This is a genomic window from Kitasatospora sp. NPDC051170 (genome assembly GCF_044455705.1).
In the GTDB taxonomy this organism is placed as follows: Bacteria; Actinomycetota; Actinomycetes; order Streptomycetales; family Streptomycetaceae; genus Kitasatospora.
Genome location: NZ_JBITFA010000002.1, coordinates 192,188 through 249,858 on the forward strand (window position 1 = coordinate 192,188; position 57,671 = coordinate 249,858).

The 57,671-nt window shown below is 74.0% G+C and carries 35 protein-coding genes, 1 tRNA gene and 2 pseudogenes (1 of these 38 cut by a window edge); 26 read left to right on the plus strand and 12 right to left on the minus strand.

The genetic code is table 11. The annotated features are described in order from the left end of the window. Nucleotides 1–156: 156 nt before the first annotated feature. Complete coding sequence (locus ACIBCA_RS04630) at nucleotides 157–393, minus strand: hypothetical protein (protein WP_396281354.1); 237 nt, start codon at nucleotides 391–393, stop codon at nucleotides 157–159. 75 nt (nucleotides 394–468) lie between these two features. On the opposite strand from ACIBCA_RS04630, the pseudogene ACIBCA_RS04635 reads away from it, so the two are divergent. The 7 genes and pseudogenes from ACIBCA_RS04635 to ACIBCA_RS04665 all read left to right on the plus strand — a co-directional run. Then, nucleotides 469–1,326: pseudogene (locus ACIBCA_RS04635) on the plus strand (amidohydrolase family protein); the annotation flags it as partial. 148 nt (nucleotides 1,327–1,474) lie between these two features. Beyond that, nucleotides 1,475–4,222, plus strand: coding sequence for a BREX system ATP-binding domain-containing protein (locus ACIBCA_RS04640; RefSeq protein WP_396281355.1), 2,748 nt, complete (start codon nucleotides 1,475–1,477; stop codon nucleotides 4,220–4,222). A gap of 96 nt (nucleotides 4,223–4,318) precedes the next feature. Further along, the gene (locus tag ACIBCA_RS04645; RefSeq protein WP_396281356.1) at nucleotides 4,319–5,296 is read left to right on the plus strand and encodes a helix-turn-helix domain-containing protein; all 978 of its coding nucleotides are present in this window, start codon (nucleotides 4,319–4,321) and stop codon (nucleotides 5,294–5,296) included. 44 nt (nucleotides 5,297–5,340) lie between these two features. Next, complete coding sequence (locus ACIBCA_RS04650; RefSeq protein ID WP_396281357.1) at nucleotides 5,341–6,339, plus strand: alpha/beta hydrolase; 999 nt, start codon at nucleotides 5,341–5,343, stop codon at nucleotides 6,337–6,339. A gap of 62 nt (nucleotides 6,340–6,401) precedes the next feature. Further along, nucleotides 6,402–7,403, plus strand: coding sequence for a helix-turn-helix domain-containing protein (locus tag ACIBCA_RS04655; RefSeq protein WP_396281358.1), 1,002 nt, complete (start codon nucleotides 6,402–6,404; stop codon nucleotides 7,401–7,403). A 113-nt stretch (nucleotides 7,404–7,516) separates the two neighbouring features. Then, the gene (locus tag ACIBCA_RS04660) at nucleotides 7,517–8,389 is read left to right on the plus strand and encodes a hypothetical protein (protein WP_396281359.1); all 873 of its coding nucleotides are present in this window, start codon (nucleotides 7,517–7,519) and stop codon (nucleotides 8,387–8,389) included. Nucleotides 8,390–8,745: 356 nt separating this feature from the next. After that, nucleotides 8,746–9,981: a DUF4132 domain-containing protein gene (locus ACIBCA_RS04665; RefSeq protein WP_396281796.1), complete on the plus strand. Its 1,236-nt coding sequence runs from the start codon at nucleotides 8,746–8,748 to the stop codon at nucleotides 9,979–9,981. 11 nt (nucleotides 9,982–9,992) lie between these two features. On the opposite strand, the gene ACIBCA_RS04670 is transcribed toward ACIBCA_RS04665, so the two are convergent. Next, nucleotides 9,993–11,594 carry a serine/threonine-protein kinase gene (locus ACIBCA_RS04670; protein WP_396281360.1) on the minus strand — a complete coding sequence of 534 codons (1,602 nt, stop codon included), beginning with the start codon at nucleotides 11,592–11,594 and terminating at the stop codon, nucleotides 9,993–9,995. Nucleotides 11,595–11,683: 89 nt separating this feature from the next. On the opposite strand from ACIBCA_RS04670, the gene ACIBCA_RS04675 reads away from it, so the two are divergent. Together ACIBCA_RS04675 and ACIBCA_RS04680 are read left to right on the plus strand one after the other, a co-directional pair. Beyond that, on the plus strand, nucleotides 11,684–12,370 hold the full coding sequence (locus ACIBCA_RS04675; protein WP_396281361.1) for a MarR family winged helix-turn-helix transcriptional regulator: 687 nt from the start codon (nucleotides 11,684–11,686) through the stop codon (nucleotides 12,368–12,370). Between the two features lie 139 nt (nucleotides 12,371–12,509). After that, a complete protein-coding gene (locus ACIBCA_RS04680) occupies nucleotides 12,510–13,097 on the plus strand; it encodes a protoglobin domain-containing protein (protein WP_396281362.1) in 588 nt (195 codons plus the stop codon). Here ACIBCA_RS04680 and ACIBCA_RS04685 read toward each other — a convergent pair. Beyond that, complete coding sequence (locus ACIBCA_RS04685; RefSeq protein WP_396281363.1) at nucleotides 13,045–13,611, minus strand: zinc-binding dehydrogenase; 567 nt, start codon at nucleotides 13,609–13,611, stop codon at nucleotides 13,045–13,047. The genes ACIBCA_RS04680 and ACIBCA_RS04685 overlap by 53 nt on opposite strands. Before the next feature lie 47 nt (nucleotides 13,612–13,658). Here ACIBCA_RS04685 and ACIBCA_RS04690 point away from each other — a divergent pair, with 47 nt between their 5' ends. Then, nucleotides 13,659–14,426 (plus strand): Lrp/AsnC family transcriptional regulator, encoded by a 768-nt coding sequence (locus tag ACIBCA_RS04690; RefSeq protein ID WP_396281364.1) that lies wholly within the window; start codon nucleotides 13,659–13,661, stop codon nucleotides 14,424–14,426. Between the two features lie 159 nt (nucleotides 14,427–14,585). On the opposite strand, the gene ACIBCA_RS04695 is transcribed toward ACIBCA_RS04690, so the two are convergent. From ACIBCA_RS04695 to ACIBCA_RS04705, 3 genes are all read right to left on the minus strand, one after another. After that, nucleotides 14,586–16,466 (minus strand): YcaO-like family protein, encoded by a 1,881-nt coding sequence (locus ACIBCA_RS04695; protein ID WP_396281365.1) that lies wholly within the window; start codon nucleotides 16,464–16,466, stop codon nucleotides 14,586–14,588. A gap of 30 nt (nucleotides 16,467–16,496) precedes the next feature. Then, nucleotides 16,497–16,985 carry a hypothetical protein gene (locus ACIBCA_RS04700; protein ID WP_396281366.1) on the minus strand — a complete coding sequence of 163 codons (489 nt, stop codon included), beginning with the start codon at nucleotides 16,983–16,985 and terminating at the stop codon, nucleotides 16,497–16,499. Nucleotides 16,986–17,072: 87 nt separating this feature from the next. Continuing rightward, complete coding sequence (locus tag ACIBCA_RS04705; RefSeq protein ID WP_396281367.1) at nucleotides 17,073–18,092, minus strand: LuxR C-terminal-related transcriptional regulator; 1,020 nt, start codon at nucleotides 18,090–18,092, stop codon at nucleotides 17,073–17,075. A gap of 152 nt (nucleotides 18,093–18,244) precedes the next feature. Between ACIBCA_RS04705 and ACIBCA_RS04710 the strand changes: the two genes are divergently transcribed. Both ACIBCA_RS04710 and ACIBCA_RS04715 read left to right on the plus strand, forming a co-directional pair. After that, the gene (locus ACIBCA_RS04710; RefSeq protein WP_396281368.1) at nucleotides 18,245–18,514 is read left to right on the plus strand and encodes a hypothetical protein; all 270 of its coding nucleotides are present in this window, start codon (nucleotides 18,245–18,247) and stop codon (nucleotides 18,512–18,514) included. A 45-nt stretch (nucleotides 18,515–18,559) separates the two neighbouring features. Beyond that, on the plus strand, nucleotides 18,560–18,802 hold the full coding sequence (locus tag ACIBCA_RS04715; protein WP_396281369.1) for a response regulator transcription factor: 243 nt from the start codon (nucleotides 18,560–18,562) through the stop codon (nucleotides 18,800–18,802). A gap of 466 nt (nucleotides 18,803–19,268) precedes the next feature. Here ACIBCA_RS04715 and ACIBCA_RS04720 read toward each other — a convergent pair whose 3' ends face one another. After that, entirely contained in the window at nucleotides 19,269–20,018 is a 750-nt protein-coding gene (locus tag ACIBCA_RS04720; RefSeq protein ID WP_396281370.1) for a GPP34 family phosphoprotein, read from the minus strand. Between the two features lie 298 nt (nucleotides 20,019–20,316). Here ACIBCA_RS04720 and ACIBCA_RS04725 point away from each other — a divergent pair, with 298 nt between their 5' ends. The 3 genes from ACIBCA_RS04725 to ACIBCA_RS04735 all read left to right on the plus strand — a co-directional run bounded on the left by ACIBCA_RS04725 (nucleotide 20,317) and on the right by ACIBCA_RS04735 (nucleotide 25,415). Then, a complete protein-coding gene (locus ACIBCA_RS04725) occupies nucleotides 20,317–22,440 on the plus strand; it encodes a D-alanyl-D-alanine carboxypeptidase (protein WP_396281371.1) in 2,124 nt (707 codons plus the stop codon). A gap of 205 nt (nucleotides 22,441–22,645) precedes the next feature. Beyond that, nucleotides 22,646–25,270 (plus strand): glycosyl hydrolase, encoded by a 2,625-nt coding sequence (locus tag ACIBCA_RS04730; RefSeq protein ID WP_396281372.1) that lies wholly within the window; start codon nucleotides 22,646–22,648, stop codon nucleotides 25,268–25,270. A 72-nt stretch (nucleotides 25,271–25,342) separates the two neighbouring features. Then, nucleotides 25,343–25,415 (plus strand) — tRNA-Arg (locus ACIBCA_RS04735). Nucleotides 25,416–25,489: 74 nt separating this feature from the next. Here ACIBCA_RS04735 and ACIBCA_RS04740 read toward each other — a convergent pair. Further along, nucleotides 25,490–28,453 carry a LuxR C-terminal-related transcriptional regulator gene (locus ACIBCA_RS04740; protein WP_396281373.1) on the minus strand — a complete coding sequence of 988 codons (2,964 nt, stop codon included), beginning with the start codon at nucleotides 28,451–28,453 and terminating at the stop codon, nucleotides 25,490–25,492. Nucleotides 28,454–29,221: 768 nt separating this feature from the next. Between ACIBCA_RS04740 and ACIBCA_RS04745 the strand changes: the two genes are divergently transcribed. From ACIBCA_RS04745 to ACIBCA_RS04795, 11 genes are all read left to right on the plus strand, one after another. Next, nucleotides 29,222–29,743: a hypothetical protein gene (locus ACIBCA_RS04745; RefSeq protein ID WP_396281374.1), complete on the plus strand. Its 522-nt coding sequence runs from the start codon at nucleotides 29,222–29,224 to the stop codon at nucleotides 29,741–29,743. Then, nucleotides 29,718–30,710 (plus strand): bifunctional lysylphosphatidylglycerol flippase/synthetase MprF, encoded by a 993-nt coding sequence (locus ACIBCA_RS04750; protein WP_396281375.1) that lies wholly within the window; start codon nucleotides 29,718–29,720, stop codon nucleotides 30,708–30,710. The genes ACIBCA_RS04745 and ACIBCA_RS04750 overlap by 26 nt, the downstream gene beginning before the upstream one ends. Nucleotides 30,711–30,762: 52 nt before the next feature. Then, a complete protein-coding gene (locus tag ACIBCA_RS04755; RefSeq protein WP_031071091.1) occupies nucleotides 30,763–31,896 on the plus strand; it encodes an acyl-CoA dehydrogenase family protein in 1,134 nt (377 codons plus the stop codon). A gap of 22 nt (nucleotides 31,897–31,918) precedes the next feature. Next, the gene (locus ACIBCA_RS04760; RefSeq protein ID WP_396281376.1) at nucleotides 31,919–32,941 is read left to right on the plus strand and encodes an SDR family oxidoreductase; all 1,023 of its coding nucleotides are present in this window, start codon (nucleotides 31,919–31,921) and stop codon (nucleotides 32,939–32,941) included. Beyond that, nucleotides 32,938–34,218, plus strand: coding sequence for an aspartate aminotransferase family protein (locus ACIBCA_RS04765; RefSeq protein WP_396281377.1), 1,281 nt, complete (start codon nucleotides 32,938–32,940; stop codon nucleotides 34,216–34,218). Before ACIBCA_RS04760 ends, ACIBCA_RS04765 begins: the two co-directional genes overlap by 4 nt. Before the next feature lie 41 nt (nucleotides 34,219–34,259). Then, on the plus strand, nucleotides 34,260–34,736 hold the full coding sequence (locus tag ACIBCA_RS04770; protein WP_396281378.1) for a type II toxin-antitoxin system RatA family toxin: 477 nt from the start codon (nucleotides 34,260–34,262) through the stop codon (nucleotides 34,734–34,736). After that, nucleotides 34,733–35,278: a flavin reductase family protein gene (locus tag ACIBCA_RS04775; RefSeq protein ID WP_396281379.1), complete on the plus strand. Its 546-nt coding sequence runs from the start codon at nucleotides 34,733–34,735 to the stop codon at nucleotides 35,276–35,278. The genes ACIBCA_RS04770 and ACIBCA_RS04775 overlap by 4 nt, the downstream gene beginning before the upstream one ends. Continuing rightward, nucleotides 35,268–36,521 (plus strand): NAD(P)/FAD-dependent oxidoreductase, encoded by a 1,254-nt coding sequence (locus ACIBCA_RS04780; protein ID WP_396281380.1) that lies wholly within the window; start codon nucleotides 35,268–35,270, stop codon nucleotides 36,519–36,521. Before ACIBCA_RS04775 ends, ACIBCA_RS04780 begins: the two co-directional genes overlap by 11 nt. A gap of 37 nt (nucleotides 36,522–36,558) precedes the next feature. After that, nucleotides 36,559–37,383 carry an MBL fold metallo-hydrolase gene (locus ACIBCA_RS04785; protein WP_396281381.1) on the plus strand — a complete coding sequence of 275 codons (825 nt, stop codon included), beginning with the start codon at nucleotides 36,559–36,561 and terminating at the stop codon, nucleotides 37,381–37,383. Nucleotides 37,384–37,396: 13 nt separating this feature from the next. Further along, entirely contained in the window at nucleotides 37,397–38,890 is a 1,494-nt protein-coding gene (locus ACIBCA_RS04790; protein WP_396281382.1) for a DHA2 family efflux MFS transporter permease subunit, read from the plus strand. 207 nt (nucleotides 38,891–39,097) lie between these two features. Further along, a complete protein-coding gene (locus ACIBCA_RS04795) occupies nucleotides 39,098–40,012 on the plus strand; it encodes a hypothetical protein (RefSeq protein ID WP_396281383.1) in 915 nt (304 codons plus the stop codon). Here the strand turns inward: ACIBCA_RS04795 and ACIBCA_RS04800 are convergent. From ACIBCA_RS04800 to ACIBCA_RS04815, 4 genes and pseudogenes are all read right to left on the minus strand, one after another. Further along, the gene (locus tag ACIBCA_RS04800; RefSeq protein WP_396281384.1) at nucleotides 39,915–40,370 is read right to left on the minus strand and encodes a hypothetical protein; all 456 of its coding nucleotides are present in this window, start codon (nucleotides 40,368–40,370) and stop codon (nucleotides 39,915–39,917) included. The two genes, ACIBCA_RS04795 and ACIBCA_RS04800, sit on opposite strands and share 98 nt — an antisense overlap. 263 nt (nucleotides 40,371–40,633) lie before the next feature. After that, on the minus strand, nucleotides 40,634–41,170 hold the full coding sequence (locus ACIBCA_RS04805) for an RICIN domain-containing protein (RefSeq protein WP_396281385.1): 537 nt from the start codon (nucleotides 41,168–41,170) through the stop codon (nucleotides 40,634–40,636). Between the two features lie 222 nt (nucleotides 41,171–41,392). After that, nucleotides 41,393–46,789: pseudogene (locus tag ACIBCA_RS04810) on the minus strand (type I polyketide synthase); the annotation flags it as partial. Between the two features lie 33 nt (nucleotides 46,790–46,822). Beyond that, nucleotides 46,823–57,671, minus strand: the 3' portion of a protein-coding gene (locus tag ACIBCA_RS04815; protein ID WP_396281797.1) for an SDR family NAD(P)-dependent oxidoreductase. The gene runs 4,928 nt beyond the window's last position; the window shows 10,849 of its 15,777 coding nt (coding positions 4,929–15,777); its start codon lies beyond the right edge, outside the window — the gene reads right to left on this strand; its stop codon occupies nucleotides 46,823–46,825.

Here is a 57,671-nt window from a genome sequence, read left to right on the forward strand (position 1 = left end):
GGGGGGGGGGGGGGGGGGGGGCGGGGGGGGGGGGGGGGGGGGGGGGGGGGGGGGGGGCGCCGCCGGGGGGGGGGGGGGCGGCGGCCCCCCCCCCCGGGGGGGGCCCCCCGGGGCCCCCCCCCCCCCGGCCCCCCACGCCGGTTCGGTTGTGGCCGCTCAGCGGCGGTGCAGGGCGAGGCGCGTGGCCAGGCCGCCGCCCACGCCCGCGAGGACGGCCGCGGGCAGCCACCACAGCGGCCAGTGCGCCAGGCCGAGGGCGCCGTCGACGGACCACCGGCCGGGGCCGGTGGCGGTCAGTGCCGCGCCGATGACGATCAGGACGAGCGGGAACTCGTACCCGTCGTGCTGCACCCACAGGCCGTGGGGCCACTTGACCGTGAGGGCGACGGTCATCACCCCCATGACGCCCGCGCCGGCCAGCGGGGTGAGCAGGCCGAGCGCCAGCATCAGCCCGGCCCCGAGCTGGGTGCCGCCGGCTTCACCCGCGAAACCCCCGACCCCACCGGCGGCCAGATCGTCCGCGGGCACGACGGCGAGCCGACCGGTCTGCTGATCGCCGCCCCCGGCGCGCTGCTGCTCTACTCCACCCTGGCCAAGGCGCCGACGCTGGACGAGGCCGACCGCATCGGCTCCACCCGCCACTTCCTGCGCGAGCTGAACCGCTTCGGCCTCACCTCCGCGATCGACGCCGCCGGGGGATTCCAGAGCTTCCCCGAGAACTACGGCACCGTCATGGAGCTCGCCCGCCGGGACCAGCTCACCCTGCGCATCGCCTACCACCTCTTCCCGCAGACCGCGGGACAGGAACTGGACGACCTCAGGCGCTGGGTCGACACCGTGCGCCCCGGGGAGGGCGACGCGTGGCTGCGCCTCAACGGCGCGGGGGAGAACCTCACCTGGGCCGCCGCCGACTTCGAGAACTTCGCCGAGCCGAGGCCGCAACTCGGCTCCTACGAGAGCGAGTTCGAGAAGGCCGTCCGCCTCCTGACGGAGCACGGCTGGGGCTTCCGGCTGCACGCCACCTACGACGAGACCATCCGCCGCGACCTCGCCGTCTTCGAGAAGCTCGCCGCCGAGGGCCTCTTCCCCCGGGGCAGCCGCTGGCTCTTCGACCACGCCGAGACCGTCAGCCCGGACAGCCTCGACCGGATCGCCGCCCTCGGCGGCGCCGTCTCCGTCCAGAACCGCCTCTCCTTCCAGGGCGAGGCGTTCGTCTCGCGTTACGGCGCCCCCGCCGCCGCCGAGGCACCGCCGCTGCGCGCGATGCTGGACCGCGGCCTCAACGTCGCGGCGGGCACCGACGCCACCCGGGTCTCCTCCTACAACGCGTCCACCGCGCGTGACGACGCGGCGCCGATCCCGGCCTCGGGGCCTCCCGGTTCCGGGGCGTCCAGGGGGTGTGACCAGCGGTTTCGGTCGGCGGTAACCTTGGGTGCCCGGGCAGCGGGCGATCAGACCCGAGGGAGCGGAACCGGTGGCGGAGGGCGGGCGTTTTCCGGTCCTGGTCGGACGGCAGCGGGAGACGGAACGGCTGTCCGCGGCTCTCGCCCAGGTCGAGGAGGACGCCAGCGGAGTCACCGTGCTGCTGCGCGGTGAGGCCGGTGTCGGCAAGAGCACGCTGATGGCCTGGACCGAGCGCGCGGCGCGCGACCGCGGGTTCACCGTCCTGCGCGCGATCGGTACGGAGGCGGAGACGGACCTCGCGTTCGGCGCCCTCCACCAGGTGTTCCGGTCGCCCCTCCAGCGCTCCGGCGCGCTGTCCGCGCACCAGCGGGAGGCCCTGGAGAGCGCGCTCGGCGTCCGCTCCGGAAGCCCCAGCGGCTTCGCCGTCGGAGCGGCCGCCCTGGTGCTGCTCGAGGAGGCGGCGCGAACCGCCCCGGTGCTGCTGCTCCTGGACGACCTGCACTGGATCGACTCCTCGAGCGCGACCGTCTTCGCCTTCCTGCACCGACGGTGCGCCGAACTGCCGGTGATGATCGTCGGCGCGACCCGCCCGGACGGGCCGGCCGCCGAACCGTGGTCGGCCGCCGAGCCGTGGTCCGCCGAGGCCGTCGACGTTCCGGCCCTGCCCCGGGCGGACGCGGACCTGCTGTTGGGCACCTGCTACCCCGAACTCGCCGCCCCCGCCCGGGACCGCGTCCTGGCCGAGGCGGCCGGGAACCCGCTGGCGCTGGTGGAACTGCCCCGCCAACTGGCAGCCGCCCAGCAGCGGGGAACGGCTCCGCTGCCCGAGCGGCTGCCGCTGGGCCGGAAGCTGGAGCGCCTGTTCGCCGAACGGCTGGGAACCGTGTCGCCGGAGGTCGGCCGCCTCCTCCTGCTCGGCGCCCTGGCCACCGGCCCGGACTCCGGCAGCGGCGAGTGGCTGCGCGCCCTCGCGGACGAGAACGCGCGGGAGATCCTGGCCCAGGTCGAGGCCGACGGGCTGGCCCGGCTCGACCCCGCCGGGCAGCTCGTGTTCCGCCACCCCCTGGTCCGTACCGCCGTCGTCGCCGCCGCCTCCGACAGCGAGCGCCGGGAGGCGCACCGCGCCCTGTCCGAGGCCCTCGAACCCGACGACCCGAGGCGTCTGCTCCACGAGGCGTCCGCCGCGCTGCTGCCCGACGAGGACCTCGCGCACCGCCTCCAGGAGGCCGGCCGCGACCTCGCCCGCAGGGGCGGTGAGGCGGAGGGGGCGCTCCTGCTCGAACGCGCCGCCACGCTCAGCCCCGGCCCCGGCGACCGCGTCCGCAGGCTCACCCAGGCCGCGGTGATGTCGGCCCGCGGCGGGCAACTGCGCCACACCGCGGCCCTGGTGGAGGAGCTGAAGGCCTGCGCCATCCCCCAGGACGTCGCCCCGCTGTTCTCGTACGCGGTGGTCTACGCCGACCAGAGCCACCACGTCGACTTCGAGTCCTCCGCGGCGCTGCTGCCCACCGTCCTCGACACGCTCACCGCGCCGGGCGCCGAGACCTTCGGCGGACTGGTCGAGCAGGCGTACTTCAAGCTGCTCCTGGCCGCCACGTACACGGACGACCCCTGGGCCTGGCGCGCCCTCGAACGGCACCGGGAGCAGGTGTCCGAGGCGGGCCGGCTGTGCCTGCGGGCCTGGACCGACCCCGGCCCGGAGGTGGCCGCCGCCCTGGTGGCGGCGGCCGAGGGCATGACGGAGGAGCAGGAGGCCGGCGCGGCCTGGCTCCTGCTGTGGTCCGCCTCGGCGCTCGACTGCCCCGAGGGCGACCTGTGGCAGCGGTTCACCGGACTGCACGGCTACGCCACCCAGGGCTCGGTCGCCAAGGCCAGGGCCCACCAGGACTACCTGCTCGGACACTGGGACAGGGCGGACGTCTGCCTGCGCGAGGCCGAGATCGCGGACGAGCTCGGCTACCACACCAACGGCCTGATGTTCCGCCAGTACTACGCCCACTTCCTGGCCGGCCGGGGCGACGAGACCGGGCTGGCGGAGATCGACCGGCTCATCAGACCGGTCGCGACCCACGCCCGGATGCGCTACGTCCTCGACCGCCTGACCCATCTGCGCGGACTGGCCGCGCTCGCCCACCGGCGCTACGAGGACGCGTATGCCCACTTCTGCGAACTCACCCCGCCCGGGCGCCTGCCCGGCGGCCCGCCCTGGCGGCACGCGCTGGTCCTCGACCTGGTGACGGCCGCCGTGCACACCGGCCGGCACGAGGAGGCGCGGGCCCACCTCGCGGCCGGGAAGGCGGCCCGCTCGGCGGAGATCTCCGGCCGCCACGCCTTCCTCTGCGCGGCCGCCACCGCCCTGGCCGCGGACGACGAGGAGGCCGACGCCGCCTTCCGCGCCGCGTACGCCGTGCCCGGTGCCGAGCAGTGGGCCTTCGACCTCGCGCGGCTGCGCCTCGCCCACGGCGCCCGGCTGCGCCGACGCCACCGGCCCGGGGCCAGGGACGCGCTGCGCACGGCCCACCACGTGTTCCGCCGCCTCCGGGCCGCGCCCTGGGCGGCCCAGTGCGAGGAGGAGCTGCGCGCCGCGGGGGACTCCGCGACCCGGTCCCAGGACGGCTTGTCCGGCGCGGGCCCGTCCGGCCTGACCGGCCAGGAACTGCGCATCGCCCGGCTCGCCGCGACCGGTCTGACCAACAAGGAGATCGGCCGGCGGCTCCAGCTGTCGCCCCGTACGGTCGGGGCGCACCTCTACAAGATCTTCCCGAAGCTCGGCATCACCACGCGGGCCGCGCTCGCCCACGCCCTCGACGGCCTATGACCCGTCCCAACACGACAGTCAGATGACCTACCGGCCCGCCGGGCCCGCGCTCCAGGCTGAGATCGTGCGGGACTCGGTGGAACGGGGGACGGTCAGGTGGGCTTGCGGGTGACGACGGCGTCGGTCGCCGACGGTGAGAAGGCGGCCTTCTGGAGCGGGGCGGTGTCGCGGACCCTGGTGCCCCTGGAGATGCGCCCGCTCACCGGGCGGCCGTTCGACGGGCTCCTGGAGTCGCACCGACTCGGGTACGTACGGATCTCCACCCTGGAGGCCGACGCGGCCACGCTCACCCGCACCCCGACGCTGATCGCGCGGGCACCACGGAGCGAGCCCCAGATCGGGGTCGGCGTGCAGGTGTCGGGCCGGGCCGTCCTGGAGCAGGACGGGCGTCGCGCCGAGGTGCCGCCGGGCGGGCTGGTCCTGTACGACACGGCGCGCCCGTACGCCGTGCACTACCCCGAGCGCTTCCGCACCCACCTGTTCCACCTGCCGCGCCGGCTGCTGGGCGTCCCGGAGCGCGACCTGCGGCAGGTGTCGGCGACGGCCGTCGACCCCGCGCAGGGATGCGGACCCGTCCTCCTGCCGTTCCTCGGAGACCTCGCCGCCTCCGCGCACTCCTACCCCGCCCCGGTCGGGGACCGGCTGGCGGGCAGCGTCGCCGACCTGTTCAGCACCCTCATCGCCCAGCTGGCCGCGGCCCCGGCATCGGGGCCGGAGCAGCAGGGCGCGCCGAACGACCACCTGGTCCGCAGGGTGCGGGAGTACATCGACCGCCACCTGGGCGAACCCGACCTCTCGCCCGAGCGGATCGCGGAGGCCCACCACATCTCCGTGCGCTACCTGCACCGGCTCTTCGAGGGCGAGGGCGTGACGGTGAGCCGCCTCGTCCAGCGGCTCCGCCTGGAAGCCTGCGCCCGGGAACTGACGCGGCGGGGCCGCACCACGCCCACGGTCTCGGCCGTCGCCCAGCGGTGGGGCTTCGTCAACCCGGCCCACTTCAGCCGGACCTTCCGCGCCGCCTACGGCGTCTCGCCGCGCGAGTGGCGAGCGCTCCCGCACGACGAAGCCGGCTGAGGAGCCACACGATCTGCATGTCGACCGAAGCCAGGAGCGAAGAGTTGTCCGTCCCCACCCCCCAGCCCGCCCGGCGCCCGGTGCTCGACCGGGCGCTCCAGGAGTTCCTGGACACCGGAGCCGGCCGGTCGGCGACGGGACTGCCGGACCTCGCCCTCCTCGCCCCCGACAGCGCTCCGGCCGCCGGGGCGTGCGGCGCTCCGGACGAGGACGACCCGTACGGCACCGTCATCGAATGGCTCGCCCTGCCCTGCGGCCCGACCGGCCGGGTGCGCGTCCAGATCACCAGACCCGTCGGCACCGCCCGGCCCAGCCCCGTCGTGCTGTTCGTGCCCGGCCTCGGCTGGTCGCTCGGCGACGCCGCCTGCTACGCCCCGCTGATCCGGGAGTTCGCCCTCGGCACCGACGCCGCCGTGGTCTACGTGGACTACGCCCGGGCGCCCTCCGTCCGCTACCCGGTGGCCGTCGAGCAGTGCCACGCCGTCGCCCGGTGGATCCACGCGCACGGCGCCGAGATCGGACTGGACGGGCGGCGGATCGCCGCCGTCGGCGACTCCGCGGGGGCCAACCTGGTGGCCGCGCTGACCCTGCTGGCCCGGGAGCGCGGCGACCTGCCACTGGTCCACCAGGTGCTGCTGTGCCCCGTCACCGACGCCGACTTCGACACGCCCTCCTACCACCGGTTCGCCACCGGCTACTTCCTGCACCGCGACCACATGCGCCGGTTCTGGGATGACTACCTGCCCGATCCGCACCGCCGCAGGGAGGCCACCGCCGCGCCGCTGCGCGCCACCCTGGAGCAGCTCTCCGGGCTGCCGGCGGCACTCGTCGTCACCGCCGAGGCCGACGTGCTGCGGGACGAGGGCGAGGCGTACGCGGCCAGGCTCCGGGCGGCGGCGGTGCCGGTGGTGGCGATGCGCTACCAGGGCGCCGTCCACGGCTTCCTGCTCCTCGGCTCGAGCCGCCCCACCGGCACGTCCCGCGCGGCGCTGATCCAGATCGTCGACACCGTGCACGTCGCCCTGCACGGCCGGTCCTGGTGACCCCACCCGTCGCCGCCCCACCCTCCGTCACCGTCCGGCCGACCCTTCCACCAGGAGCACCGATGCCCGTCGTTCTCGACACCGCCCGGGTACCGTCCGCGGACCGCGCCGAGTACTGGCACGAGGCCGTCTCCCACACCTTCATCCCGCTGGACGTGACCCTGCTCGGTGACGCCCCCGCCCCCGCGACGATCACCAGTCACAGCCTGGGCGCCGTGCAGGTCTCCCTCGTGCAGGCCGGCCCGCAGCGCGTCGAGCGCAGCGCCGGCCTGATCGCCCGCGGCGGCGAGGACCACCTCACCCTGGCCCTCCAGCACCGCGGCACCGCCCGACTCAGCCAGGACGGCCACCAGGTGGAGCTGGGCCCCGGCACGTTCGCGATCTCCGACGCCGGCCGGCCGTTCGCCAAGGAGCTCCCGGAGCCCTTCCTCTTCACCGCCTTCCACTGGCCGCGCACCGCCGGCGGCCTCACCGAGGAGGACCTGCGGGTCCTCACCGCCACGCCCTTCTCCACCCGCGACGACACCGCCCGCCTGGTCGCCGGATACCTGGAATGCCTGTCCCGGGCGGCCGCGTCGATGGAACCCGCCCTGGCCTCCTGGCTCGCCGTCACGGCCCTCGACCTGCTCGCGGTCCTCGCCCACGAGCGCCGCGGCTGCTCCGTCCCCGAGGCACCCGAGGCCGCCCTGGCCACCCTGGCGCGGGTGAAGGACCACATCCTGCGCCACCTGGGCGACCCCGACCTCTCCCCGGAACGGATCGCGGCCGCCCACTACGTCTCCGTGCGCCACCTGCACAAACTCTTCCGCTACGAGGGCGTCACCGTGGCCCGCTGGATCCAGCGCCACCGCCTGGACATGGCCCGCCGCGACCTCGCCCGCCCTACCCCGAACCGGCCGAGCGTGGCCGCCGTCGCCACCCGCTGGGGCTTCGTCAGCCCCAGCCACTTCAGCCGCACCTTCCGCGCCGCCTACGGCACCTCCCCCCGCGACTGGCAGGCCTCCGCCAGCACCGGAGCCGGCGAGCCCCCACTGCTCCGCGGGCTCGGCCGACCGGGCCGATGACGAAGCCGCCGCCGGCCACGACGGCGGGGCTGTTACCCCCGGGCGTCGGGTGTCGGCGGGGGGTCGTAGGGTCCGGGGATGTCGGTGGTGGGGATCGTGGCGAGGGTGAGGGGATGACGGTGCTGGATGTGCGGCGGGTCGGGGAGTTGCTGCGGTGGGCGGCGGCGGAGCCGGGGGAGGTGGAGCGGGTCGCCGGGGAGCTGATGGAGCTGGTGGCCGGGCACGAGGGGAGTTGGACGGCGCAGTGGGAGGTCGTGCTCGCCGGGGTGCGTGAGGTGCCCCAGGGGGTGCGGGACGCGCTCGCGGATGCGCTGGAGGCGCGGGTACCCGGGGAGGGGGCGGACGCGGTCGCGCGGGGGAACGCCCTGAGTCTGGTGGCCGTGGTGGAGCAGACACTGCCCGGCCGGAACGCGGCGCGGCGGCGGGCGGAGCTGGAGGACGTCGCGCGGTGGCACACGCTGTGGGACGACCGGCGGTTCGTCGACCTGGCGGAGACGGAGATCGCGGCGGGTGGCACCCTCTCGCCCGGGGTGGTGGCCGTGTTCCGGCGCTCGGCGATGGACGGCTACTGCGGGGACCAGGTTCTCGAGATCGTGCGGAAGTCGACCGAGCCGGTGCTCGACGTCGGTGAGGAGTGGGCCGAGCGGGCGATGCGCGAGACGGAGGGGGTGCCCGCCTGGGAGGCGTTGCTGCGGCACGCGGTGACGGCGACGGCCTCCAAGCCGACCCGGCGGTGGGAGCAGCAGGCGCTCGCCCTGGTGGAGCCGTTGGGCGAGGACGAGGTGCGGGCGCGGTGGTGTCCTGGCTCGGGCTCGTCGGGCGGCGGACCTTCGCGTTGGAGCCCCGGGAGTGGGAGGACGACGTCAACGCCCTCTACGACGCGTACAACGCCACGGCGCTGCGCGGGCTGGTGTGGGTGCTCGGGCTGCTGCCCGCCCGTCCGGACACGGCACGCGCGCTCGGTGCGCTGGTCGAGAGCGCGCTGAGGAAGGTCCCCGGGATCGGTCCGCGCAGCGTGAAGGTCGCCAACGCGGCCGTGGGCGCTCTCGCGCGCCTCGACGGCGATGCGGTGCTCGCCGAACTCGCCCGGCTGGCAAGCCGGGTGACGTACAAGCCGACGCTCAGGCTGATCGAGTCGGTGCTGGACTCCCGGGCGGAGGCGCTCGGGCTGTCGCGCGAGGAGATCGAGGAACTGGCCGTGCCCGGTTACGGGTTGACGGAGGTCGGGCGCTTCGAGCGTCAACTGGGCGAGGTGACGGCCGTGGTGGAGGTGCGCGGCGTCAAGGCGGTGCTCGGCTGGCGGAGCTCGGCGGGCAAGGCCGTCAAGAGCGTGCCGGCGGCGGTGAAGCGCGACCACGCCGAGGAGCTCAAGGAGCTGAAGGCGGTGGTCAAGGACGTCGACAAGATGCTCTCCGCGCAGAGCGACCGGCTGGACCGCCAGTTCCTCGCCGACCGGTCCTGGGCGTACGGCGCTTGGCGGGAGCGGTACCTCGACCACCCGCTGGTGGGCACGCTGGCCCGGCGGCTGCTGTGGACGGTGGACGGCACGGCGGTCGGGTTCGCGGAGGGTGAGCTGCGCACGCTCGCGGGCGACGCGGTGCGCGCGGGCGGCGAAGTCCGGCTCTGGCACCCGGTGGGGCGCGAGCCGGCCGAGGTCGTGGCCTGGCGGGACTGGCTGGAGCGGCACGCGATCACCCAGCCGTTCAAGCAGGCCCACCGCGAGGTGTACCTGCTGACCGACGCCGAGCGGGCGACGGGCACGTACTCCAACCGCTTCGCCGCGCACGTCCTGCGTCAGCACCAGTTCAACGCGCTGGCAGGGCTGAGGGGTTGGCGCAACACGCTGCGGTTGATGGTCGACGACGCCGCGCCGCCGGCCACCCGCGAGCTGCCGCGGTGGGGGCTGCGGGCCGAGTACTGGATCCACGGGGACGGACACGACTACACGGCCGACACCACCGAATCCGGGAGCTTCCTGCGGCTGCGCACCGACCAGGTCCGCTTCTACCCGATCGACGCGCCGCAGAACTGGGCGGACTGCTACGGCGGCGAGTACGCCATGGCGACGGCCTCCGGTGCCGCGCCGGTGGAGCCCGTCCCGGTCGCCGAGGTGCCGCCGCTGGTGCTGTCCGAAGTCCTGCGCGACGTCGACCTGTTCGTGGGCGTGGCCAGCGTCGGCAACGACCCGACCTGGCAGGACGGCGGCCCCGACGGGCGCTACCGCGAGTACTGGAACGCGTACGGCTTCGGGGAGTTGAACCAGGGCGCCGAGACGCGCCGGGCGCTGCTGGAGCGGCTCGTGCCCCGGCTGGCCATCGCCGACCGCTGCACGCTGGAGGGCCGTTTCCTGCATGTGAAGGGCGAGCGCCACACGTACAGGATCCACCTCGGCTCGGGGAACATCCTGATGACGCCGAACGACCAGTACCTGTGCATCGTCCCGAAGTCGGCCACGGCCCTGGAGACGGGATACCTGCCCTTCGAGGGAGACCGGATGCTCGCCGTGATCCTCAGCAAGGCGATGTTGCTGGCCGAGGATACGAAGATCACGGATCCGACGATCCTGAGCCAACTCTGAGGCGGTGACGGTTACTTGCTGCGCGGGTAGGTCTTCGTGACGTTGCCGCTGAGGTCGGACACCAGATAGGCGCCGCCGTAGGAGTCGGTGACGTAGACCAGCAGGGTCGGCCCGGCGTCGGCCATGCCCGGGGCGTTGCGGACGATGATGTAGTGGCTGGTGGGCTTGGTGATGCCGAGCTCCGCGTCGGCGCGCTGGAGGAGGGCGGGGAGGGCGTCCCAGTTGACGGTCTTCAGGTCCACCGGCTTCTCGCGGAACACCACGGTGCCGGACCGGCTGCCGGGCGAGGTCTTGCCGTTGCGGTACTCGAAGCTGTCGTAGAGGTTCGGGTTCGCGGCGGTCGGGACGGTGGCGGAGCCGTAGCCCTGCTGGAGGGTGAACTCCAGGACGGTCGTGCCCCGCATCGACGGGCTCATGGACTGGATGACGCCGCGCACGCCGTCCGGGGTGAGCAGGCCCGGGTAGGCGGGGGTCTCGCCGGCGCCGTTGCCCTGCTGTGCGGCGAAGTGCTGGACGGTGAGGCCGATCGTCAGCATCGCCGCCGCGACCAGGAGGGCGGAGCCGGAGCGCATCGCGATCCGCCAGCGGGCGGGGCGGGCCGGTTCGGACGTCGGCTCGGGTATCGGTTCGGGCGTCGGTTCGTCGGCGGGTTCCCGGAGCGGGGCGTCGTCGAGGGTGTGGGCCAGGGTGTGCGGCGAGGTGGGGGAGGTGCGGGAAGTGTCGGCGGGCGGGTACAGCTGAACGGTGTCGGGGGTGTAGGGGGCGCCGGGCCCGTACCCCTCGGCCGCCGCCAGCATGCGGTCGAGCAGCGCCGCGTCCGGGCGCGCGGCGGTGTCCCGTACGAGCAGGGCGGTGAGGGCCGGGGCGAGGGCGCCGGACCGTACGGGCGGGGGCACCGGTTCGTCGAGCACGGCGGCGAGCGTGGCGAGGCTGGTGCCGCGCCGCAGGGGGTGGTGGCCCTCCACCGCGACGTAGAGCATCATGCCCAGCGACCAGAGGTCGGAGGCCGGGTTGCCCTCCTCGCCCCGGACGCGCTCGGGCGCGATGTACTCGGGCGAGCCGATGAGCGAGCCGGTGGTGGTCAGGCTAGGCGCCTCCGCGAGGCTGGCGATGCCGAAGTCGGTGAGCACCGGGGTGCCGTCGGGGCGCAGCAGGACGTTGCCGGGTTTGACGTCGCGGTGCTGGATCCCGGCCGCGTGGGCGGCGCTCAGGGCCGCCAGCACGCCCCGGCCGAGCCGGGCCGCCTCCGGCGGGGACATCGGGCCCCAGGTGAGCCGGTCGTGCAGGGAGCCGCCGGTCACCAGCTCCATGACCAGCCAGGGGTGGGGGAGTTGGGGCAGGTCGACGATGTGGTGGATGGTGACCACGTTGGGGTGGTTGAGCCGGGCCAGCGACCGGGCCTCGCGCAGCACCCGTTCGCGGACGACCTGCGCGGCCCTCGGGTCCCCGTCGAGCAGCGCCGGGTCGGGAGGCCGTACCTCCTTCAGCGCCACCTCGCGGTGCAGCGCGGTGTCGCGCGCCCGCCACACCAGCCCCATGCCTCCGCCGCCGAGCCGCTCCAGCAGCTCGAACCGGCCGTCGATGAGCGAGACCCCGGTCCCCCCTGTGTTCATGACGGTCATCGTAGGGGCAGCGGGGCCCGCCTAGACTGGGGGGTCGCCGGGGGTTCCGTTCGTCGACGCACCGGCGGGAAGGGGTCCTGGTGGCGGCCGAGAGTGGGGCTGTGGAGCGGGAGTTGGGCACGTCCGGCACCTCCGGTGCGTCCGGTGGGTCCGGCGTGTCCGGCGCGTCCGGCGCCGCGTCCGACGGTCTGGACGCCCGGCTGGTCGACGCCGTCGAGCGGCTCGGGGACGCCGGGCGGGCGATGCTGCGCGACGCGGCCAAGCGGGAGGGGCTCTCCGTCACCCAGGCGCAGCTGCTGCTGCGGGTGACCACGCCGAGCGCCGGGCCGCAGAGCACCGGCAGTTTCGCGCGCTGGCTGGAGGTCTCCGCGCCGACGGTCAGCGACGCGGCCGCCGCGCTGGTGCGCAAGGGGCTGCTGGAGGCCGTGCCGGACGTCACCGACACCCGGCGTTCCTCCTGGGTGCCGACGGGCCCGGGCCGGGAGGCCGCCGAGCGGCTGCACGGGTGGCGGGACCCGCTCGCCGCGGGCCTGTCCGCCTGCTCGCCGCAGGAGCGGGCGGTCGCGCTGCGGGTGCTGCTGGAGGCCGTCGCCTCGCTGAACCGTACGGGGCGCATCACGGTCGCGCGTACCTGTCTGACCTGCCGTTTCCTGCGGCAGGAGGCTCCGGACGGGCGGGCGGGCGAGTGGTGCGGGCTGCTGGAGGCCCCGCTCGCCGCCGCCGATCTGCGGGTGGACTGCCCGGAGCACGAGCCGGCCTCGCGCTGACCTCTCGTCAAGTCCGGCGGGCCGGAGGCCGGTCGGCCCTTGCGTGACCGGTGGGTCGATCGGTAGCGTCAAGATAGTTAGGACTCCTAATTCGGAGTCCGCTCGCAGAGTCCACGGGCTCAAGGATTCGAGGACGGCCATGACGCACGCGCCCATTCCCGGCTACCGCTACGACGACCCCCACCTGCCCGAATCCCCGGTCACCGCAGGTGACTTGGAGGGACTCACCGCGGCGACCCTGTTCTCCGACACCGACGTCGCCGCACTCAAGCTGGCCGGCGAGGTCCTGGCGGACCAGACCGAGCAGATCCTCGACGTCTGGTACGGCTTCGTCGGCTCCCACCCGCACCTGCTCGCCTACTTCTCCACCCCCGAGGGCGTGCCCGTCGACGCCTACCTGGCCGGTGTGCGCCGCCGGTTCGGCCAGTGGATCACCGACACCTGCACCCGCCCGTACGACGCCCGCTGGCTCGCCCAGCAGGAGGAGATCGCGCTGCGCCACACCTCGGCGAAGAAGAACGCCACCGACGGCGTCCGGTCCGTCCCGCACGTGCCGCTGCGCTACCTGATCGCGTTCATCTACCCGATCACCGCGACCATGCGGCCGTTCCTCGCCGCCAAGGGGCACGCGGAGGAGGAGGTCGAGGCGATGCACCAGGCGTGGTTCAAGGCCGTCACGCTGCAGGTCGCGCTCTGGGCCCGCCCCTACGCCGGGGCGGCCTGGTAGGCGCAGGGGCGGGGGTCGGTCCTTGGAGTTCGACGATCACGGTGCCCAGGTGGCGTCCGGCGATCGTGTCGGCCAGGGCCTGCGGGGCGTTCTCGAGGCCCCGCACACGGGCGAGCGGTACGTCGACGGTGCCGCTCGCCCGCCACCGCGCGCAGTGCTCGTACCACTCGGCTTCCGCGTCCGGGTCGTCGTCCGCGCTGTAGCCGCGCAGGCTGAGCTTCTTCAGCAGCAGCGGGAAGGAGTCGAGCTCGACCGGGGCCGTGCGGCCCGTCCCGTGGGCGGCCAACTGGCCGGACAGGGCGCCCAGGACGAGGATCCGGGCGCCCGGGTTGGCGAGCGCCACGGCGGCCGCGAGCTGCTCGCCGCCGACGTTGTCGACGACGACGTCCAGCCCGCCGGGGGCGGCCTCGGCCAGCTGCTCGGCGAACGGACCGGCGCCGCGCACGGCCACCGCGTCGTAGCCGAACCCGGCGACCAGACGCTCCGCCCGCTCCCTCGAACCGGCGCTGCCCACGACCCGTCCGGCTCGGGGGCCCGGCCCCGGGGCGGTTCGGGCGCACCATGTGGGTGGTCCGGCTGGAGTGCGCGCCGGGCGCGTCCGTCGCCGTGGCGGAGGCGCTGGCCAGGCGCGAGGACACCCAGTGGGTGCGGATCGCCTCCGGCGGCACGGAGGTGCTGTGCACCGTGCACGGCGACGACGCCGACCGCGAAGCCCTGCTGCTGGACCGGCTCCCGGCCACCCGCCCGGTCACCGCGATCTCCGCGCACTGCGTGCTGCGGTCCTTCAAGGGCGGCGGCCCGGACTGGCAGCCCGTCGCCTCCGTCCTGACCGCCGACCAGGTCCGCGCCCTCGAACCGCCGCCCGTGGCCCCGTCGGCGAGCGCCCTGGACGCCACCGACCGCATCCTGCTCGCCGAACTCGCCCTCGACGGCCGCGCCACGCCCGCCGCCCTCGCCCGCGCCACCGGCCGGGACGAATCCACCGTCCGCTGCCGGATCACGGCGCTGCGCACGTCGGGCCTCCTCGTCCTCGACCTGGACGTCGACCAGCGGGCGCTGGGCCTCGGCTTCACCGCCCTGCTCTGGCTCACCGTCGAACCCGCCCATCTCACCACCGTGTGCACGGCCCTCGCCTCCCACGAGGAGACCGCCTTCACCGCCGCGACGACCGGCCCCACCAACATCCTGGCCTCCGCCGTGACCCCCGACCCCGACGCCTGCTTCACCTACCTCGCCGACCGCATCGCCCCCCTCCCCGGCATCCACACCCTCCGCACCACCCCGATCCTCCGCACCGTCAAACGCACCGGCCCGGCCGCACCCCGCTGAGCCCGTTCCTGGAGCCCTCGGCTCGAACGGAATGGAGGGGCGGCCTCGCGTAACTCCACCGTGAGTGAGGCGAGTTCGCCGTACGGGCGGCCGGCTCGGCCGGGTGGCCGTGCCGCCCGGGGCGTGGGTGGGTGCCGCCGGTCTCGGCGCGTGCGGCGGTCAGGTCGACGGGGTGGGGGCGCAGGTGAGGAGGACGTGGGCGGCGGTGAGGTTGGTGGTGCGGAGGGCGGGGGTGTCGATGGGGGTGATGAGGATGTTGCGGCCGGTGGCGTGGAGGTGGGTGAGGAGGGCGGGCCAGGTGGGGGGTGAGGGGTCGGTGGGGGTGGTGAGGCGGGGTGTGGGGGTGAGGGTGGTGGGGGTGGGGTGGGGGAGGAGGGGGTCTCCGGGGTCGGGGGTGGTGGTGGGGGTGAGTTGGCGTCGGCCGAGGAGTTCGCGGAGGGCTTCGAGGGCGGCGTCGCGGCGGCGGGGGGCGGCGGCCGCGGACCAGAGCCAGGTGCCGGTGAGGGGGTCGGGGTGGCGGGCGAGGACCACGGGGGCGGGGCGGTGGTCGGGGGTGCCGAGTTCGAGGAGTTCGGGGGCGACGCCGAGGTGTTGGGCGGCGTGGGCGAGGGCGGTCAGTTCGGTGTCGTCGGCGAACTCCTCGGGGGTGATCCGGGTGACGGGGGTGGCGCGGCGGAGGGCTTTGCGCAGTTCGTCGTGGGCGAGGGCGGTGAGGAGGCCCCGGCGGACGGCTTCGGTGTGGGTGGAGCCGGCGCCGAGGCCGGCGGGGGTGGGTTCGAAGAGGCGTTCCCGGTTGTACGGGCCGAAGGGGCGCAGGGCGGCGACGGGGACGCGGTGGGTGCGGCCGTCGAGGAGGGAGATGGCCGGGGCCCAGGCGGTGATGGCCTCGGTGGGGACGCCGCTGCCGGTGGAGAGCCGGGCCGGGGCGACGGTGGGCCAGGGGGCGTCCGAGGGGGCCGGGGTGACGGGGACGGCCCGGGCGGCGTACACCTCGGCGGCCCGTAGCAGGGCGCGCTGCCGGGCGGCGGCGGTGTGGTGGAGGTCGAAGGCGGAGATCAGACGGCGCCGGCCGTCCCCGAGGTCGACGGCGACGGTGCCGACCTTGAGCGGGTTCTGGGCGGCGTGCTCGTCGGGGAGGGGCGTGAAGACGGCCGGACGGGCGCTGCGGGCGACGGGGTGGGGCAGGTCGAAGCCGAGGCGGTTGCCCAGCATGGCGGCCATCGGCCCGGTCCAGGGCGCGGGTTCGGGCGTCCGGGGGGCGTTGATCGCGCAGCCCCAGCAGCAGTTCGCGCCGGGTGCGGCCAGCGGGCTGATCGTGGCGCTGCGGCCGAAGTCCCAGGCAGGGAGGAGGGTTTGGCCTTCGGGGACGCCCTCGGCGAGGAGTCGGGCGATCCTGGTGGTGCCGGCGGCCACCACGGTGGGGTAGCGCTCGAGGTCGGGCCAGCCGGGTTCGGTGGCGGCGCTCAGTCCGGTGACGGTCACGGGGCAGCCTGCCTCGGTCAACTCACGTGCCTCGGTGAGGAGTTCGGTGAGTCCGGGGCCGTCGGTGACGGCGAGGTCGGAGCAGCCGCTGCGGATGAGGCCCAGGGCGCAGGAGCGGGCGAGCGGGCCGTCGCCGAGGACGGCCACCGGGGTGGTGCGGAAGCGCTGGAAGCAGCCGGCTTCGTGGCCAGGGGTGGAGGGCGGGGCGGGGGCCTCCGGGGCGTCGGCGGGCGTGGCGTCCTGGGCGAGCCCGTGCTCGTACAGGGTCCTCACCAGCCGTACCAGCAGGGCGCGTTGGGCGGGGCGGAGGTCCCGGGTGAGCTCGGCGACGGTGGTGGCGCCGTCCAGGAGGGGGGCGGTGAGGGTGGCGAAGTGGTGGGCGGAGGGGCCGGTGAGGGTGAAGCCGCTCCTGGCGTTGTGGAAGAGGACGCCGTCCGCCGTCTCGGTGAAGAGGACATCCAGGCGCAGGCGGGGCCGGGTGTCGGCGATCCGGTCGTAGGCGGTCGTGGGCGTCGTGGTGGCCGTTGTGGTGGCCGTTGTGGTGGGCGTCGTGGTCATCGCGGTCCCGTGTTCCTCTCGTTCCCGTGGTCAGCGCTGGGAGGGGACGGAGAGCATGCCGTAGCGGGCGTCGGCCGTGCCGGTGACGGTGCAGCGGGCGCCCGGGGGCAGGTAGAGCAACTCGCCGGTGCGCAGCCGGATCCGCCGGTCCTGGACGTGGCCGTGGGGGAGCCGCAGGGCGATGCCGACCGCGCCGGCGCCCTGGAGGAGGAGGGTGCTGGTGTCGGTCTCGACCACCGTTTCTAGGTCGGTGGCGCCGGCAGTGCTAGCAGTGGATGAGGCGGTGACGGAGGGGCCGTGGCAGGGCGGCCCGGCGGCCACCACCTGCTCCAGCAGGATCGCCAACTCACGCCCCAGGAGGCTCAGATGGGCGTCGAAGTCCCCCCGCAGCCCTGGCGGTTCGCTCTGCGGCCAGAGCACGGCGGGCCGCTGGACGCGGTGGCGCTCGGCGAGGAAGCCCGCGATCTCGCGCAGGTAGTGACCGTCCTCCGGCTGTTCACCGGTTTCGCCCCACTGCATCGGGTGCCCTCCTCACGTCTCCCGGATCGTGTCCGTGGGAGTCATGGTGGGCGCGCGTCGGGGGGCGGGCCAGTCACGTATTTCCGGTCACTCCTCCGGGAGCAGCCCGGCCCGTACGGCCGCCACGCCCGCCTGGAAGCGGCTCTCGGCGTTCAACTGCTGCATGATGTCGGCGATGTGGCGGCGCGTGGTGCGCAGCGACATGCCGAGCCGTCGGGCGATGGTCTCGTCCTTGATCCCGGCGGCGAGCAGTTCGAGGATCGTCTCGTCGAGTTCCTGGGCGACCTGCTCCAGCCCGTCGTCGGCCGCGTCGGCGAACGGGCGGGCCGCGGCCCAGGTGTGCTCGAAGAGCTCGCACAGGTACGCCACCAGCGAGGGCTCGCGGATCGCCACCGCGCCGGAGGAGCCGTCCTGCACGGGGACGAAGGCCAGTTCGCGGTCGAAGACGATGAGCCGGCCGAAGAGCTGGTGGGCGGTGCGGTACTGGCCGCCGAGGCGGGAGGCGGCGGCCACGTACGCCTGGCTGGGGCCGTTGAACCGGGCGGTGTGGTGGTAGAGGGTGCGCATCCGGACGCCCCGGCCGAGCAGGGCGCGGTCGCGCACCAGCGCCTCCTCCATGGCCGAGGGGACGCGGTTGCCGCCGCCGGGCTGGCTGGCCAGGACTTCGAGGGTGCAGTCGTCGGAGGCGCGGTTGAGGGCGGAGCGGACCTCGGGCAGGCTGGCGATGACCTGGACGCCGCTGCCGGGGCAGCCCGCCCCGCAGCTGCTCCGGTAGACGGGCGCGAAGTCGGCCAGCAGGGCCCGGGTGCGGGCGAGTCGCTCCTGTTCGGCCCTGATCCGGGCCTCCACCGGGGCGGCGAGTTCGGTGACGGCGAGTTCGGGGGCGACGGCGTAGCCCGCGTCCGGATCGTCGGGGTCCAGGAAGACGAGGCGCAGCGCGACCAGCCGTTCCAGCGAGGCCCGGGCCCGGTCGACGGGGAGGCCCAGGTCGTGGGCGAACTCCTTGACGGCGGTGCGGCGGTGGTCCAGCACCCACGCGTACACCTGCCGGTCGACGGGGTCGGCCGACGGCCGCGCGCTCGTGAGGTTTTCGGTGAGGTTGTCCATCTTTCTCCCCCACTCCCTTTCCTGCCGTACACGTTGGTGAGGTCGGATGCCCCTGGTGGCCCTGCGCGATCATGACCAGGCTGGGTCGCAGCACCGGAGATCCACGTGAAAAGAGGGTCGGAGGTTTCGGCCCGGTTCCCAGGAGGACGCACATGAAGCGCTCGATCATCGCAGGTCTGGTCCTCGCCGGCCTGCTCACGGGCGGGGTCGCCGTCTCCGCGTCCGCTTCCGCGCAGGGCGAGGGTCGCAGCACGGTGGCGGACACCTCCTGGGGCGGCTGGGTCTGCCCGCCGAACGCGACCACCGACATCTGCGGCGGCAAGCACCGCTTCCCGCACCTGCCCGGGGCGGCCGTCGAGCTCTCCGCGGCGAGCGGCAACGGGCGGCCGATCGGGACGACGGACACCTCCTGGGGCGGCTGAGCCCGTACCTCGCCGTTCGCCGTTCCGACCCTGTAGGGAGCCGTCATGCCCAAGATCGATCTCGCCACGGCCGGCACAGCCGCTCCGGCCCTGAGCGACCGCGAGCACCAGGTCCTCGAACACCTCGCCGACGGCGCCACGTACCAGGCCATCGCCCGCCGGATGAACCTGAGCCCGCACACCGTCGACACGTACCTGCGGCGCATCCGCGGCAAGACGGGGGCGGTCAACCGCACCCAGCTGGCGCTGCTCGCCTTCTCCCTGGGGCACGGCCCGGCGAGGGGCTGAAAGTGAAACCCGCGCATTCTCAGCCCCGCTGAGAAGTTGTCCCGCCGTTCCCCACCGTCCACCCTCCACCCGCCTCCCGGCGGGTGCCCACCCCCGGGCTCGCCGGGGGGGGCGCCGCGCCGCCGGGCCCCCCCGCGGGGGGGGGGGGGGGGGGGGGGGGGGGGGGGGGGGGGGGGGGGGGGGGGACGGCCCGGCCGGGGGGCGGTGCCCGCGCCCCCCCCCCCGGGCCCCCCCGGGGGGGGGGGGGGGCCCCCCCGGGGGGGGGGGCCCCCGCCCCCGGGGGGGGGGGCCCCCCGCCCCTCGGTGCTGCCGTGTGCGGTGTTCTGTGCCGTTCCGGGCTGTTCCTCCGGTGCCCTGCCGTGACCGGCGGTGCTGTGGGCGCCTCGGGTGTCTCAGGTGGGACCTGGTGCGCGTCGCCCGGGTGCGGCGCGTGAGGTGGCCCGTGCGCCGGTGCCCGCGCCGCCCGTCAGCGGACGCCCACCCGGGAGGGGGCGACCCGCCCGCCGCCGGAGCCGCGCCCCGGCGTACGGGAGCCGGAGCGGCCCGCGGCCGGCCCGGAGCCCTGGCCCTGGGATGAACGGTTCTGCTGGGCCGGCAGGCCGTTCTGCACGTCCATCACGGCGTGCGCGACCATCCCGCCCAGCGGGTCGTAGCGGATCAGGTCGCGCAGCCGCGACCGTGAGGACCGGCCCTCGTTGCCCGGGTACAGGTGCTTGCCCAGGCCCACCGAGTGGGCGAGGGCCGCGAGCGCGGCCGTCCGCGGGTCCGGCGGCACGCCGGTGCGGATCGCGGTGTCCAGCCGCTGCTTGATCGCGGCGTTGGTCCCGTCGTCGGACGCCTGGTAGCGGGTCGTCGGCAGCACCCCGCACATCTGGCCCGGCACGGCCGTGACCATGCCGCAGCGTTCCAGGTGCGCCAGGTACGTCTGCCGCAGGCCCAACCGGGGCCCGCCGATCCAGTGCGCCGCGCGGACCGGACTGCCGCGACGGCGCAGCAGTTCCAGTGCGTGGTCAAGGGTCGGGTCACCGGTCGGTCGTGCGAGCACGACGGCGATCCGGTCACCCTCCGGTACGATCCGTCCGGCCAGGGACAGCTCGACGAGCTGTGCCCCGGCGAGTCCGAGGTCGAGGGTCTGCGGCTGCGCCGTGGTACCCGTGGTCGGGTCCAAAGCGAGCAGCAAGAGTTCCTCGGGAACAGTTCTACGGCTCTTGCCCATCCAAGCCTCCCCGCGTGGATGAGAGACAGGGTGACGCCTCTCACACGGGCTTGTCGAGTACGCCTCCGAATCGTGACCTTGGACCGGAGGCGCGGAACCGGCGGCCGCGGGCACGGCGTCTGAGCGGTGAACAGGCCGCGGCGCGACCGGGCGCGGGGTTTAGGCGCCGGTCGGGCGGGGTGTGCGCGGCCGGATCCACCGTCGGTGGCGGAGACTGTAGAGGTACACGGGGCGGGGCGTCGGCTTCCCGAAATCGGGTCTGCCGGTGCCCCGCCGGGCGTTGAGGAGGCTGGGATACGTGGGCGAGTCCCCCGACAGGGTGCTGCGGGACGGCGAGCGGGACGGCGAGCGCGAGCGCGAACGGGGCGAGGGGGCCACCGGCGCCGAGGCGGCGAAGAGCCCTTCGTCGGACTCGCCGTCGGACGTGTCGCCGGACGGGCCGTCGGACGCGCCGTCGGACGCGCCGTCGCACTCGCCCGCCAAGGCGGCGGTCGACGGGCCCCGGGCCGGCTCGACCGTACAGCTGCGCGTCCAGGATGTGGACGAGCGGACGACGACGCTGCGGCTGCCGGCGGACGACCGGACCACCTCGCTGCGCATGCCCGTCGACACCAGGACCACGGCGCTGAGGCTGCCGGAGGAGCTGGTCGAAGCGGTGGAGAAGGAGGAAGGGGGCGAGGAGGGGAAGGCGCCGTCCGCGAAGCCGCCCGTCGCCGATCCCCGTCTCGCCATGCGGACGGCTTCGGCGGGTGCGGAGAGCGCCGCCGAGGAGAAGGAAGAAGGGGACGAGGACACCCCTTCCACCGCCGCACCCGTCGCGCTGACCGAGACCGGGCAGCCTGGTCAGCGACCGGAGCGACCGGAGCGACCGGACCGCGCGGAGAAGCTGGAGAAGCCGGAGCCGCTGCGCTCCGCCGGGACCGTCCCCGAGCCGCCGGCGCCCGCGCCGCTGCCCGAGCCGGAGCCCGGCCCCGCGCCGGAGCCGCTGCCCAGGCCCGCGCCGAAGCCGGCCCCCGGGCCGACCCCGGCCCCCACCCCGCTGCCCGAGCCCGACCCGCGCCCGCTCCCGCCGCTGCCCGTCCCGCCGCCACTGCCCCGGCCGGAGGGTGACGACCCGGCCGGTGAGCCGCACGGCACCCCGGAGAACACCTCCGAGGCGATGGAGGTCCTGGCCTCCCTCAACTCCCGCCCGGTCTCCCCGCTGCGCCGCGCGCTCAAGCGGATCACCATCTGGACGGTGTTCCTGGCCGTGGTGGTCGGCGCCGCCGTGGTCGCCCAGCTGCTGCGCCCCCTGCCGGACCCGAAGCTGAGGATGACGACGGCGGGCAGCTACAGCTTCGGCGGCGAGCAGCTGGACCTGGCCTGGCCGGCCAAGGGCCAGTCCGCCGCCGAGGTGGTCGGCGTCGGCAGCCTCGGCAGCTCCGGGGAGGAGAAGCCCGCCTCCATCGCGAGCGTCACCAAGGTGATGAACGCCTACCTGATCCTGCAGAAGTTCCCCCTGAAGAAGGGGGAGGCGGGCCCGAAGATCCAGGTCGACAAGCCGGCCGCGCTGGAGTCCGGCAGCGTGGACGAGTCCCGGGTGACGCTCACCGAGGGGCAGATGCTCACCGAGTACCAGGCGCTGGAGCTGCTGATGCTGCCCTCGGCCAACAACGTGGCCCGGCTGCTCGCCCGCTTCCACTCCGGCTCCGAGGAGGCGTTCGTCAAGGAGATGAACGACACCGCGGCGAAGTTCGGGATGACCAACACCACCTACACGGACGCGGCGGGCATCAAGCCGGAGACGAAGTCCACGGCCAAGGACCAGCTGAAGCTGGCCGAGCAGGTCATGCAGAACGAGATCTTCCGGCAGATCGTGTCCACGCCGGAGACCAACTTCAACAACACGAAGACCCCGAACACCAACAACCTGATCAACCCGAAGACCGGCGTGATCGGCGTGAAGACCGGTTCCAGCACCCCGGCGGGCGGCTGCCTGATGTGGGCCGCGTACAAGGAGGTGGGCGGTGTGCGGCGGCTGATCCTCGGGGTGACCCTGGGCCAGCCGGCCACCGGCTCCGGGCCCAACGACGGCATCCTGCCCACCGTCCTCAAGGTGAGCGGCAAGCAGATCCAGGCCGCGCAGAACGGGGTGACCGGCCAGACGGTGGTGAAGAAGGGCGACGTGGTCGGCAGCGTCGACGACGGCCTCGGCGGGAAGGTCCCGGTCGTGGCGACCAAGGACCTCGTGGTGGCGGGCTTCCCGGGCATCACCGGCACCGTCACCCTGGACCCGTCGAAGATCGACCACCAGATGACGGCGGGCAAGGAGATCGGCGTGCTGCGCGTCGGCGCGGGCGAGGCGAGGACCGAGGTGCCGGTGGCGCTGCAGGGCGACCTCAACCCGCCGTCCATCCAGTCCCGGCTGCTTCGTACACTCTGAGCCCTTCGGGCCACGGCCCTCCCTTCCGCCCCGTGCGGAAGGGAGGGCTTTTCAGTTTTCTCTTAACACTCTTAACTGATTTGGTTTTGAACTTTCATTACCCGTCTCCCCCTTCCCCTCGGTCCTACGACACGTCAGGCTTCGGTCGGCTTTCCGCCGGGCCGCGCGACCGCGCCGCCCGATCCCATGGGGAGGACCCACCACCGTGCCCACCAGGCAAAGCCGACGGCTGCTGCTGCCCGCCGTCACCCTCACCGTCCTCGGCCTGACCACCACCCAGGCCCTCGCCGCCCCGGCCTCCGGTCCCGTGCCCACCGGCCACGCCCTCGTCGCCAAGGCCGAGACGGCCGGCGACGACGGCTCCGGCGAGGCCGAGAACTCCGCCGAGGGCGTCGCCCAGTACACCGAGGCCCGCACCGCTCCGGGTGTCATCGCCCCCGGCGCGTACGGCGCGGCCTGGTCGCAGCTCCAGTCGATGCCGCACTCCGACGGCACCTGGCGGCACGTCACCAAGAAGCCGTACAACTCCGACGACCCGCGCTACCGCGACGTCAACTCCAACTCCAGCGGCGGCTCCGGCATGGTCACCGGCCGCATCACCGGCATCGCGGCCGACCAGGACGGCTACGTCTACGCGGGCGGCGCCAACGGCGGCGTGTTCCGCTCCCGCACCGGCGGCGGCAACTGGCAGCCGATCGCGGACAGGCTGCCCACCCTGTCCACCGGCACGCTGAACCTCGACGAGGGCGGCCGGCTCTGGTACGCCACCGGCGAGTCCAACACCGGCGCCACCTCCTACGTGGGCACCGGCGTGTACGTGCTGGCCGACCCGAAGAGCGGCACCTTCAAGCCCGGCGACCGCATCGGCGGCAAGGAACTGGAGTCCACCATCATCCACGCGCTGCGCTTCGGCGGCGGCAAGGCGTGGGCGGCCACCAGCCGCGGCGTGTGGAGCCACTCCACCACCGACCTGACCGGCCCGTGGAAGCTGGAGTACGCGCCCAACCCGGACTACCTGCCCGGGGGTTCGAAGGCGGGCGACCCGAGCGCGCCGTACAAGAACATCGCCAACGACATCGCGATCGACCCCAAGGACCCGTCCAAGGTCGTCATCGCGGTCGGCTGGCGCGGCGGCGACACCTACAACGGCTTCTTCTCCAAGGCGGCGGACGGCAGTTGGCAGCGGGTCGCCTCCCTGGGCGACCTGCCGACCGACGCCGCGAACGTCGGCAACGTCACCTTCGCCCGCTCGGCGGACGGCTCGCGCTACTACGCGATCGACCAGTCCCCGGACGTCATGGCCCACAACCCGGACACCGGCCTGAAGGGCGTGTACGTCTCCAAGTCCGGTTCCCCGACCGGCCCGTGGACGCTCATCGCGGACAAGGACAAGCTGAAGGGCTCCGGCTCGGCGCTCCAGGACGCGGGCTACCAGCCCGGCATCCAGGCCTGGTACAACCAGTCCCTCCAGGTGGACCCGGCCAACCCCGACCACGTGTACATGGGGCTGGAGGAGGTCTTCGAGACCAAGAACGCGGGCGCCGACTGGAACACCGTCGGCCCGTACTGGAACAACGGCTTCGCCTGCTGGAGCATCGACCCCTCCAAGCAGACCGGCGACTGCTCGCCGACCACCCACTCCGACCAGCACGCCGTGGCCTTCGGCGGCTACCAGGGCAAGCCGAACGTCTACGTCGGCAACGACGGCGGCATCTACAGCCGCCCGGCCAACGGCCAGCTGGACCAGTGGGGCCACGGCAAGGACTGGAAGTCCCTGGCCGACGGCACCATCGACACCCTGCAGTACTACTCGGTGGGCGTCGGCAAGGACCTCGCCGACAAGTCCGGCCGGGGCGTCATCGTCAGCGGCGGCCTGCAGGACAACGGCGAGTCGATCCTGCGCGCCCACGACAAGGTGATGGGCTCCAACTTCGGCGGCGACGGGGCGGACACCATCGTCAACCCGGCCAACGGCTGCGACATCGCCGAGGAGTACGTCTACCTCGACATGTGGGTCACCCAGAACTGTGCCGTCAACGACGGCAGTTGGACGAAGGACCCGAGCAAGGCCACCTCCTACGAGATCGCCCCGCCGGACAAGGACACCAGCTCCGCCCGCTTCATCGCGCCCATCACCGCCGACCCCAAGGACGGCAACACCTGGATCGCCGGTGGCCGGCACGTCTGGGTGCAGCACAAGGGCTACGCGATCCGCAGCGGCGCCGAGTGGACCTCGGCCTACGACCTGGGCGCGGGCCACGTCGCCACCGCCGTCGCCACGGTCAACGGCACGGTGTACGCGGGCTGGTGCGGCCCGTGCAACAACCAGGGCTTCAGCCGCGGCATCGCGGTCGGCAACACCGACGGCACCGGCTGGCACCAGCTGAACCTGCCCGTGGACGGCACCCTGCCCAACCGCTACATCTCCTCCTTCGCGGTGGACGAGAAGGACGCGAAGCACGTCTTCGTCGCCTTCAACGGCTTCTCGCGGACCTGGACGGAGGGCCCCGGCGCGGGCATCGGCCACCTCTTCGAGACCCGTGACGGCGGGGCCACCTGGAAGGACGTCTCGGCGAACCTGCCCGACGTCCCCACCACCTCCGTCAAGCTGCTGGCCGACGGGGGCCTGGCCCTCGGCAGCGACCTGGCCGCCTTCTACCGCGCCCCGGGCGAGCGCGACTTCTCCGTCCTCGGCAACAGCCTGCCCACCACCTCGGTGCAGCAGCTGAAGAGCGGCCCCGACGGCCGCCTCTACGCCGCCACCTTCGGGCGCGGCATCTGGTCGATCAACCCCCGCGGTCTCGCCGACGACGACGACGCCCAGGACTGACCCACCCCGCCCATCCCGGACCCGCTACACTGAGCCCTCGGCGGCCACGCCTCTCGCAGGCCGGCCGCCGGGGCCTCAGTAGCTCAGGGGATAGAGCACAGCTCTCCTAAAGCTGGTGTCGCAGGTTCGAATCCTGCCTGGGGCACCGCATGCACGACGACGAAGGCCCAGGTCGGGTGACCTGGGCCTTCGTCGTGCACCGGGGCGTCCGGGCCGTGTCTACACGGCCTGGCGCTGGGCGGGGGTGGCGCCGGCCACGGCCGGGACGGGGGCGCGGGGGGTGTCGACGGCGGAGGTCTGGAGGAGTTCGAGGGGGAGGTTCCGGCGGCCGTTGACGCGCAGCTTGCGGTAGACGCGGGTGAGGTGCTGCTCGACGGTGCTGGGGGTGATGAACAGCCGCATGCCGATCTCGCGGTTGGTGTAGCCGAGGGCGGCCTGGGCGGCGACGCGCAGTTCGGCGTCGCTGAGGTCGGAGAAGCGGGTGTCGGCGGCCGGGATGGCCGGGATGGCCGGTTCGGCGGCGGGGCGGGGCGGCTCCGGTTCGGCGGGGCGTCCGGGGCCGTAGTTCTCCGGCCCATGGTTCTCCGGCCCGTAGGTCTCCCGCCCGTAGTTCTCCGGCCCGTAGTTCTCGGGGCTGAAGTTCTCCGGGCTGTAGGTCTCCGGGCCGTAGTTCAGGAGGTCGGTGACCAGGGCCGGGATCCGGCAGGACTCGGCCTCCTCCTGGGCGCGCTGGGCGACACGGCGGGCGCGGCCCGGCTCACCCGCGGCGAGATAGGCCTTGGCCAGGTCCGCGGTGGCCCTGGCGGCCTCGAGGAGATCGCCGGACGCGCGTAGAAGACGGACAGCATCGCGCAACAGGGGCACCTTGTCCGGTTGGGGACTGCTCGCCGCCAGGACGCGCAGCGAGGTGCCGCGCAGCCGGGTGCCGATCGCGCCGGGGAGCTCCAGCTGCTCGTTGACCAGGTCGCGGGCCTTGTCCTGGTGGCCGAGCCGCAGGTGCGCCTGGGCGAGGTCCCCGCGCCAGGGCACGATCGCGGGGATGTCGATGCCCCACTGCCGGGTGAGGTTGCCGCACTTCTGGAAGTCGCTGAAGGCGGCGAGCACCCGGTTGGTCTCCAGGTAGAAGTGTCCGCGGGCGTGCAGGTAGCGCAGGCCGAAGACGGTCTCGTACAGGTTGCCGGGCGAGCTGGTCTGGAGGAGGACCTCGGCCTCCTCGTAGGCGCCGGTGGCGGTGGCGGACAGGACGAGGGTGGAGATCGCGTAGCCGGCGAGCAGGCCCCAGCTCTGGGTGGTGGCCTGTTCGAGGGCGTCGCGGGCGTAGCTTCCGGCCAGGGCGGGCTTGCCGCGGCGCAGGGCGAGGTCCGCGCGGACGCAGCCGAGCATGGCCTGCCAGGCGGGGGCGCGGCGGCGGGCGGCCTCGGCCATGAGGCTGTCGCACCAGGAGGCGGCGCACTCGAGTTCGTCGGCGTAGGTGAGGCAGAGCAGGGTGGAGGCGAGCACCCCGAGGGAGGTCTCGCTGAGGCGGGAGCTGCTGAGCAGGTGCCAGGAGCTCTCGACGAGGTCGTCGCGCTGCCAGTCGTGGAGGGAGGCGTAGAGCAGGGCGGCGGCGCGGCTCCACGGGTCGCTGTCGGCCGCCGCGGCGCTGCGGACGGCTTCAGCGTCGAGGCGGCCGGGGCGGACGAGCCGGGGGCCGTAGATCCAGAGGTAGGTGAGGTCGAGTTCGGCGGCGGCCTGGGGGTCGGGGGCCGTGGTGCTGCCGTGGAGGCGGTCGAGGGCGTTGACGGCCTGGTCGTGGTCGCCGCGCCAGAGCAGGTTGCGGACGACCATGGCGGCGTCGCGGTAGGTCAACTCCCGCTCGTCCAGGACGTTCTGGAGCGGTGTCAGGCGGATGGCGGCGGAGGGGTTGGTCCGCCAGCGGGCCATGGCGAGTTCGGCGGCGACGGAGATCCGCTGGGGCCCGTCGGCGCAGTGCCGCAGGGCCAGGCCCAGGCACTGGGTCGCGAGGCGGGCGTCGTCGGCGACGACCAGGGCCTCCTTGGCGACTTCGCGCAGCAGGGTGACCGCCCACGGCCCGGGGACGTCGTCGAGGGCGATCAGGTGGTGGGCGACGTCGCCCGCGGCGGCGCCGTTCTCGTAGAGCAGTTCGGCGGCGCGCGAGTGCAGGCCGCCGGCCTCCTCGGTCGGGACGTTCTTGAGGACGAGGGCGGCCACGGCCGGGTGGCGGAAGCGTCCGTCCTCCAGCAGGCCGGCCTCGGCGAGGACGGTCAGGCCCCTGGAGACGCCGTCCGGGGGAGAGCTGAGGAGGCGTCCGATCAGGTGCGGGGAGGCGTGGGAGCCGAGGACGGCGACCCCGCGGGCGATGTCGACCAGGCCCAGTTCCCAGCGGTGCAGGCAGGTGAGGACGGCCCGTTCGAAGGCGGGGCCGACGACGGGCAGGGCGGTGGTGTTCTCGTCGGCGGTGGCGTTGTCCTCCAGGAGGGCGTCGACGAGCATCGGGTTCCCGGCGGTGAGCCGGTGGTAGGTGCCGGCCATGCGGGCGGCGGTGCGGGCGCCGAGCGCGCCGGAGAGGTGGCGGGCGACGCCGCTGGTGGAGAGGGAGTCGAGGGTGATCCGCTGGTGCGGCATGCGGGTCAGTTCGACGCGCAGGGACAGCGGGGTGGTGAAGGACTCGGTCCACTCGGTGAGGACGAGCAGGCTGCAGGTGGCGCGCATGCGCAGCCGGAGGTAGAGGAGGGCGCGCAGGGAAGCCTGGTCGACGAAGTGCAGGTCCTCGACGGCGAGGACGACGCGGCGCCGCTCGGCCAGCTTCAGGACGGCGTCGCACACCTCCTGGATGATGCCGGTCTCCCGGCGCGGGGCGACGTCCGACGGGGTGTCGGCCTCGCCGCGCGGCTGTTCGGCCACGGCCTCGGCGAGCCGGCGCAGGACCTCGGCGGGCAGGGGTGCGTGGTGGACGAGTTGGCTGAGGGCGCCGAGCCTGACCATGCGCTCGGAGTAGGAGCCGGTCGCGGTGAGCAGGAGCGCCTCGGACTCCTGGACCTGTTCGCAGAATGAATGGAGGAGTTCCGTTCCGCCACTGGCCAGTGAACCGCTGACCACGACAGTTCGTCCTCGTCTGTCTTTGATCTCGGAAAATATATCGCTCAGGGTGACCAGCGCGTCACCCATTTCTATCAGCGCCATTGCGCTCTTCCCCCATTTTGACCGCAGCCAGCGATTTCCGGTGTCGACTCGTGTCCCCGATTTGCGGTGCAGGCCACCCAGTGACGGCCCCGGCCCCTACTGCTCCCCCGGGCCGGGTCCCCTCGGACACCCGTCGCCCGCGGGGGCGCGTGCGGCGGGTGGTCCGAGCACTGAGCCGGACTTTAGAGGATTTCCATACGCTACGGGAGCGTATCTGAGCGCTTAGGTGCCGCTTATGTGACGGACCTCTCGTTACCCGCGTGTAGCCGACAGGGGTGGCGGCCGCCCGGAGCCGGGGTGGAGTCGTCGGCTTCGGGTCGCTGAGCAGGGGTGGAGGGTGAAATGCCCCCCTACTTAAGGGAATTCGCACCTGCACGGAGCAGTGGAAGGTCACGATTCGGTCGCGCTCGGGGTGGTGGCCGGGTGGGCGTGTCGACGGCCGGGGGTCCGTCCGAACGGCCGGTTGGCCACTCTCGGTGATTTTCGGACAGCCGTCGAACGGTGTTCGGTCACCCCTTGGACCGTGCGAGGCCTCCTTCCGGGCGAGGAGGTGTCGACCGGTCGGCGGGAGCGTGGCGTTCCGGTTGACGGGGACGGAAAAGCCCTCCGGCACCCGCACCCCACCCCTACTCACCGGGACGCGAGGGACGAAAGACAGGGGAGTGATAGGGGGGCGCCGACCCCCGCCGGAAGCGCGTACTTGACGCAGAATTTTCCCGGCACATCGCCCGGACGGGCACCCCGGACGGGCACCGAGGTGGGGTTGAAATGGATGCACTGAATCGTTTCGAAACGAAGAAAACGTTCCTCTGGACCCGCCTGGAATGGCTGGCGGGGCTCGGCGTCGCGGTATTCCTCACCCTGACGCACCTGGGTGACATCCGCTGGCCGGTCTTCATCGCCCTGTTCCTGGTGATCGACCTCGTCGGGTACGTCCCCGGCGCGATCGCCTACCGGCGGGCGGGCGGCGCAGACATCGCCAAGGGCTACTACGTCGCCTACAACGTCATGCACAGCCTGCTGACCTCGATGGTCCTGGCCGGCCTGTGGGCCTGGCTGGTCGAACCCGAGTGGGCGCTGCTCGCGCTGCCCGTCCACCTCTTCGGCGACCGGGGCCTGTTCGGCAACTCGCTGAAGCCGCTGGGCACTTCCTTCGAGCCCATCCGGCACCCGGCCTTCGCCGACTTCGAGGGCGCGTACGCCTCGGCCGCCTCGCCCCGCCCCGTCGCCGTCGAAAGCCCGACCGAGGAGAGGAAGCCCGCCGATGCCGTCAGCCCCGCCTCGGCCTGAGGACGTCCGCACCGCCCTGGAGCGGCACGCCGACAACCCCAGCGCCTTCCTGGCCCTCAACACCCGCACCGAGTACTTCCGCGAGGAGGGCCTCGACGGGGTCATCGCCTACCGCACGGCCGGTCGCCGTCTCGTCCAGTTCGGCGGCCCCTTCGCCGCCGAGGAGGACCGCGCGCCGCTGCTCGCCGCCTTCCGGGCGCACGCCCGCAGCACCCGGCGCAAGCTGATGGCCGTCCAACTCCAGCGCGAGGACGCCGAACTGTACGCCGGGCAGGGCTTCACGGTGAACCAGATCGGCGCCTCCTACGCGATCGACCTGGAGCGGTTCACCCTGCGCGGCTCCAAGTTCGTCCGGCTGCGCAACAAGATCTCCCGCGCCAAGCGCAGCGGACTGGTCGTCACCGAGGCCGACCCGCTCGAGGTCGACGCCGAACTCACCGAACTCGACCGGAACTGGCTGCGCGGCAAGGGACGCTTCGCCAAGGAGCTGGCCTTCCTCATCGGCGAGCGCACCGGCGAGGCCGCCCCGCTGCGGCGGCTGTTCGTCGGGCGGATCGAGGGCGAGGTGATCGGTTACATCTCCTACTCGCCGGTCTACGGCACCCGGCCCGGATGGCTGCACGACCTCACCCGGCGCCGCCGCGAGGCCCCGCCCGGGGTCATGGAGGCGATCAACGCCCAGGCCGTGCAGGCCTTCTGCGAGGACGGCGCCGCCTGGCTGCACCTGGGCTTCACCCCGTTCACCGGGCTGGCCGGGGAGCACGAGGTGGCCTCGGCCAGCCCGATGGTCGGCAAGGTCGTCCGCTTCCTGGCCGAGCACGGGGAGAAGGTGTACCCCTCCGCGACGCAGGTCGCCTACAAGGAGAAGTGGGACCCGCACGTCGTGCTGCCCGAGTACCTCGCCTTCGACGGCGGGGCGAGCCTGGGCGCGATCCTCGCCCTGATGCGGCTGACCAACGCGATCTGAGCCCGGCTCCTCCACCAGCACCAGCAACGAACCGTACCGAAGGGTTGGACAGATGGGATTCCTGGACCGCGAACGGGCCGCCCTGGAGGCACTGCTGCCGGGGCTGGACGCCGAGTTGGCCGCGCTGCCGCTCGGCGCGCTGGAGGCCCAGGGCAACCCGGGCGTCAAGCTGTTCCGGGAGGCCGGCGGCGCCGGACTGCTGATCCCCGCCGAGCACGGCGGCAAGGGCGCCGACGCGCTCAGCGCCGTCCGGGTCCAGCGGGCCATCGGCTCCCGCTCGCCCTCGCTGGCCGTGGCCACCACCATGCACCACTTCTCGCTGGCCAGCCTGGTGGTGCTCAGCCGGACCGGCAACGGCTTCGAGTGGATGCTGCTGACCGGCATCGTCGACGGCAGGCTGCTGCTCGCCTCCGGCTTCGCCGAGGGGCAGCCCGGCGGCAGCATCCTGCGGCCCAGCATGACCGCCGAGGTCACCGAGCAGGGCCTGCGGGTCAGCGGCGCCAAGCGCCCCTGCAGCCTGGCCCGTTCGATGGACCTGCTGACCGCCAGCGTCATGGTGCCCCGCACCGACGGCACCGGCGAGCAGCTCGCCGTGGTGCTCGTCCCGGCCGGCGACCCGGGCCTGAGCGTCAGCCCGTTCTGGGGCAGCTTCGCGCTGGCCGGCGCCGAGAGCGACCAGGTCACCGTCACCGACGTGCTCGTCCCCGAGGACCTGGTGGTGCGCACCGACGTGCCCGAGGGCGAACTGCTGGACGACATCCAGACCACCGGCTTCGTCTGGTTCGAACTGCTGATGACCGCCAGCTACCTGGGCGCGGCGAGCGCCCTGGTGGAACGGCTGCTCGCCAGCCCCAAGGTCCCCGTGGGGGACCGGATGCGGCTGGTCACCGAGCTGGAGGCGGCGATGGCCGGCGTGGAGAACGTCGCCCGCCAGACCGGCGCCGAGCGCTGCGAGCCCGACCTGCTCGTCGACTCGCTGCACGTGCGCTACGCCGCCCAGGACGCCATCGCCCGGGTCGTACCGCGCGCCGTCGAACTCCTCGGCGGCCTCAACTTCATGAGCTCCGACGACGTCGCCTACCTGGCCGCCGCCGTCAACGGGCTCGGCCTGCACCCGCCGGCACGCGGCCGGATGGCCGAACCGCTCGCCGACCACCTCGCCGGCCGCGCGCTGGCCATCGTCTAGACCGTCTAGGGAGAAGAAGAACGTGAGCAAGCCGACGCTGCTGCTCACCGGTGCCACCGGTGTGCTGGGCCGCGCCTTCATCGACGAACTCGCCGACGACCACCACCTGGTGTGCCTGCGGCACCGCACCCCCGTGGACGACCCGCGGATCGAGGAACTGCCGGGCACCCTGGCCGACGAACACCTCGGCCTCGGGCCGGACGGCCTGCGGCGGCTGGCCGGCCGGATCGACGGGGTGCTGCACTCCGCCGCCCACACCGGCTGGAAGGCCACCCGGGACGAGCTGTTCGCCGCCAACGTCACCGGCACCGAGAACATGCTCGGCCTGGTCCGGCGGGCGGAGGTGCCCTTCACCTTCGTCTCCACCGCCTTCGTGGCCCGCCCGCAGGGCGAGGAGCACAAGGAGATCGGCCCGGCCGCGTACGTGGACTCCAAGGCCGCCGCCGAGCAGCTGGTGCGCGACAGCGGCGTGCCCGCCGTGATCGTGCGCCCCTCGGTGGTCTGCGGGCACTCCGCCACCGGCTACATCGCCGCCTTCCAGGGCCTGCACCGGGTCATCGGCGGGGTCGCCATGGGCATCATCCCCGTCCTGCCGGCCGGCCCGGACGCGCCGATCGACACCGTGCCCTCGGACGTCGCGGCCGCCGCCGTCGGCAAGCTGATCCGGCGCGGCACCACCACCGGCGAGTTCTGGCTCACCGCCGGCCGGCAGTCGCTCACCCTCTTCGAGTGCGTGGAGCAGGCCATGCTGGCCGCCGAGCGGGCCGGCTACCCGCCCGCGCACGCGCCGCGGCTGATGCCCACCGAGGCCCTCGACCGGCTGCTGCTGCCGCTGCTGGAGGACACCCTGCCGCGCTCGGTGCGGCACAACTTCCGGGTCTTCGCCGAGCTGATGATGCTCTTCCAGGTCTCCGCGAAGATGGACTCCTCCTTCGGGGACCTGGGCATGGCCGAGGACGTCACCCACGCCAAGCTCAAGGACGCCTTCGGCAAGTGCTCGGACTACTGGGTGCGCGAGAAGATGACGGCCCGGGAGGCGGCGTGAGTACGGACGTCGTCCCTGCGGCGGACGTCGACCCCGCGGCGGACGTCGACCCGGAGCTGATCGGCCAGCGGTACGAGCGGCACTTCGGCCACGGCAAGGCGTCCCTGGCGCGGATGCTCGGCGCCGTCGTCGAGACCCACTCCGAGGGCGCCTGGGTCACCGCCGCGGACGGCCGGCGCTACCTGGACTTCGGCGGGTACGGGGTGTTCATCCTCGGCCACCGCCACCCCCGGGTCGTCGAGGCCGTCAAGCGGCAGATCGACCGCCACCCGCTGGCCACCCGCGTCTTCCTGGAGCCGGTGACGGCCGCCGCCGCCGAGGCGCTGGCCTCCGTCAGCCCCGGCGACCTGGACTGCGTGCACTTCGTCAACTCCGGCGCCGAGGCCACCGAGGCGGGCATCAAGCTCGCCCGGGCGCACGGGCGCACCGCGCTGATCACCACCGAGCGCGGCTACCACGGCAAGACCATCGGCGCGCTGAGCGTCACCGCCAACCGGCAGTACCAGCAGCCGTTCAAGCCGCTGCTGCCCGACATCAGCCAGGTGCCGTACGGCGACGCCGTCTCCATGCGCCGGGCGCTCGCCGCCCGGCCCGGGCGCGGCTGCGTCATCATCGAGCCGGTGCAGGGCGAGGGCGGGGTGCGCATCCCGCCGCCCGGGTACCTGCGCGAAGTCGCGGACGCCTGCGAGGAGTTCGGCGCTCTGCTGATCATCGACGAGATCCAGACGGGCCTCGGCCGGCTCGGCACCTGGTGGGGCTGCGAGGCCGAGGGCGTCGTCCCCGACATCATGCTCGTCGGCAAGGGCCTGTCCGGCGGGGTCGTGCCGGCCGCCGCCATGCTCGCCCGTCCCGAGGTCTACCAGCCCTTCGGCCGGGACCCGATCCTGCACACCTCCACCTTCGGCGCCTCCCCGCTCGCCTGCGCGGCGGCCCTCGCCGCCGTCGAGACCATCCGCGACGAGAACGTCGTCGAGCGCGCCGCCGCCCTCGGCGAGCGGCTCCTCGACGGCATCCGGCGCACCGTCGCCGACCGGGCGCCCTGGCTGATCGCCGAGGTGCGCGGCCGCGGCCTGCTGATCGCCCTCCAGCCCGCCGAACAGCGGTTCGTCGGCGAGCTGCTGCTGGAACTGATGGACCGCGGAGTGCTGCTCAACCACTCGCTGAACGCATCCGAGGTCCTGCGCTTCACCCCGCCCGCCGGCCTCACCGAGGACGAGGTCCAGCTGTTCCTGACCGTCCTCGACGAGGCGCTGACCGCCGTCGCCGAGCGGGCCTGAGCCCTCTCTCCCGGAAAGCTTCTCCCGGAAAGGAACACCCCATGCCCAACGTGACCATCCACGTGCTCGCCCCGACCGTGGCGCCCGCCGAGGCGTACCGCCGGATCAGCGACTTCGCCCGCTACCCGGAGCTCACCGAGACCGTCCAGAGCGTCGACGTCCACGAGCCCGAGGCCGACGGCACCGTGCTCTCCGAGTGGACCGTCCACTTCCGCAACGGCCTGCTCAAGTGGTCCGAGCGGGACACCTTCCACCCCGAGGACCTCGCCATCTCCTTCGAGCAGGTCAAGGGCGACTTCGCCGAGTTCGGCGGCGACTGGCGCGTCGAGCCCGACGGCGAAGGCACCCTGGTGCGCTTCATCGCCGACTTCGACCTCGGCATCCCCACCCTCGCCGCGATCCTCGACCCCGTCGCCGAGAGCGCCCTGCGCACCAACATCCTCAAGATCCTCGAGGGCCTCCTCGGCGAGGCCCAGGAGATCGTCGCCGACGAGACCGCCGGAGCCGCGCGCCCGTGAAGCTGACGCTCGCCCGCACCGGCACCGCCGAGCCCGACCCGCAGGACTGCCTCGACCTCTACCGGCGCCTCGCCGGGCCGGTCACCGTGGTCACCACCTGCGGGCCGGACGGCGAACCGCTCGGCCTGACCGCCTCCGCCGTCACCACCGTGTCGCTGCGGCCGCCGATGCTGCTGGCCTGCCTGTCCGGCGGGTCCGGGACGCTCGCCGCGCTCCGCACCCGCCGGACCTTCGCCGTCCACCTGCTGCGCAGCGGCCAGGAGGCGCTCGCCACGACCTTCGCCGGGCCCGGGGGCAGCGGCAAGTTCGCGCGGGTGGTGTTCGGCTGGGAGCTCGGGGTGCCCGTTCTGGACGGGACCCTCGGGCGGGCGGTGTGCACGCTCGTCGAGGAGCGGGTGTACGGGGACCACAGCGTGGTGGTGGGGCGGGTGGTCTCGGTGCGGGCCGGCGGCTCCCCGGACGACGGGCCCTCGCCGCTGCTCTGGGTCGACCGGCGCTTCCGGGCGCTGGCCGGCGTGGAAGGTGAACGTGGTGAGTCCTGAGGAACCGGTGACGGCCCCGCCCTGGCGGCCCGTCGAGCTGCCGCCCGCGCCGCCCGTACACGGGCAGGTCCGGGCGGACGTGGCGATCGTCGGCGCCGGCCTGACGGGCCTGGCCACCGCCCACCACCTGCTGCGCCGCGACCCGACGCTCGACATCCTCGTCCTCGACGCGACCGCCCCCGCCGGGGGCGCCAGCGGACGCGGCACGGGCCTCGTCGGCCCCCGCATCGGCCCGCCCGTCGACCGCGCCCGCAAGCGCTTCGGCGACGACACCGCCCGCGCCTGCCACCTCGCCAGCGAGGACTGGGTGCGCCAGACCATCGCCCTGGCCCGGGAGCTGGAGACCGAACCCGGCGTCGACTGCGGCCTCGACGTCGCCGGACAGCTCGTCGTCGCCCGCACCGACCGCGCCGCCGCCGACCTCGCCCGCCGCGCCGACGCCTACCGTCGCCTCGACCTCGACGTCCGCGCCCTGCCCCGCCCCGAGGGCTACCGCGCCGCCCTGCGCTACCCCGTCGCCGCCACTCTCGACCCGGCCGCGCTCACCACCGCCCTCGCCGCCGACCTCGCCCGGCGCGGCGTGCGCCGCCACGACCGCAGCCCCGTGCTGCGCGCCGGCGGGGGCCTGCTGGAGTGCCCCGGCGGCACCGTACGGGCCCGGCGCACCGTGCTCGCCGTCAACGGCTGGGCCCGCACCCTGCGCCTGCCCGTCGGCACCGTCGCCGCCCTGCAACTGCACGCCGTCGCCACCGAGCCGCTCCCCGCCGCCGACCGCGAACGCCTCGGCCGGGAAGCCGTCATCGACGCCACCACCCTGGCCCCCTACCACCGGCTCACCCCCGACGGCCGGCTCGTCATGGGCGGCGGCCCCGTCCGCATCCCGCCCACCAGCAGGCCCGCCTCCCACCGGCACGCCTGGGACTGGCTCGCCCGCCGACTGCCCGTCCAGGCCCGCATCACCCACCGCTGGACCGGCCGGGTCGGCTACACCGGGGACGCCCTGCCCGTCGTCGGCCGCACCGACGAGAACACCTGGTTCGCCGGCGGCTGCTGCGGCCACGGACTCGCCCTCGCCACCGCCACCGGCGCCCACCTCGCCGCCGCCCTCACCGGCGACGCGCCGCCCCCACGACCCTGGCACCGCGACCGCGCCCCCTGGCTGCCCGTCGACGGGCCGGCCGGGATGCTCGTGCGCGGATACCTGCGCGTGCTCGCCAACCAGGCGGGGAAGCAACCGTACTGACGGTACTTCAGTAGTCTCAGTGAAAGGAAAGTGACAGATGCTCGTCCGGCACCTCAACTTCGGCACCTACCGGCCGCCTTCGCGCCGGCTGGTGAACGGCGAGGGTGGCTACTTCCAGGCCGCGCACATGCTCTGCCACTGCCTGCTGCTGGAGACCGACCAGGGCCTGGTGATGATCGACAGCGGCTTCGGCACCCGCGACATCGCCGACCCCGTCGGCCGCCTCGGCCGCGCCTTCCTCCTGCGCTCCCGCCCGGTGCTGCGCCCCGAGGAGACCGCCCTGCACCAGGTCAAGGCGCTCGGGTACGACCCGCGCGACGTCCGGCACATCGTGCTCACCCACCTCGACCGCGACCACACCGGCGGCCTCGCCGACTTCCCCGAAGCTCAAGTGCACGCCTTCGGCCCCGAACACCGGGCCGCCATGAACCCGCCCACCAAGCTCGAACGCAACCGCTACCGGCAGAGCCAGTGGGCCCACCGGCCCAACTGGGTGCTGCACGAACTCGCCGACGGCGAACGGTGGTTCGGCTTCGAAGCGGTGCGGGACATCCCCGGGCTGCCGCCCGAGATCCTGCTCGTCCCGCTCGCCGGCCACACCCGCGGCCACATCGGCGTCGCCGTCGACACCGGCGACCACTGGCTGCTGCACGCCGGGGACGCGTACATGTTCCACGGCGAGACAGCCGACCGGCCCTGGTGCACCCCGGGCCTGCGAGCCTTCCAGCAGAAGGTCGAGACCGTCCCCGACCGGACGCCCAACGTCGCCCGGCTGCGCGAACTGCGGCGCAGCGGCGAGGCCGAGGTGTTCAGCGCCCACGACGTCACCGAGTACCGGAAGCGGGCGAAGGAGCATGTCTGATGGAAAGGGGCGCGTGAGCCCACTGCTGCTGATCGCCCTGTTCAGCGGGCTGTTCCTGGTCTTCCTCGACACGACGGTGGTCAACGTCGCCCTGCCCGACCTGCGCGACGACCTCGGCGCCGACGTCAGCGGGCTGCAGTGGGTCGTCGACTCCTACCTGCTGACCTTTTCCTGCCTGCTGCTCGGCGCGGGCGCCCTCGCCGACCGGATCGGCGCCAAGAAACTCTTCGTCGGCGCCCTCGCCGGCTTCGTCCTCACCTCGGTGTGGTGCGCGCTCAGCGGCTCCATCGGCATGCTGCTCGTAGCCCGCGCCGCCCAGGGCGTCACCGGGGCCGCGCTGATGCCCGTCTCCATGGTGATCATCACCCAGCTCTACCCCGACCCGACCGCCCGTGGCCGCATGGTCGGCATCCAGTCGGCGGTGGCCGGACTCGCCCTCACCGCAGGCCCGTTGGTCGGCGGCGTGCTCGTCGAGGCGTACGGCTGGCAGAGCGTGTTCTGGGTCAACCTGCCCGTCGGCGTCCTCGCCGTCGCCGTCCTCGCCCGGCTGCTGCCGGCCACCCGGCCCGATCGGGGGCAGGCCGTCGACCTGCTCGGGCAGCTGCTGTTCGTGGCGGGGGTGGGGCTGCTCACGTACGCGCTCATCGAGGGCAACTCGGCGGGCTGGGGCTCCGCCCGGATCCTCGGCTGCTTCGCCGCCGCCGTCCTGCTCGTTGCCTTCCTCTTCTGGGAAGCCCGCCACCAACACCCCATGCTGCCCCTCGACTTCTTCCGCCACCCGCACGTGAGCGCCGGGGCGATCATCAACTTCACCGTGTTCGGGGCCATGTTCGGCGCGGTGTTCCTGCTGATGCTCACCCTCCAGGAGGTCGACGGCCTCAGCCCCGTCCAGGCCGGCGTGCGCACCGTCGTCATGACCGCCATGGTGACGATCGCCTCGATCCTCGGCGTCGTCATCGCCGAACGCGTCGGCGTCCGCATCACGGCCCTCGCCGGCGCCCTCTCCATGGGCACCGGCCTCCTCGGCCTGCGCCTCCTCGACTACCACGACGGCTTCGACGCCTACTGGTGGCAGTTCCTCCTCCTCGGCCTCGGCGCCGGCCTCGCCGGCCCGCCCGTCACCGCCGCCCTCCTACGCGCCGTCCCCGAGGAACGCGCCGGCACCGGCTCCGGCGTCGGCTACACGGCCCGCCAGGTCGGCTCGGTGTTCGGGGTCGCCGCCTGCGGCACCATCGTCAGCCACCACCTCGCCACCTCCGCCCCCACCGCCCTCGCCGGCCTCCTCCCACCCCCCGCCCTCGACAAGCTCGCCGCCGGCGACCTCTCCGACGCCGCCAAACTCCCCACCGAACTCCGCCCGATCGTCCTCCCCAAGGTCGGCACCCTCTTCATGGACGGCACCCACCTCGCCTACACCGCAGGCGCCGCCGCCTGCGCCATCGCCGCAATCGCAGCCCTGTTCCTCCTCGGCTCCGCGCCCGAAGCTCAAGGGGCGCGGGTCGAGTGATCCCTTAGTTGAACGGGTGGGTAACCACCTTCCAACCACCCCTGTGCGCAGTCGATATGACTTATCGTCACGACTTCACTACCACTGGTCGCGCCGTGTAGCGTGCGCACCAACGAAACAACCCCCGCCGGTGCTGCAACACCGAACGGGGGTCTGACCGCTTCGATCGAAGGAAGTCGATCTGTGGCTATCCACGACTCTACCGCCATGGCCGCCTCCGGATACGGAAAGCGCTCCGCTCCGGACCAGTTGCCCCGCGGGGCCGGCGACTTCTCGCACCTCCCCGCCCGCGAGGCGTACCTCGCCTCGCTCGTCGACCGGCTCCCGGACGGCGCGGCGATGGACGTCAAAACCCTTGCCGCGTACCAGCCTCTCTTCGGGCAGATGGCCGTCCGTACGGCGCTCAACAAGCTCTCCGCCGCAGGTCACCTGCGTCGCATCCGGGAGCGCATCGACTCCAAGGACTGCCGGTGGGTGCACCGCACCTACTTCTCCCGGACCCCGCGCAGCGACGCCTGGTGGGACCGATTCATCGCCACCGGCGAGGCGTCAACACCCGCCGATCCCGATCCCCCGAAAGAGCGACCGGCCACCCCGGCCCAGACCCCCGCCTACACGGCCCTCGCGGACCTCGGCCTCGCCGACCCCCGGCTCTCCCTCTCCGCAGCCGACTGCACCGCCCTCGAACCCCTCGCCGCCGAATGGTTCGCCCGGGGCACCACCCCGGCCCTCTTCACAGCCGCCCTGGTCTCCGGTCTCCCACCGGACATCCACAGCCCGGCAGGCTTCACCCGCCGTCGCCTCGTCGACAAACTGCCCCCCGAGCGCTCCGCGCCGCCCGCCCGCATCACCGAATGCACCGCCTGCCGCACCCCCTGCCGCCCACCCGCCCTCCCCGGGGGCCTCTGCCGCCCCTGCCGCAGCGGCCTCACACCACCCCCGCCCCCGACCCGCCTCGCCCCCGCCGCCGTCCACCGCCACGCCGCCGGCATCCGCGCCGCGCTGCCCGGCAACGCCCGCCGGCTCACCGGCGCCCTCGCATCGACCGCCGCATCGCCTCGACCAGCCGCACCTGCGCCCGGGCCACCTCGCCACTGGCCTCCCGGAACTCCTCCTCACTGAGCGGCGTACGCACCGGATCGACGCTGCGCGCAACGCGATCGAGGAAGCGGTCGACCGACTGCCCGAAGCTGTCGATCTCTCGCACGACCTCAGCAGGAGCGACCAAGCCGACCCGCGTCAGCACGGCGCTCCACTCGGCCCAGTCGTAGTCCCAGCCCTGACGATCAGCGTGCGCCCGCTTGATCACCATGGTGAACTTGGCGTAGTGACTGAGGAGTTCCTGGTACGCGACCAACTGCTGATCCCGCGACCACTGCTGGTCCTGCCCCCGCCTGGTGACGACCCCGCCCACCAGCACCCCCACCGTCGCCGAGGCCGCCCCGGCAACGGTCGTGATCAGCACATCCAGCACGGCCACCCCAGCCCCTACACCTGCTCCTGACAGACCCTGGTCTCCGTGGGCCTGACCCCTCGGACCATCGTGCAGTCTGCCCGCCCGACCACCTGGTCGACCCAGCGATCGACCAGGCGAGCCGGAGAGGTGCCCGACGCCTCATCGCCCAGGGCACCGGGACTCGGCAAGTGCTGGTGCCCGGGGCGGGGAGGCCACCGGACGAACTCGTACCCCGCCAGGAAGTCCTGCACGGGAAGTCGGCGGGGCCGACTTCCCGTGCATCATGATCAGGACGGGAAGATCGGGGCGGAGATGACGTTCTCCTCGCCACTGTCGAGGCAGGAGTACAGCCGGGCCTGGGCGCCCTGGTAGAGGCCGCCCCAGGAGTTGAGGCAGTTGGCGGAGGCGACCTTCGGCTGGATCTGCCTGCCGTTGCCCTTGTAGACCCAGTTGAACCAGGTGTCGTTCGCCGAGCCCTGGGTGCAGGGGTAGAGGCGCATGTGGTTGCCCGTGGTGTCGCCCCCCTCCCAGTTGTTCACGCACAGGACGTGCCCGTTGTTGCTCCCGGACGCGTGGATCTCGAAGTGGGTCGCGTCCGCCGGGTACAGCGAGAACTGCTGAGCCTCGGTGCCGTTGCAGCCCCAGATCTGGACCGTGGCGCCGGTGGCGAAGTTGCCGCCGGAGACGTCGAGGCAGTACCCGTTGGCGAACCGGACCTCACCCCAGACGGACCTGGTGTCGGCGTGGGCGGCGCCGGTGCCGAGCGTGGCGACGAGCAGAGGCGCCGCGGCGACCGCGGCGAACTTGGCCAGGAATTTGCGCATGGTGGTGCTCCCCCGTTGATCAGCGAACTGTTGATCGCGATCGTAGGGGGTTCCCTCCGAATCATGATCATCGAGCGGGGACGAACCGGAATCGGAGCAGGGCGGTGACCCCCGCGCAGGAAGTCGGTGGGGCCGACTTCCTGCGCTGCTGGGGTGTTGTGTGGGAGGTCGGCGCCAGAAGTCGGGGGGACCGACTTCTGGCGCCGGGCATGAGGGTGGGGGTCAGACGCCGAGGTCTTCGATGAAGCTGAAGAGTTCGTCGTCGGTGGCGGTGGAGACGTCGGCCGTGGTGGTGGGCTGGGTGTCGAGGGTGGTGAGGAGTTCGCGGAGGCGGGTGGTGAGGCGGGTCCTCAGGACGGGGTCGGTGGGGAGGTCGGCGAGGGAGCGCTGGATCTGGTCGAGGTCGGCGAAGAGGCGGAGGCCGTCGGTCGGTTGGTCGGCCGGTTCGCCGAAGCGGGTGGCGAGGTGGGCGGCGAGGGTGGCGGCCGTGGGGTAGTCGAAGACGAGGGTGGCGGGTAGGCGCAGGGCGGTGGCGGCGGTGAGTTGGTTGCGGAACTCGAGGGCCGTCAGGGAGTCGAAGCCGAAGTCCTGGAAGGGCTTCTCCGGGTTGATCTCGGAGGCGTCCGCGAAGCCGAGGATGGTCGCGACCTGGCCCCGGACGAGCTTGAGCAGGTGGTCCTGTCGCTCGGTGGTGGTGAGGGAGGAGAGGTGGGAGGCCAGGCTCGCCGAGGAGCGGGCCTCCCTGGTGGCTGCCCGCCGGGCGCCCGCCGGGCGGAGGGCGCGGAGGAGGGCGGGGAGGTCGTCGATGCGGTGGCGGAGGGCGGCCGGGTCGACCTTGAGGGCGACCAGGACCGGGTGTTCGGCGGTGAGGGCGGCATCGAGGGCGGCGAGGCCCTGGGCTTCGGTGAGCGGGGGCAGGCCCTGGCGGCGCATGCGCTCGAGGTCGGATTCGGCGAGCCATTCGCTGAGGCCCGTCCGGGTGTCCCACAGGCCGTAGACGACGGCGGTGCCGGGCAGTCCGGCGGCGCGGCGGTGGGTGGCGAGGGTGTCGAGGAAGGCGTTGGCGGTGGCGTAGTTGGCCTGGCCGGCGGCGAGGACCATGCCGCCGGCGGAGGAGTACAGGACGAAGGCGGTGAGCGGGAGGTCGCGGGTCAGTTCGTGCAGGTGCCAGGCGGCGTCGGCCTTGGCGGCGAGGACGCCGTCGAACTGCTTGCGGGTGAGGGCGTCGACCAGGCCGTTGTCGCCGATACCGGCGGCGTGGACGACGCCGGTGAGCGGGTGCTCGGCCGGGACGGTGGCGAGCAGCGCGGCGAGGGCGGAGCGGTCGGACACGTCGCAGGCGGCGATGGTGACGTTCGCGCCCGACGCGGTCAGCTCGTCGTGGAGTTCGGACGCTCCGGGGGCGGCGAGGCCGCGGCGGCTGGTGAGGAGCAGGTGGCGGACGCCGTGCGTGGTGACTAGGTGGCGGGCCGCGAGTGCGCCGAGGCCGCCGGTGCCACCGGTGATCAGGACGGTGCCGTTCGGGTCGAGCGGCGAGGCGGCAGGAGTGGCGCCGGGGTGGCGGACGAAGCGTGGCGCGGTCACCGTGCCCGCGTGGAGGGCGAGTTCGGGCTCCTCGGTGGCGAGGGCGGCGGGCAGCAGGGGCAGGCTCTGTTCGTCGGTGTCGAGGAGGACGAAGCGGCCCGGGTGCTCGGCCTGGGCGGCGCGCACCAGGCCCCAGACCGGGGCGACGGCGAGGTCCGGGTCGGCGGTGGCGACGGCGCCCCGGGTGACGAGGGCGAGGCGGGCGTCGGCCAGGCCGTCCTGGGCGAGGAACGCCTGGATGATGTCGAGGGCCCGGTAGGTGGCCTCGCGCAGTCGTTCGGGGGTACCCGCGGCAGTTGGGGCCGGGATCTCGGCCAGGACCCAGGCTGGACGGGCGGCGGCGAGCGCGGCCCAGTCGGGGTGGCGGTCCACGCCGGTGAGGCCGGGCAGGTCGTCGCCGAGGACGGCGAGGCCGGTGGGCGCGGGGCTCGCGGCCCGTACGGCCGTCCACTCGACATCGAAGAGGAACTCCGACGACCGGTCGGCGGTGGCGAGCTGCTCCACCGAGAGGGGGCGCAGTCGCAGCGCGCCGACGGTGAGGACGGGCGAGCCGTCCGCGTCGGCGATCTCCAGCCGGACGCCGTTGGCACCCTCGGACCGGACCCGGACGCGGACCGTCGTGGCGCCGGTGGCGTGCAGGCTCACGTCCTGCCAGGCGAAGGGGAGGGCGGGGCGGCCCGGCTCGACGTCCTGGAGGAACTCGCCGAGGGCGAGGGTGTGCAGGGTGGCGTCGAGCAGCGCCGGGTGGAGGCCGAAGCGGGCGGCCTCCGGGTGGGCGGGCTCGGGGAGTTCGACGGCGGCGTGGACCTCGCTGTCGAGGGACCAGGCGGCGGTGACGCCCTGGAACAGCGGGCCGTAGTCGAGGCCGAGTTCGGCCATGCGGTCGTACAGGTCCTCGACGGCGACGGGCTGCGCTCCGGTCGGGGGCCAGGTGGTGAGCGGGGTCGGCTGGTCGGACGCGGCGGGGGAGAGGTGGCCCTCGGCGTGGAGGGTCCAGGGCTCCTCGGAGTCCCCGTCGGCCGGGCGGGAGTGGACGGTGACGGCGCGGTGGCCGTCCTCGGCCGGGGCGCCGACCGCGACCTGGAGCTGGACGGGCGTGGCGAGCGGCAGCGGGGCCTGGAGGGTGAGTTCGTGGAGGTGGGTGGTGTCGGTGCGGTGGGCGGCCTGGAGGGCGAGTTCGATGAACGCGGTGCCGGGGAGGATGGGGGTGCCGTGGACGGTGTGGTCGGCGAGCCAGGGGTGGGTGGTGAGCGAGAGGCGGCCGGAGAGCACGAACTGGTCGCCGGCGGCGAGTTCGGTGACGGCGGTGAGCAGCGGGTGGTCGAGCGCGCCGAGACCGGCGCCGCTCACGTCCGTACCGGCTTCGGCGGCGGCGACCCAGTAGCGCTGCCGGTCGAAGGCGTAGGTGGGCAGGTCGACGGGGGCGGCGGCGGCCGGGATGAGCGGGGTCCAGTCGATGCGGGCGCCGCGTGTCCAGAGGGTGCCGAGGGCTTCGAGGGCGGTGCGGGCTTCGGGGTGGTTGCGGCGGGCGACGGGGGCGGCGGTGACCTCGGGGGCGTCGGCGAGGATCTGGCGGGTGAGGGCGGTGAGGATGGCGTCGGGGCCGGTCTCGACGTAGGTGGTGATGCCCTGCGCGTGGGCGGTGGTGAGTCCGTCGGCGAAGCGGACGGCTTCGCGGACGTGGCGGACCCAGTACTCGGGGTCGGTGAGCTGCGCCGAAGTCGCCATCTGGCCGGTGACGTTGGAGACGACGGGGATCGTCGGCTCGCGGTAAGTGACGGAGGCGGCGACCGTGCGGAACTCGTCCAGCATCGGGTCCATGAGCGGCGAGTGGAATGCGTGGCTGACGCGCAGGCGCTGCGTCTTGCGACCTTTCGAGGCCAGCCGTTCGGCGATCTGGGTAACGGTGACGTCCTCGCCGGAGATCACCACGGAGGTGGGCGCGTTGACGGCGGCAATGGCTGCGGTGTGCTCGTGTCCGGCGAGGAGCGGGAGGACGTCGGCCTCGGTGGCCTGGGCGGCGATCATGGCGCCACCGGCCGGGAGTGCCTGCATCAGGCGACCGCGCGCGGCGACCAGCCGGGCCGCGTCCGCCAGGGAGAACACCCCGGCGATATGCGCGGCCGCCAGCTCACCGATCGAGTGCCCGATCAGGGCAGCGGGCCGCAGCCCGTGGCTCTCCAGCAGCCGGTAGGCCGCCACCTCGAACGCGAACAGCGCAGGCTGCGTGTACTGCGTCTGGTCCAACTCATCTGACGAGAAGCACAGTTCGCGCAGCGACCGCCCGAGCACCGGGTCGAAGGCCGCACACACCTCCTCGAAGGCCGCCGCGAACACCGGGAACGCGGCACACAACTCCCGCCCCATCCCCGCCCGCTGAGCCCCCTGCCCGGTGAACAGCACACCCACCTTCGGCGCCCCCTGCGCCGCCCCGGTGACCGCCAACCGCCCGAGCTCGCCCCGGAGTTCCTCCAGATCGGCGCCGACCGCCACGGACCGGTGCTCGAAGACCGTCCGCCCGTGCAACGCCTTGGCGACGGCCCCCGGGTGCAACTCGGGCTGCCGCGCGACGAGTTCGGCGAGCTTGCCCGCCTGCCCGCGCAGCGCCTCGGGGCTGGCGGCGGACAGCAGCCAGGCGTGCGGCCCGGCCTGCGCGACAGTCTCCGGCGCCTCGACGGGCTCGGCCTGCTCCAGCACCACGTGCGCGTTGGTCCCGCTGATGCCGAAGGAGGAGACGGCCGCCCGGCGCGGGCGGTCCACCGACGGCCAGTCCCGCTGCGAGGTCAGCAGCTCCACCGCGCCCGTGTCCCACTCGACGTGCGGGCTCGGCGCCTCCACGTGGAGTGTCCGGGGCAGGACGCCGTGCCGCAGCGCCATGACCATCTTGATGACGCCACCGACCCCGGCGGCCGCCTGCGCGTGCCCGATGTTGGACTTGAACGAGCCCAGCAGCAGCGGCACACCCCCCGGGCCGCGCTCCTGCCCGTACGTGGCGAGGAGCGCCTGTGCCTCGATCGGGTCGCCGAGGGTGGTGCCGGTGCCGTGCGCCTCGACGGCGTCGACGTCTGCGGGCGTCAGCCCGGCGTTGTCGAGGGCCTGGCGGATGACGCGCTCCTGGGAGGGGCCGTTGGGTGCGGTGATGCCGTTGCTGGCGCCGTCCTGGTTGACCGCCGAACCGCGCACCACGGCGAGGACCCGGTGGCCCTTGGCCTGGGCGACGGAGAGCCGTTCGAGCGCGAGGACGCCCACGCCCTCGGCCCAGGAGGTGCCGTCGGCGGAGGAGGAGAAGGACTTGCAGCGCCCGTCGGGGGCGAGGCCCCGCTGGCGGCTGAACTCCAGGAACATGCCGGGCGTGGCCATCACGGTGACGCCGCCCGCGAGGGCGAGCTCGCAGTCGCCGTTGCGCAAGGCCTGGGCGGCGAGGTGCAGGGCGACGAGGGAGGAGGAGCAGGCGGTGTCGAGGGTGACGGCCGGGCCCTCCAGGCCGAGGGCGTAGGCGACGCGGCCGGAGATCAGGCTGCCGCCGCTGGTGGAGGCGAGCAGGGCGTTCATGCCGTAGTCGTGGTACATCACGCCCGCGAAGACGCCGGTGCGGGAGCCGCGCAGGGTGCGCGGGTCGAGGCCGATCCGCTCGATCGCCTCCCAGGAGGCTTCGAGTAGGAGGCGCTGCTGCGGGTCGATGCCGACGGCCTCGCGCGGGGAGATGCCGAAGAACTTCGGGTCGAACTCGGCGGCGTCGTACAGGAATCCGGCGCGGCGGCAGTAGGAGGTGCCGGGGTTCCCGGGGTCGTCGTGGAAGAGACCCTCGATGTCCCAGCCCCGGTCCTCGGGCAGCTCGGAGACGGCGTCGCGGCCCTCGATCACCAGGTCCCAGAGCTGTTCGGGGGTGGTGACGCCACCGGGGTAGCGGCAGGCCATGCCGACGACGGCGATCGGCTCGCGGTCCTTGTCGCGGACCTCCTGGAGGCGCTGCCGGGTGCTGTGCAGCTCGGCGGTGACGCGCTTGAGGTACTCGACCAACTGCTCTTCACTGGGCACGGTTTCGTGTCCTTCCTCAGCGGGACCGGCTCAGGAGAGCCCGAGTTCGTTGTCGATGAAACTGAGCAGGTCGGCGGCGCTGGCGGCCTCCAACCGTTCGGCCAGGTCCTCGGTCTCGGCGGGCCTGGTCGCCTTCTTCCAGTCGGCGAGCAGCTGTTCGAGGCGGACGGTGATCGCCTCGCGGTCGGTGTCCGGGGCGGCGCTCTGGACGGCCAACGAGGCTTCGACGGCGTCGAGTTCGGCGCTCAGGCCGCGTCCGGGAGTGGGTGCGGGAGCCGGGGCGAGGGCGCCGAGCAGGTGGGCGCAGAGGGCGACGGGGCTCGGGTAGTCGAAGACCAGGGTGGCCGGCAGGCGCAGTCCGGTCGCGGCGTTGAGCTGGTTGCGCAGCTCGACGGCGGTCAGCGAGTCGAACCCGAGGTCCTGGAAGGCCCGTTCGGGCTCCACCGCGTCGGCCGAGGCGTGGCCGAGGACTCCGGCCGCCTTCTCCTGGACGAAGAGCAGGACGGCGGCCTCCCGTTCGGCCCCTGCGAGGCCCGTGAGCCGGCGCTCCAGCTCCACCGGGCCGGTGCCCGCTCCGCCCCGGGCCGTACGGCGGGCGCCGGCGGGGCGAAGGCCGCGCAGCAGGGCGGGCAGGTCGTCGGTGCGGTGGCGCAGGGCGGCCGGGTCGACCTTGAGGGGGACGAGGACGGGCCGCTCGGCGGTGAGTGCGGCGTCGAGGGCGGCGAGGCCCTGGGCCTCGGTGAGCGGGGGCAGGCCCTGGCGGCGCATGCGCTCCAGGTCGGCCTCGGTCAGGCCCTCGCTCAGGCCGGTGCGGGTGTCCCAGAGGCCGTAGGCGAGGGAGGTGGCCACCCGGCCCTCGGCGCGGCGGTGGGCGGCGAGGGTGTCGAGGAACAGGTTGGCGGTGGCGTAGTTGGCCTGGCCTGCGGCGAGGACCATGCCGCCGGCGGAGGAGAAGAGGACGAAGGCGGTGAGCGGGAGGTCGCGGGTCAGTTCGTGCAGGTGCCAGGCCGCGTCGGCCTTGGGGGCGAGGACGCGGTCGAACTGCTCCTCGGTGAGGGCGTCCACGAGCCCGTTGTCGGCGACCCCGGCGGTGTGGACGACGGCCGTCGGCGGGTGCTCGGCGATGAGCGCGGCCAGCGCGGTGCGGTCGGAGACATCGCAGGCGGCGATGGTGACGCTCGCGCCCAACGCGGTCAGCTCGTCGTGGAGTTCGGACGCTCCGGGGGCGGCGAGGCCGCGGCGGCTGGTGAGGAGCAGGTGCCGGACGCCGTGCGTCGCGACCAGGTGGCGGGCGACGAGCGCGCCGAGGCCCCCGGTGCCGCCGGTGATCAGGACGGTGCCCTCCAGCGCGGGGAACTCCGGGGCCGGGCCGGGCGTGTGGCGGACGAGGCGCGGGACGGTCATCGCGCCCTGCCGGAGGTCGAGTTCGGGCTCCTCGGTGGCGAGGGCGGCCGGGATGAGCGGCACGCTCTCCTCGTCGGTGGACAGGAGCGCGAAGCGGCCGGGGTGCTCGGCCTGGGCGGCCCGGATCAGGCCCCGGACGGGGGCGAGTGCGAGGTCCGGGCCGGAGGCGGTGGAGTCGGTGCGGATGACCAGGGTGAGGCGGGTCTCCGCCAGCCCGTCCTGGGCGAGGAAGCCCTGGACCAGCCCGAGCGCGTGGCGGGTGGCCTCGCGTAGCCGCTGCGGCGCCTCGCCGGGCGCGGGCACGGGGAGTTCGGCCAGCAGGTGCTCGGGGGCGGGGCCCGTGAGCGCCGTCCAGTCGGCGCTACGGACGACGCCGGGGAGGTCGGCGAGGCCGGCGGGGCCGGCGCCCAGGACGGCGATGGCGGCGGAGGATTCGGAGGCCGCGAGGGTGGCGGGCACCCAGTCCAGCGCGTACAGCACGCCGGACGCCTGCCCGGCCCCCGCCAGTTGCTCGGCGGAGACGGGCCGGATGCCGAGGGTCTCGACGGTGAGGACGGGCGCGCCGGTGGCGTCCGCCATGGCGATGCTCACGCCGCCGCTGCCCTGGGGCGCGATCCGGACGCGGACGGTGGTGGCACCCGCCGAGTGCAGGGTGACCCCGGACCAGGAGAACGGCAGGAGCGTCTGCTCGGTGCCGTCCTCGCGGCCGATCAGCAGCATCATGTGCATCGCCGCGTCGAACAGTGCCGGGTGGAGGCCGAAGCGGGCGGCGTCGGCGTGCGCCTGCTCGGGCAGCTCGACCTCGGCGAACACCTCCTCGCCGCGCCGCCAGACCGCCCTCATGCCCTGGAACACCGGGCCGTAGCCGTAGCCGCGGCCGACCAGGTAGGGGTAGGCGTCGGCGGTGTCGACGGACTGGGCGTCGGCGGGCGGCCAGGCGGCCAGGTCCGCCAGGTCGGGGCCGGTGTCGGCGGCGGGACGGGTGGCAGGGGCGAGCAGGCCGTCCGCGTGGACGGTCCACGGCTCCTGGTCCTCACCGTCGGGCCGGGCCTCGGGCCGCGAGTGGATGGCGACCGGCCGCAGCCCCTGGGCGTCCGGGGCGCCGACCGTCACCTGCACCTGGAGCCCGCCCTGCTCGGGCAGGACCAGCGGCGCCTGCAGCGTGAGGTCCTCCAGCACCGGGCAGCCGGCCTCGTCACCGGCCCGGATGGCCAGCTCGGCCAAGCCCGTGCCGGGGACGAGGGTGGTGCCGTGGACGGTGTGGTCGGCGAGCCAGGGGTGGGTGGTGAGGGAGAGGCGGCCGGAGAGCGCGAGCTGCTCGCCGGTGGCGAGTTCGGTGACGGCGGTGAGGAAGGGGTGGTCGAGGGCGTTCAGTCCGGCGGTGCTCAGGTCGCCGGTGGCGGCCTGCGGCTTGATCCAGAAGTGCTGGTGGTCGAAGGCGTAGGTGGGCAGCTCGACCGGGCCGGCGGCCGGGACGAGCGGGGTCCAGTCGATGCGGGCGCCGCGCGTCCAGAGGGTGGCGAGCGCTTCGAGGGCGGTACGGGCTTCGTCGTGGTTGCGACGGGCGACGGGGGCGGCGGTGACCTCGGGGGCGTCGGCGAGGATCTGGCGGGTCAGCGCGGTGAGGATGGCGTCGGGGCCGGTTTCGACGTAGGTGGTGATGCCCTGTGCGTGGGCGGTGCCCAGGCCGTCGGCGAAGCGGACGGCTTCGCGGACGTGGCGCACCCAGTACTCGGGGTCGGTGAGCTGGGCCGAAGCCGCCATATCCCCGGTCACGTTGGAGACGATCGGGATCGTCGGCTCGTGGTAGTGGAGGGAGGCGGCGATCTCGCGGAACTCGTCGAGCATCGGGTCCATGAGCGGGGAGTGGAAGGCGTGGCTGACGCGCAGGCGCTGTGTCTTGCGTCCGGCGGCGGCGAGCTGCTCGGCGATCGCCGTGACGGCCTCCTCCTCGCCCGAGACGACGGTGGACCCGGGTGCGTTCACGGCGGCGACGGCTGCCCGGCCCTCCTGTCCGGCGAGGAGCGGCAGGACGTCGTCCTCGGTGGCCTGGACGGCGATCATCGCGCCACCGGAGGGGAGTTGCTGCATCAGCCGGCCGCGCGAGGCGACCAGGTGGGCGGCGTCGGGCAGATCGAGCACGCCCGCGACATGGGCGGCGGCCAGCTCGCCGATGGAGTGACCGACCAGGACGGCGGGCCGCAGCCCGTGGCTCTCCAGCAGTCGGTAGGCGGCGACCTCGAACGCGAACAGTGCGGGCTGCGTGTACTGCGTCTGGTCCAACTCGTCCGACTCGAAGCACAGTTCGCGCAGCGACCGCCCGAGCAGCGGATCGAAGGCCGCGCACACCTCCTCGAAGGCCGCGGCGAACACCGGGAACGCCGCGGACAACTCCCGTCCCATCCCCGCCCGCTGGGCACCCTGCCCGGTGAAGAGGACGCCGACCCGGGGCGATTCGGTCAGCGCCGCGCCCTGGACCAGGCCGGGAGCCGTGCCGCCCTGTGTCGACGCGTCCTGTGCCAACGCGCCCAGCGCGGCGGGCAGTTCCTCGCCGCCGAGCACGACCGCGCGGTACTCGAAGGCCGTACGGGCGGCCAGCGCCGCCGCGACGGCTGCCGGGGCGACCTCAGGCCGCTGCTCCAGGAACGCGGTCAGCCGCGCCGCCTGGCCGCGCAGGGCCTGCGGGCTGCGGGCCGAGACGAGCCAGGGAGCCGGGGTCGAAGGATTGTCCGAGCTGAACTCCGCAGCCTGCACCGGCTGTTCGAGGATGACGTGCGCATTGGTGCCGCTGATGCCGAAGGAGGAGACGCCCGCGCGGCGCGGGCGGTCCACGGCTGGCCAGTCCCGCTGCTCGGTGAGCAGCCGTACCGCGCCCGCCGTCCAGTCCACGTGGGTGGTCGGCTCCTCGACGTGCAGGGTCCTCGGCAGGACGCCGTGGCGCATCGCCATGACCATCTTGATGATCCCGCCGACGCCGGCGGCGGCCTGCGCGTGGCCGATGTTGGACTTCAACGAGCCGAGCCAGAGCGGTTCTTCGCGCTCCTGCCCGTACGTCGCCAGCAGGGCCTGTGCCTCGATGGGGTCGCCGAGGCTGGTCCCGGTGCCGTGTGCTTCGACGGTGTCGACCTCGGCGGCGGACAGGCCCGCCTGGGCGAGTGCCTGCCGGATGACGCGCTCCTGCGAGGGGCCGTTGGGGGCGGTGAGCCCGTTGCTGGCGCCGTCCTGGTTGATCGCCGAGCCACGCACCACGGCCAGCACCCGGTGCCCGTTGCGCTGCGCGTCGGACAGCCGCTCCAGCAGCAGCATGCCGACGCCCTCGGCCCAGGAGGTGCCGTCCGCGCCGGTGGAGAAGGACTTGCAGCGTCCGTCCGGGGCGAGGCCCTGCTGGCGGCTGAAGTCGATGAAGGCGCCGGGGGTGGCCATGACGGTCACGCCTCCGGCCAGCGCCAGCTCGCATTCGCCCTGGTGGAGGGCCTGCGCGGCGAGGTGCAGGGCGACGAGGGAGGAGGAGCAGGCGGTGTCGACGGTGAGGGCGGGGCCCTCCAGGCCGAGGGTGTAGGCGATGCGGCCGGAGGCGACGCTGCCCGCGACGCCGGTGCCGATCAGGCCCTCCAGCTCGCCGGGCGTGGTGCCCACCGCGGGCAGGTAGTCGTGGTACATCACGCCCGCGAAGACGCCGGTGCGGGAGCCGTGCAGGCTGCGCGGGTCGAGCCCGGCGCGCTCGACGGCCTCCCAGGAGGTCTCCAGCAGGAGGCGCTGCTGCGGGTCGGTGGCGAGGGCCTCGCGGGGTGAGATGCCGAAGAAGGCGGCGTCGAACTCCCCGGCCTCGTGCAGGAATCCGGCCTCCCGGCAGTAGGAGGTGCCGGTGCGGTGCGGGTCGTCGTCGAAGAGCGTGTCGAGGTTCCAGCCGCGGTCGGTGGGGAACGGCGTGATGCCGTCCCGGCCGTCCGCGACGAGCTGCCACAGGTCCTCGGGCGAGGCGACCCCGCCGGGGAAGCGGCAGGCCATGCCGACGATCGCGATCGGGTCGTCCGCGTCCGTGCCGCCGGTGCGGGTGACGGTCACGGCGGTGGCCGTGCCGAGGAGCGCGGTGGCGAGGTGGCGGGCGAGCGCGACGGGGGTGGGGTGGTCGAAGATCAGGGTCGCGGGCAGCTGGAGGTCCGTGGCGGTGTTCAGCTGGTTGCGCAGTTCCAGGGCGGTGAGCGAGTCGAAGCCCAGCTCCTGGAACAGCCGGTCGCTGTGGACGGCCTCCGGCCCGGCGAAGCCCAGGACGGCGGCGACCTGGCCCCGGACGATCCCCAGCAGCAGCTCCTGCCGGGCGGGCCCGTCGAGTCCCGCGAGGCGCTCGGCGAGGGCGCCCTGGGCGCCGGGCCGGGCGGCGGCGCGGCGCAGACGGCCGCCCGGGCGACCGGCGGCGAGGCGGCGCAGCAGCGGGTGCACCTGCTCGCCGTCGGCGAGCGCCCGCAGGTCGAGGCGGGCGGAGAGGACGGCCGGGCGGTCGGCGGTGAGCGCGGCGTCGAAGGCGGCGAGGCCCTGGGCGTCGGTCAGCGGCAGGACGCCGGAGCGGCCCATGCGGCGCAGGTCGGCCTCGGTGAGGTGGGCGGTCATGCCGCCCGCGTTCCACAGGCCGTAGGCGAGGGCGGTGCCGGGCAGGCCCTCGGCGCGGCGGGCGGCGGCGAGGGCGTCGAGGTAGGCGTTGGCGGCGCCGTAGTTGGCCTGGCCGGGGTTGCCCCAGGTGCCGGCCAGGGAGGAGAGGAGGACGAAGGCGGTGAGCGGCAGGTCGCGGGTCAGCTCGTGCAGGTGGCGGGCGGCATCGGCCTTGGGGGCGAGGACGTGGTCGAGGCCCTCCTCGGTCAGGGCGCTCACGGGGGCGTCCGCGAGGGTGCCGGCGGCGTGGACCACGGCGGTGAGCGGGTGGTCGGCCGGGATGGTGGCGAGCAGTGCGGCCAGGGCCTCGCGGTCGGAGACGTCGCAGGCGGCGACGGTCACCTCCGCACCCAACTCGGCGAGGTCCAGCGCGAGTTCGGAGGCTCCGGGCGCCTCGGAGCCGCGCCGGCTGGTGAGCAGGAGGCTGCGGGCGCCGTGCGCGGTGACCAGGTGGCGGGCGATGAGGGCGCCGAGGCCCGTGGTGCCGCCGGTGATCAGGACGGTGCCCTCCAGGGAGGGGAGCTCCGAAGGGGAAGGGGTGTGCCGCACGAGGCGCGGGGCGCTCACCGTGCCCTGGTGGAGGGCGAGTGCGGGCTCGCCGGTGGCCAGCGCGGCGGGCAGCAGCGGCAGGCTCTCCTCGTCGGCGTCGACCAGGACGAACCGGTCCGGGTGCTCCGCCTGCGCGCTGCGGACCAGGCCCCGGACGGCCGCCTGCACCGGGTCGGGGGCGGCCGTGGCCACCGCGCCCCGGGTGAGGAGGACGAGCCGGGGGGCCTCGGGGTCGGCCAGGTGCTCCTGGACGGCGGCCAGCGCCTGGCGCAGGGTGTCGCGCAGCGGATCCTCGGCCTCGGCGGGCGCGGCGGTGATCTCGACGACGGTGTACGGGCCGGGCTCGGTCTCGGTCCCGGTCTCGGTTTCGGTCTCGGCCTTGCCGGTGGCCACCGGGGGCCACTCGACGTGGAAGGAGACGTCGGCGGTGGAGGCGGTCGAGGCGAGGGCGGCCGTGAGGCGGTCGGCGGCCAGCGGGCGCAGGGCGAGCGCGTCGAGGGTGAGGACGGGCGCGCCGGTCGCGTCGGCGAGCTGGAGCGAAGCCTCGTGCGGGCCCTCGGCGGTGATCCGGACGCGCAGGGCGGTCGCGGCGTGCGCGTGCAGGGTCAGGCCGGACCAGGTGAAGGGGAGCAGGGTCTGCGCCTGCCCTTCGGCCTCGTGGGTGTCCTGGTTGACGGCCAGGGTGTGCAGGGCGGCGTCCAGCAGTGCCGGGTGCAGGGCGTAGCGGTCGGCCTCCGCCCGTACGTCCTCGGGCAGTTCGACCTCGGCGTACAGGGCCTCCTCGGTCCGCCAGGCGGCGCGCAGGCCCTGGAAGGCCGGGCCGTAGTCGAGGCCGAGGTCGGCCAGTCGGGCGTAGAGCTCGGCGGGGTCGGTGGCCTCGGCGCCGGCCGGGGGCCAGGCGGTGAGATCGCTGGGCGCCCGGTCGGCGGCGGGGGAGAGGTGGCCCTCGGCGTGCAGGGTCCACGGCTCGGCCGAGTCGGCCGACTCCTCGGGGCGGGAGTGGACGGCGACGGCGCGGTGGCCCGTCCCGTCCGGCTCGGCGACGGTCACCTGGAGCTGGCGGGCGCCCTGGTCGGCGAGCACCAGCGGGGCCTGGAGGACCAGTTCGCCGACGCGGCCGCTGCCGGTGCGGAGAGCAGCCTGGAGGACCAGCTCGACGAGCGCCGCGCCCGGTACGACGGTGGTGCCGTGGACGGTGTGGTCGGCGAGCCAGGGGTGGGTGGTGAGGGAGAGGCGGCCGGAGAGGATCAGCTGCTCGGTGCCCGCGACGCGGGTGACGGCCCCGAGGAGGGGGTGGTCGAGGGTGTGCAGGCCGGCGGTGGTGAGGCCACCGGTCGTGGGCTGGGGCTTGATCCAGTAGTGCTGGTGGTCGAAGGCGTAGGTGGGCAGCTCCGCCGGGGTGGCGGCGGCCGGGATGAGCGGGGTCCAGTCGATGGTTGCGCCGCGCGTCCAGAGAGTGCCGAGGGCATCGAGGGCGGTACGGGCTTCGTCGCGGTTGCGGCGGGCGAGGGGCGCGGCGGTGGCCTGGGCGTCGTCGGCGAGGATCTGGCGGGTGAGGGCGGTGAGGATGGCGTCGGGGCCGGTCTCGACGTAGGTGGTGATGCCCTGGGCGTGGGCGGTGGTGAGTCCGTCGGCGAAGCGGACGGCTTCGCGGACGTGGCGGACCCAGTACTCGGGGTCGGTGAGTTGCGCCGAAGTCGCCATCTGGCCGGTGACGTTGGAGACGACGGGGATCGTCGGTTCCAGGTAGGTGATACTGGCGGCGACTGTGCGGAACTCGTCGAGCATCGGGTCCATGAGCGGGGAGTGGAAGGCGTGGCTGACGCGCAGGCGCTGGGTCTTGCGGCCTTCGGCGGCGAGCTGCTCGGCGATGGCGGCGACGCTGGCCTGCTCGCCTGAGACGACGGTGGACCGGGGCGCGTTCACGGCCGCGATGGCCGCCTTGCCCTGGTGTCCGGCGAGGAGCGGGAGGACGTCGGCCTCGGTGGCCTGGACGGCGATCATGGCGCCGCCCTCAGGCAGCGCCTGCATCAGACGGCCACGTGCGGCGACCAGCCGGGCCGCGTCCGTCAGGGAGAAGACCCCGGCGACATGTGCGGCGGCCAGCTCGCCGATGGAGTGGCCGACCAGGACGGCGGGCCGCAGCCCGTGGCTCTCCAACAGCCGGTAGGCGGCCACCTCGAACGCGAACAGCGCGGGCTGCGTGTATTGCGTCCGGTCCAACTCATCCGAGTCCGAGCCCGACTCGAAGCACAGTTGGCGCAGCGACCGCCCGAGCAGCGGATCGAACGCCGCGCACACCTCCTCGAAGGCCGCCTCGAACACCGGGAACGCGGCGCACAACTCCCTTCCCATGCCCGCCCGCTGAGCCCCCTGCCCGGTGAACAGCACCCCCACCTTCGGCGCCGCGAAGGCCCCCTCGAAACCGCGGGGATCGTTCGCCAACGAGGCCAGCCCGGCGGCCAGTTCGTCCGTCTCGCCGCCGACGACCACCGCCCGGTGCTCGAAGACCGTCCGCCGCAGGAGCGCGGCCGCGACCGCACCCGCGCCCAACTCGCCCTGCTGCTCCTCCAGGTGAGCCGCGAGGCGGGCAGCCTGGGCGCGCAGCGCCTCGGGGCTCGCCGCTGAGACCAGCAGAGGGACGAGCCCGGCGGGCGCCTCCGGCTCCTCGACGCTCTCGGCCTGCTCGAGGATGACGTGGGCGTTGGTGCCGCTGATGCCGAAGGAGGAGACGGCCGCCCGGCGCGGACGGTCGACCTCCGGCCACTCCCGCTGCGAGGTGAGCAGCTCGACGGAGCCCGTCGACCAGTCGACGTGGGTGGTGGGTTCGTCCACGTTGAGGGTCTGCGGGAGCACGCCGTGGCGCATCGCCATGACCATCTTGATGACGCCGCCGACGCCGGCGGCGGCCTGCGCGTGGCCGATGTTGGACTTCAACGAGCCGAGCCAGAGCGGTTCTTCGCGCTCCTGCCCGTACGTCGCCAGCAGGGCCTGTGCCTCGATGGGGTCGCCGAGGCTGGTCCCGGTGCCGTGCGCTTCGACCGCGTCGACGTCGGCCGACACCAGCCCGGCCTGGGCGAGCGCCTGCCGGATCACCCGCTCCTGCGAGGGCCCGTTCGGCGCGGTCAGTCCGTTGCTGGCACCGTCCTGGTTGATCGCCGAGCCCCGGACGACCGCCAGCACCCGGTGCCCGTTCTCCCGCGCGACCGACAGCCGCTCCAGTACGAGGACGCCGACGCCCTCGGCCCAGGAGGTGCCGTCCGCGCCGGTGGAGAAGGACTTGCAGCGCCCGTTCGGCGCGAGGCCCCGCTGGCGGCTGAACTCCACGAAGGCCGCCGGGGTGGCCATCACGGTGACGCCGCCCGCCAGCGCGAGATCGCACTCGCCCTGCCGGAGCGCCTGCGCGGCCAGGTGCAGGGCGACGAGGGAGGAGGAGCAGGCGGTGTCGACGGTGAGCGCCGGGCCCTCCAGCCCCAGGGCGTACGCGACGCGCCCGGAGGCGACGCTGCCCAGGCTGCCCGTGCCGACCATCCCCTCCAACTCCTCGGGAACGGCCCCGACCGCCGGCTGGTAGTCGTGGTACATCACACCGGCGAAGACGCCGGTCCGCGTACCGTGCAGCCCGCGCGGGTCCAGCCCGGCGCGCTCGATCGCCTCCCAGGAGGTCTCCAGCAGCAGCCGCTGCTGGGGGTCGATCGCCACGGCCTCGCGGGGCGAGATGCCGAAGAAGGCGGCGTCGAACTCCCCGGCCCCGTGCAGGAATCCGGCCTCCCGGCAGTACGAGGTGCCCGCGTGCTCGGGGTCGTCGTCGAAGAGCCCGTCGAGGTCCCAGCCACGGTCCGTCGGGAACCCGGTGATGCCGTCCCGGCCGTCCGCGACCAGGCGCCACAGGTCCTCGGGCGAGGTGACCCCGCCGGGGAAGCGGCAGGCCATGCCGACGATCGCGATCGGGTCCTCGTCCGCGCCGACCGTACGGGCGACGCTCACGGTGGCCGCCGTGCCGAGGAGCGCGGTGGTGAGGTGGCGGGCGAGCGCGACGGGGGTCGGGTGGTCGAAGACGAGCGTCGCGGGCAGGACCAGCCCGGTGGCGGCGTTCAGCTGGTTGCGCAGTTCCAGGGCGGTGAGCGAGTCGAAGCCCAGCTCCTGGAACAGCCGGTCGGCGTGGACGGCCTCCGGACCGGCGAAGCCCAGAACGGCCGCGACCTGCCCGCGCACCACGTCCAGCAGGAACGCCTGGCGGCCGGGCTCGTCCAGCCCGAGCAGCTGCTCGTACAGCGGT

Coding starts and splice junctions, on each gene's coding strand:
- ACIBCA_RS04630 (WP_396281354.1), bottom strand. CDS start 393: ATGACCGTCGCCCTCACGGTCAAGTGGCCCCACGGCCTGTGGGTGCAG.
- ACIBCA_RS04655 (WP_396281358.1), top strand. CDS start 6,402: ATGCCCGTCGTTCTCGACACCGCCCGGGTACCGTCCGCGGACCGCGCC.
- ACIBCA_RS04660 (WP_396281359.1), top strand. CDS start 7,517: ATGACGGTGCTGGATGTGCGGCGGGTCGGGGAGTTGCTGCGGTGGGCG.
- ACIBCA_RS04670 (WP_396281360.1), bottom strand. CDS start 11,594: ATGAACACAGGGGGGACCGGGGTCTCGCTCATCGACGGCCGGTTCGAG.
- ACIBCA_RS04680 (WP_396281362.1), top strand. CDS start 12,510: ATGACGCACGCGCCCATTCCCGGCTACCGCTACGACGACCCCCACCTG.
- ACIBCA_RS04690 (WP_396281364.1), top strand. CDS start 13,659: ATGTGGGTGGTCCGGCTGGAGTGCGCGCCGGGCGCGTCCGTCGCCGTG.
- ACIBCA_RS04695 (WP_396281365.1), bottom strand. CDS start 16,466: ATGACCACGACGCCCACCACAACGGCCACCACAACGGCCACCACGACG.
- ACIBCA_RS04700 (WP_396281366.1), bottom strand. CDS start 16,985: ATGCAGTGGGGCGAAACCGGTGAACAGCCGGAGGACGGTCACTACCTG.
- ACIBCA_RS04705 (WP_396281367.1), bottom strand. CDS start 18,092: ATGGACAACCTCACCGAAAACCTCACGAGCGCGCGGCCGTCGGCCGAC.
- ACIBCA_RS04710 (WP_396281368.1), top strand. CDS start 18,245: ATGAAGCGCTCGATCATCGCAGGTCTGGTCCTCGCCGGCCTGCTCACG.
- ACIBCA_RS04715 (WP_396281369.1), top strand. CDS start 18,560: ATGCCCAAGATCGATCTCGCCACGGCCGGCACAGCCGCTCCGGCCCTG.
- ACIBCA_RS04720 (WP_396281370.1), bottom strand. CDS start 20,018: ATGGGCAAGAGCCGTAGAACTGTTCCCGAGGAACTCTTGCTGCTCGCT.
- ACIBCA_RS04740 (WP_396281373.1), bottom strand. CDS start 28,453: ATGGCGCTGATAGAAATGGGTGACGCGCTGGTCACCCTGAGCGATATA.
- ACIBCA_RS04745 (WP_396281374.1), top strand. CDS start 29,222: ATGGATGCACTGAATCGTTTCGAAACGAAGAAAACGTTCCTCTGGACC.
- ACIBCA_RS04750 (WP_396281375.1), top strand. CDS start 29,718: ATGCCGTCAGCCCCGCCTCGGCCTGAGGACGTCCGCACCGCCCTGGAG.
- ACIBCA_RS04755 (WP_031071091.1), top strand. CDS start 30,763: ATGGGATTCCTGGACCGCGAACGGGCCGCCCTGGAGGCACTGCTGCCG.
- ACIBCA_RS04770 (WP_396281378.1), top strand. CDS start 34,260: ATGCCCAACGTGACCATCCACGTGCTCGCCCCGACCGTGGCGCCCGCC.
- ACIBCA_RS04785 (WP_396281381.1), top strand. CDS start 36,559: ATGCTCGTCCGGCACCTCAACTTCGGCACCTACCGGCCGCCTTCGCGC.
- ACIBCA_RS04795 (WP_396281383.1), top strand. CDS start 39,098: ATGGCCGCCTCCGGATACGGAAAGCGCTCCGCTCCGGACCAGTTGCCC.
- ACIBCA_RS04805 (WP_396281385.1), bottom strand. CDS start 41,170: ATGCGCAAATTCCTGGCCAAGTTCGCCGCGGTCGCCGCGGCGCCTCTG.